The sequence below is a fragment of the Hymenobacter sp. 15J16-1T3B genome (genome assembly GCF_020711235.1).
In the GTDB taxonomy this organism is placed as follows: Bacteria; Bacteroidota; Bacteroidia; order Cytophagales; family Hymenobacteraceae; genus Solirubrum.
On record NZ_JAJFAV010000010.1, the window covers coordinates 1 to 56,247 of the forward strand.

A 56,247-nucleotide genomic window follows, 5' to 3' on the forward strand; every position below is an offset into this window, starting at 1 on the left:
AGACGAGCCAGACGGAGCGGCGGCCGGGGCGGCGAAAGTAAAGGTAAACCGCAACGGAAAAACGGAAAAAAGAAGCGGGGGGCTTTTCGCAGCAGCAAAAACCCGCCGGTGTGAATCGGGGCAGAGCGGATTACTGGGCCGGCGTAGCGGCGGGGGCCGCCGGCTGAGCAGCCGGCGCGGCGGCCGGAGCCGTGGCGCCGGACTGAGCCGGGGCAGCAGCACCACCCGGGGCCGCAGCGCCAGGGCCGGGGGCCACCGGTGCGGCGGGCAGGCGGGCTTCCATGGCTTTTTGCTGGTTGACGCTGCGCACCGGGCCGTTGCCCGAGTTGCTCAACACCACGTGCGAGCCGAGGGCCAGCACCATCAGGGCAATGGCAAAGCCCCAGGTCAGGCGCTCCAGCAGGTCGCCGGTGCGCTTCACGCCCATGAGCTGGGCCGTGCCGCCGGCCGAAAAGCCACCGGCCAGGCCGCCGCCCTTCGAGTTCTGGGCCAGCACCACCAGGGCCAGCAGCACGCAAACGAAGAGGGCAATGACAATAATAGCGGTGTACATCTACTCCGGTTGTTGGTTCAGTAAGTCAATTTGAGCGGCAAAATACGCCTTTTTTTCCGGCTGCCGCTGCATGAGCTGCTCGTAAATTTCAATGGCCCGCCCGATTTTGCCTTGGCGCACCATGATTTTGGCCAAGCTTTCGGAAGCCAGGCTGGGGGCCGCGCTGGTGCTGCGCACCGACAAGTCGGCCTGCGGGGCGTCGGTCGGGGCCGGGCGCTGGGCCGTCTTAATGCGGGGCTGGCTGCGCAGAAACTTGTCAATCAGCGCCAAGGACGAGGGCACGACGGGCGCTGCGGGTCGGTGCGCCGCGTAATGCGCCAGCGTAGCTGCATCCGGGTACCAGGCGGGGGCCAGGGGCAGATCCGACGTCAGCTCCGCGTCGCGCCGGGTAAGGGCGGCGCCAAAGCGGCTGCCGCTGCTCAGGGCGTAGGCCAGCAACTCGTCGGCGCGGTAGGGAGGGATGCTGCCGGCCGCGGGCGCCTCGGGCAACTCGGGGAGCTGGTACGCCGGGCCGGGCTCGGACGCTTCGCCGAGGCCAAACTCAAAGCGGGAACTGCCGGCTTCGACCGGCGGGCGGATGGGCGGCGCGCTGGCGGGTAGTTCGTCCGCCGCCGGTGCCGAGTCGTCGGCAGGAAGCGCCGCCGCTGCTACGGCCGCGTGGGCGGCCAAGCCGGCGCCGGCCACGCCGGTTGGCAGCAGGGCAGCCCCGGCTTCCTCGGTAAGCGGCGCCGTTTCGGTTGCCGCCTCTGCCTGCAGGGCGGGCACGGGCAGCTCGGTTGCTTCGGCCTCGGCGGGCATGGCCGCTGCCTCTTCCGCCAGCAGCGGCGCGTCATCGACCGGCGTTTCGCTGGCTACGGCGGCCTGGGGGACCAGGGCTTCGCTTGCCGATTGCGCCGATTGCTCTTCCGCCGCCGGTATAAATTCCGGTGCCTCCAACGCAGCCGTTTCAGGCTCGGGAGCAGTTTCTGCTGGCGTTTCAGGGGGCAGCGCCGCTGAATCCTCCGCTTCGTGCGCTCCGGGTGAGGTGGCTGGCGGCAGGGCGGCCTCGACCGCTGCTATTTCGGGGTCGTTGTGGCCAAGTTCCTGCGTTTGAGCTGTTTCTTCGGCGGAATTGGTGGCCGCTTCAGCGGTTGCGGCGGGCATAAGCTCTGCGTCTTTCGACGAAGGGACAGCGGCAGCGGGCTCCGGCGCCACGAATGACTCAGCTGCTGCCGGAGCTTCGGCGGGTGATTCGGCCGGGGTAGCGGCAGTCGTGGCCGGAGCGAGCGGGCGGGCAGCCGAAACGGGCGGCAGCTCAATGAGGGCGCGCAGCAGCTCCCGGTCGGCGGCGTAGGTGGCGGCGCGGCGCAGGCGCTGGCCGGCGAGCATGCTGCCGCGGTCGTGGGCGGCTTTGGCCAGCAGCAAATGCGCCGTCTGGCAGTAAGGGAAGGCCGCGGCCAGTTGCTCCAGCTCCCGCACTTCGGCCTCCGAAATGCCGCTGGCGTGGTCCAGGATGTGCAGCAGGGAAGCGCGGTTCATTGGGTAAATGATTGACTGTTAAACAGATGATGACAGCCAGCGGGCCGGATTCAGCCGTTGCAACAAATTCACGGAAAGGGCGAGTTTGCCAAACGGGGCCGCAACAATACGGGAATTTAACCAGTTGGCAAGCCCGGCGCCCTACCAGTTGGCCACGGATTTATTAAACACGTCGGTGATGATGCGGTCGGTGATGCGGCGGTTGGCCACCGGGTCGTTCAGGATGCTCGACACGTTCGTCGCGGCCGGAAAGTCGGCGTTGCTCTGGAAGGTCTGCTCGAAGTCCTGCTTGGAGTCCTTGGTGTTGGTGAACTTCACCCGCACCTGAATGGTCAGGCGGTTGATGCCGGCTTGGTCCTGCCCGTTGGTGCTCTGAATGGCCGCCGGCGCGAAGTCGTAGGCCACGATCTGCCCTTCGAACTGCAAGTCCCCGTCGCGCGGCACCAGCTTCAGGGTGGTGTTGCGCAGAAAGTAATCCTTCATGTCCTCGGTGAAGCGCTGGGAGAGGAAGGAAGGGCCGTTGGAGGCGTTGTTTTGAAACACCGCAATCGAGAAGGTCTTGATCTGGCTGTAGTCGATGCTGGTGCCGGTAAACGAGTACACGCCGCAGCCCGACAGCGGCAGCAGGCTGAGCAGCAGCGCCGTCAGCACAACGAAGGGGCGGAGCACGAGGCGCTTATTCCAGGTCATACTGCTTGAGCTTGCGGTAGAGGGTGCGCTCGGAGATGCCCAGGTCCTGGGCCGCGTACTTGCGCTTGTTGTGGTGCTTTTTGAGCGCCTTGATGATCATTTCCTTTTCCTTGGCTTCCAGCGAGAGGCTTTCTTCCTCGGTTTCGTGGGTGATGTCTTCCACCGGCGCCGCTTCCTCGTCCTCCTCGTAGTCGGTGGCGGGCTGGGTGTTGATGATGAAGGGCTCCGACGCCTCGGGCGGGCGGCCGCCGAGGCGGCTGCCACCGTCGTAGGGGGCCACGCTCAGGTTGGGGCCCACATTGGTAAACAGGTGGCTGTTCTGCCGCACCAGCTCCTGGGCCTGTCCGGCGCCGTCGCCGCCGCGGGCCGCGCCGGCGGCCACTTCCAGCACCAGGCGCTTGAGGTCGGTCATGTCGCGGCGCATGTCGAAGAGCACCTTATACAGCAGGTCGCGCTCCGAAAGGCCCTGCGGGGCGGTGCCGTCGGCCGTGGCGCCCAGCAGCATGGGCAGGTTCGACGACTGGTCCTGCGGCAGGTAGCGGCGCAGCCCGCGGCTTTCGATTTCGCGGTCCGTTTCCAGCACCGACATCTGCTCGGCGATGTTCTTGAGCTGGCGAATGTTGCCGGGGAAGCGGAAGCGCATCAGCTCCTGCTGGGCATCGGGCGTGAGGGTGATGGGCTTGACGCGGTAGCGCTCGGCAAAATCCGTGGCGAACTTGCGAAACAGCAGGTAAATGTCTTCGCCCCGCTCGCGCAGGGGCGGCACGGTGATGGGTACCGTGTTGAGGCGGTAGTACAGGTCTTCGCGGAAGCGGCCTTCCTGCACGGCGTTGAGCAGGTTCACGTTGGTGGCGGCCACCACGCGCACGTCGGTCTTCTGCACCTTCGAGGAGCCCACGCGGATAAATTCGCCGTTTTCGAGCACGCGCAGCAGGCGGGCCTGGGTGCCCAGCGGCATCTCGCCGATTTCGTCGAGGAAGATGGTGCCGCCGTTGGTCACCTCGAAGTAGCCCTTGCGGGCCTCCGTGGCGCCCGTAAACGAGCCCTTTTCGTGCCCGAACAACTCCGAGTCGATGGTGCCCTCCGGGATGGCGCCGCAGTTGACGGCAATGAACTGCCCGTGCTTGCGCGGGGAGAGGGCGTGGATGATCTTGGAAAACGATTCCTTGCCCGAGCCGCTTTCGCCCGTGATGAGCACGGTCATGTCGGTCGGGGCCACCTGCGCGGCCACCTGGATGGCAAAGTTCAGCGACGGCGCGTTGCCGATGATGCCGAAGCGCTGCTTGATGGATTGGATTTCAGAAGGTGTCAAATCCGAGTGGTTTTCGGGGAATAGACGAACAGCGGCGGCGGATATTTTACCGGCAGCGGCAGAAAATCAGAACGTCATGTCGAGCCTGTCGAGGCATCTCGCGTGCTGACGGCAGATAGAAAGTACTATCCGAAGAAGCGGTAGAGATGCTTCGGCAAGCTCAGCATGACGTTCCGGGAGGCTTACGCCACTGCGTTGCCCAGCAGCGTGGTGCTGGTGCACTCGTGCACGAGCACGTTCACGTAGTCGCCTTTCTGGAAGTGCTGGCGGGGGAAGATGACCACCTTGTTTTGGTCGTTGCGGCCGCTGAGGTGCTCCTCGCTGCGCTTCGAGACGCCCTCCACCAGCACGCGGTGCACCTTGCCCACGGCCAGCTGGTTGCGCAGGGCGCTGTGCTTTTGCTGCAGGTCGATGATTTCGGTGAGGCGACGCTTTTTCACCTCCAGCGGAATGTCGTCCGTGAGCTTGCGGGCCGCCAGGGTGCCGGGGCGCTCGGAGTAGAAGAACATGTAGGCCATGTCGTAGTGCACGTGCTCCATCAGGCTCAGCGTATCCTGGTGCTCTTCCTCGGTTTCGGAGCAGAAGCCGGCAATCATGTCCGTGCTGATGCCGCAGTCTTCGCCCAGGATGCGGCGGATGGCGGCCACGCGGTCGAGGTACCACTCCCGGTCGTAGGTGCGGTTCATCAGCTTGAGCACCCGCGAGTTGCCGCTCTGGGCCGGCAGGTGAATGTAGTTGCACACGTTGTCGTACTTGGCCATCGTGTGCAGCACCTCGTCGGTGATGTCCTTGGGGTGGGAAGTGGAGAAGCGGATGCGCAGCTCGGGGCTCACCAAAGCCACGCGCTCCAGCAGGCCGGCGAAGTTCACGAACTCCGCGCCGTCTTCCGACTGCCACTTGTAAGAGTCTACGTTCTGCCCCAGTAGCGTGACTTCCTTAAAGCCCTGGTTGAACAGGGCCCGGGCTTCCTCCACGATGCTGTGCGCGTCGCGGCTCCGCTCGCGGCCGCGGGTGAAGGGCACCACGCAGAACGAGCACATGTTGTCGCAGCCGCGCATGATGCTCACGAAGGCGGTGATGCCGTTGGAGTTCAGGCGCACTGGCGTGATGTCGGCGTAGGTTTCCTCGCGGCTCAGCAGCACGTTCACCGCCCGTTGCCCGTTGTCGACTTCCTTGATCAGGCGCGGCAGGTCGCGGTAGGCGTCGGGGCCGACGACCAGGTCCACAATCTGCTCTTCCTCCAGAAACTTGCTCTTGAGGCGCTCGGCCATGCAGCCGAGCACGCCCACGAGCAGGCCCGGGCGCTTACGCTTGTGCGAGTTGATTTCCTTGAGGCGCTGACGCACCGTTACCTCCGCCTTTTCGCGGATGGAGCAGGTGTTGAGCAGCACCAAATCGGCCTCGGCCAGCTCCGTGGTGGTGTCGAAGCCCTCGTCGTAGAGGATGCTCGACACGATTTCGGAGTCGGAGTAGTTCATCTGGCAGCCGTAGCTCTCGATGTAGAGCCGGCGCTGGCGGCCGGTGTGGGTAGCTTCTGTCACGCGCACGTCGGCGGGCAGCTGGTTGGCGGCCGGCGCGGGGGCGTTGTCCAGGAAATCGAGCGTAAGCAGGGGTTGAGACATGGCCTCGAAAATTCAGCGTAAGGAGGGCAAAGGTACGGCTTCCGGCGCAGAAATGACAGTTTGGCAGATGAGGTAGTGCTGGGGGCGTGGTGCTTCGTGCTTGGGCGGGGCCAGGGTCAGCGCTGTTTGCTTACACTTCGCTGCTCTGCTAACTAGCTACACAAACCACGCACTCAGCACCATGCGCTAGGCACTGATTTCAGCTCCCAGCACTTCCAGCAGCGCTTTGGCTTTCAACAGGCACTCCTCGTACTCGCGTTCCGCTACCGAGTCGTAGGTGATGGCCGAGCCGACCTGAAACGAGAGGTAGCCGGTGTCCTGGCGGTACTGCAGGCTGCGGATGACCACGTTGAAATCAAAGTCGCCGCCGGGCCAGACGTAGCCGATGCTGCCGCTGTAAAGGCCGCGGCGGGCGCGCTCGTACTGTTCGATGAGCTGCATCGCGCGGATTTTGGGGGCGCCGGTCATGGAGCCCATCGGGAAGGTGGCGCGCAGCGCTTCGGCCAAGGTGGTGCCGGGGGCCAGCTGGCTGGTCACCGTCGAAATCATCTGCCAGACGTGGCGGAAGGCATAGAGCCCGAACAGCTCCGGCACCCGCACCGTACCGGGCCGGCTCACGCGGGCCAGGTCGTTGCGCACCAGATCCACAATCATCAGGTTTTCGGCGCGCTCCTTCTCGTCGTGCAGCAGGGCGTGGCGCTGCTGCTCGTCGTCGGCCGCGGTGGCGCCGCGCCGAATGGTGCCCTTGATGGGCTGGGAGAGCAGCTGCTCCCCGTCGCGGCGCAGAAACCGCTCGGGCGAGGCGCAGAGCAGGTAACGGTCCTGCCACTTGTAAAAGCCGGCGAACGGTGTGGGCGAGGCTTGCAGCAGGCGCAGAAAGGTATCGACCGGGTCGAGTTGCGCGCCCTCCGCAAAGAACTCCTGGCAAAGGTTCAGCTCGTAGACTTCGCCGTTGAGAATGTCCTCGCGCACGGCCTCCACCGCCCGCAGGTACTCGGCCCGCGGCAGGCGCGGGCGCAGCGCGGGCACCGGGGCCAACGCGGCAGCTTCCGTTGGGGCGGCTTCGATAGCGCGCCGGTCGTCCGGCGTCAGGCCGTGGGTTTCCAGGCGGCCGTCGGGGTGCCAGCGCAGCCATTTGGCGGGCACGAAGAAGTGCAGACCCGGCCAGCGCAGGCCGTCGGGGTGCTGGCTGCGGAGCAGCGGCTCCACTTCGTTTTTGAGGTCGTAGGTCAGCAAGCCGCAGCGCGGGGCGTCGGCGGGCTGAACGGCCAGCCAGGCATCCAGCTCGGCCAGCGACGCCGGGCCGGCGGCCGGTGCGGTACCCACGGCCAGCAGGTGCTCGAAAGCGCCGCCGGGCGCGGCGGTGCCTGCGGCCGGCACGTAGTAGGCGCAGTACGGAAACTGGGCGGCCCAGCGCAGGGCGCGGGCCGGGGTTAGCGGGGAAGTCATTTCAAACTGGCCAGCGCCACCTTGGCCTTGGCGTCTGTGCTGGTTTTGTACTCGTGCTTGCCGTAGCTCAGCGCCTTCTGAAAATACGCCTTGGCTTGAGCGGTCTGGCCCGCTTCCTGGCAAATGTAGCCCAGCTGCAGGGCCGACTGCGGCGCAAAGTAGTACGGCGCCGTGCCGCTGGCCGCCACGCAGCGCCCGTAGTACAGCCGGGCCGAATCCAGGCGCTGCAGGCCGTGGTAGGCGCGGGCGCGGCGGTAGGGCTCCTCCAGCCGGTCGCGCAGCGGGGTGGCGCTGGTGGCCCGGAACTCGTCGAGCGTGGCTAGGGCCGGCCGGTAGTAGCCCCCGTCGATTTGCAGGCGGGCGCGGGTGAGCAGGCGGTTGAGCGGCAGCCGGTCTTCCACGAAGCGCTGGGCGTAGCGGTCCTCCTCGATGGTGGTGTCGCCGCCCTTGCTGATCTGCTGGCGGTTGCGCTCGGCCTGGGCCGCGTCGCCGCTGAGCCAGTAAGCCAGGTAGAGCTTGAAGTAGGCGTCCTTGCGGTAGTGCACGCCGCGGTACTCGCTCAAAAACTGCTGGTTGGCCCGTTCCGACGCCGCGTACTGCCCCTGGTAGAGCAGCAAATCGGCGGCCATGTGGTGCAGGTAGGCCACGGGCACGTAGGTGGGGCCGGTGGGCCGGCCGCGGTAGTAGGTCAGGGCCTGGTCGGCGTGGTGCAGCTTTTTCTGCACCGACATGCCCAGGTAGCTGAACAGCAGGTTGTCGGGCTGCTCGCGGCTGAGCCGGGCCACCAGCGCCGCCGCTTCCTCATCGGCGCCGTAGTAGGTCTGCCGGATCAGGGCCACCAAGATCTGCGCCTCGGGCTGGAAGTCGTGGGTGCGTTGGGCGGCGGTGCGCAGGTGTTGCAGGCCGGCTTCAGTGTTGCCGGGCAGCCCCAGTAAGTTCAGAAACCAGCGGTACGACTCCGGCACCGAGCCAATCAGGAATTCGCACAGGCCCAGGGTTTTCACCGTGGGCAGGTAGCCGGGCCAGCGCTTGGCGTTCTGCTGCACTTGCAGGTAGGCTTGGCGCAAACTCCAGGCGCCCTGCAGCTCGTGGCCGAACATAACCTGGGCCACCGCTTGGTGCAGGCGGATTTCGCCGCGCACGTAGTCGCGCAGGGCCGAGCGGGGGTGCGCGTCCAGCGCCTCCAGGGCCGCGTCCTGCTGCGCGATGATGGCGGCGTAGCGGCTGGCATCCTGGCTGATGACCAGCTCGGCGAAGCCCGCGCCCTCGGCCACCAGCAGGGCGCCGGGGCTGCCGGGCTGCTGCTTGAGCTCGGCGCGGGCCAGGGCCTGGGCGGTGCCGGTGCGCAGCTTCAGCAGCTCGGTGTAGGCGCGGCGGGCGGCGGGGCTGAGCTGGTCGGCAAGGGCGGTTTCGCTGGCGTGCTCGTCCTGGCTCGGGGCGGGCGGGCGCGCGCTCAGGGCCGCGCAGAGGGACGTGGAGGCCGACGCTAGGAGCATGGCTGTGCTCAGCGTACCTCTGCGTAACCCTCGGCGCACCTCTACGAGAAACGGCATCAGAACAATAAAAAAGGAACGACACGAAGGCCGTTCCTTTTCAAAAAACGCATCAACGAGCGAATTACGCGCGGGCTTCTACGTCGGCCAGGATGCGGCCGCAGTGCTCACACACGATGACCTTCTTGTGGGCGATGATGTCGGCCTGGCGCTGCGGGGGCACCGTGTTGAAGCAGCCGCCGCAGGCGTCGCGCTTCACCAGCACCACGGCGAGGCCGTTGCGGGCGTTGCCGCGGATGCGGGTGTAGGCCGACAGCAGGCGGTCTTCCACCGGCTTGGCGGCTTCCTCGCGCTCGGCCATGAGCTTCTGCTCGTCAGCTTCGCTTTCGCCCACAATCACCTGCAGTTCCGACTGCTTGTTGGTCAGGTCCTTGCGACGCTCGTCCAGGCGCAGCTTGGTGCCGCTGATTTCCTGGTTTTTCTGGTCGATCTGGTACTGGAACTCGCGAATCTTCTTCTCGGAAATTTGGATTTCGAGCTTCTGCAGCTCCATTTCCTTGCCGATGGCTTCGTACTCGCGGTTGTTGCGCACGTTCTGCTGCTGGTCCTCGTAGCGGCGGATCAGGGCTTCGGCGTCCTTGGCGGCTTGTTTGCGGGCTTTGATCTGGTCGTTGAGGGCGGCTACTTCCTCGTCGAATTTCGACACGCGGACTTCGTAGCCGGCAATTTCATCTTCCAGGTCGCGCACTTCTTCCGGCAAGTCGCCGCGCACGCGCCGAATTTCGTCGAGCTGCGAGTCGATGCGTTGCAGGTTGAGCAGGGCTTCCAGCTTGCTGGCTACGGTGATGTCCGAAGCGGAATTAGAAATCATAGCGAACAGGGTTCGTGAGGGTCTCGGCTAACAAGACCGCAAAAGTACGCGCAAATTTCTCCATAAGCAATTCGCGGAACAACTCCCCAGTGTATTGCTCGCTTTCGTAGTGGCCCACGTCGCAGAGCAACAGGCGGCCTTCGGGGGCGAAAAATTCGTGGTACTTAATGTCGCCGGTCACGTAGGCGTCGGCGCCGGCGGCCACGGCTTTGCGCGTCAGAAACGAGCCCGCCCCACCGCACACGGCCACGCGGCGGATGACGGCGTGAAACTCGGTGTGCTTGACCACGGGCACGTGCAGCTTGTCGCGCAGCAGGCGCAGAAACTCCTTGGCCGGCAGCGGTTCAGGCAGTTCGCCCAGCATGCCCGAGCCGACCTCCTGGTGCAGGTTTTCCAGCTTGATGAGCTCGTAGGCCACTTCCTCGTAGGGGTGCGCCTCGCGCAGCGCAGCCAAAACTCGGTGCTGCAGGTGCAGCGGCAGCAGCACTTCCACCCGCTGCTCGGCGGCCGTCTGCGGCACGCCTGGCTGCCCGTCAAACGGATGCGTATTCGGGCCGGGCGTGAAGGTGCCGGTGCCGTCGAGGCGGAAGCTGCAGTCGTGGTAGTCGCCAATCTGGCCCGCGCCGGCGGCGTAGAGGGCCTGCAGCACGGCCTCGGTGTGCTGGGGGGGCACGTAGGTGATGAGCTTGCCGAGCAGGCCGGGCTTGGGGTCGAGCACGCGCAGCTTGGTCAGGCCCAGTTTGTCGGCCAGGTGGCGGCTTACGCCGTGGCGCACGTTGTCGAGGTTGGTGTGGGCCGCGTACACGGCCACGTCGAGGCGCAGGGCGCGCATGAGGGTGCGCTCCACCTCGGTGGCCCCGGTGAGGCGCTTGAGCGGCACGAAAATGACCGGGTGGTGCACCACCACCACGTTGCAGCCCCGGCGCACGGCTTCGTCGATGACGGCGGGCGTGCAATCCAGGGCAATGAGCACGCCTTTGACGAGCTGCTGCGGGTCGCCGCACTGCAGGCCGGCGTTGTCGTAGCTTTCCTGGTAGGCGGGGGGCGCCCAGGCTTCCAGGGCGCGGACGAGGTCTTGGACGGTTGCGGACATAACGGGGCGAAGGTAGGCGGTAGCGGTTTGGCAGTTGCGGCGGCAAGAAGCAGTGGCCCAGGGGCTTGGTGCGTAGGCTGCGCTTACCGCGCGGTGCACTGGTTTGCCAGGTGTAAATACTTGGTTTTCTGGATAAAGTACGCCGATTGGTTGGATAAAGCCCCGGCGGAAAATAGTTTTGCCGCAGCCCGGCCCCTGCGTGGCGTGCCCGGCTTGCACTCCTTCACTGTCCGCTATGAATCACATTATTACCATTCTTTTGCTGTGGCTTGCCGCGCCGGCGGCCTGGGCCCAGTCCGTCGGCGTGGGCACTGCCAGCCCCGATCCTTCTGCTGCCCTGGAAGTAAAGTCCACCAGCCAAGGCCTGCTGACGCCGCGCCTCACGGCGGCCCAGCGCGTGGCCATTAGCAGCCCGGCCCAGGGCCTGCTGGTGTACCAGACCGACGGCACGCCCGGCTACTACTATTTCAAGGGCACGAGCTGGTTTAACCTGACGCAAACCCTGAGCGTGAGCGGGCAGACGATGAGCATCAGCGGGGGCAACACCGTGACCTTGCCCGCCGGGGCCGACAACCTGGGCAACCACACGGCCACCGCCACCGTGCGGCTCAACAACCAATGGCTGAGCAACGACGGCGGCAACGAGGGCGTGCGCGTCGACAACAACGGCAACGTGGGCGTGGGCACGGCGAGTCCCCAGCGTAAGCTCGACGTGAACGGCAGCATCCGCCAGACAGTCTACTCGCAACCCCTAAACCTGGGCGCCGGCATACAGGGCCACTTCCCCTGGACGCACAACCTGGGCTACCGACCCACCCTCATGTTGAGCGTGGACGACACCGGAGCCGGGGGGGCGGGCATGTACATTACCCTCAGCTACGAACACGTCGACAACAACCGGACGAACATTTGGGTCCGCAACACCGGCCCTGCTGCCAGCTTCCGCGTCCGCTGGATTTTGGTGGATTGATGAAAGAGGCACCGAATGCCCGCTAGCACAAAGAAGCTTGTTGACTTGGCCGTAGCCGGTCCAGCGCAAGTCTGTCAATCGGAAATGCGTACGAGTTCCTGCCCCGGCAGGCACTGCGTCAAAGGGAGGACTTACGCTTAAAGCAATTCTCCAAGCATAGCGGCATAACGGGCCGCAAAATCGGGCGCTTCCCGCCGCTTGTACTGCATGATGAAGCGCGGGTGGTCGAAGACGAGAATCCGCTCGAACAGGCCCAGCTCCTGGTTGAGCTTGGTGAAAAACTCCCCGTTGCGCCGGCCCAGGCTCACGGCCACGTCGCGGCGCAGGCCGGCGGCCACTTGCTGCTGCAACGCCTGCTGCATGGCGGGCCAGAGCGCCCGCGTCACGGCCCGGGAGTCGTAGTAGTTGTAGTTGCGGCCCGCGCGCACGAGCACCAGCGGATACAAGGAACCGAGGTAGAAATGCTGGTAGAAGGCCCGCGGCCCGCCCAGCGCGTCGACGAGCTGGTACACAAACTGGCTCGACAGCTCCGGCCGCCGCGGCAGTGCGTTGGCTATGCCGCAGCGCAGCTGCAGCGCCGCCGGGTCGGTGAAGGCCACGCCGGTGCTGCCGGCACCGAAGCGGCCGGGGTTGATGCCCAGCAGGGCCACGCGCGGCTCGTTGTCAGCGTAATAGCGCTGGGCAAACTGCGCGAGCAAGCCGCGGGCGGGCTCGGCTTGGTAGGGGCTCAGGGCCTCGACGGCGTCGGGCAGGGGCGGAGCGGCCGGGAAGCCGCTGAGCAGGGCCAGCAGGCGGTCGGCGAAGGTGGAAGGCGCGGTCATCGGGGAAATCCATACGTAAGGGCGCCCGAAGCGGCCGGGCCGGCGGCATTTCGCGTATTTTTGCCGCCCGTCGTGGCCATGCGCCCGCCGGCTGCTAGTGCCATGACCCGTTTGCTGACCCTGTTGCTGTTGCCCCCAAGCTGGCTCTACGCCGGGGTGGTGGCGGTGCGCAATTGGTTGTACGATACCGGAATATGGACGAGCACGGCCGCCGGCGTGCCGCTGCTGAACGTGGGCAACCTGCGCGTGGGCGGCACCGGCAAAACCCCGCACGTGGCCTGGCTCGCCCAGCAGCTGCTCGACTCGGGCCAGCAGCCGGCCATCCTCAGCCGCGGCTACGGTCGCCAAACCACGGGCTTCCGCCGCGCTACCGCCGCCGACACGGCCGCCACCATCGGCGACGAGCCCTGGCAGCATTTCCGCGGTTTCGGCGGCCGGGTGCCGGTGGTGGTCGACGAAGACCGGCGCCACGGCTTGGCCGAACTGGCCGCGCAGGCGCCCGCGGTAACCGCCGTGGTGCTCGACGACGCCTACCAGCACCGGCGCGTGCGCCCCGACCTGAACATCCTGCTCACCGAACTGGCCCGCCCGTTCTGGCTCGATTACGTGCTGCCCGCCGGCCGCCTGCGCGAAAGCCGCCGCGGCGCCCGCCGCGCCGACGTCGTCATCGTCACGAAATGCCCGGCCGACCTGCCGGCGCGGGGGCAGGAGCGGGCCACGGCGCGGGCGCGCCGCTACACCCGGCCCGGCGTGCCGGTGCTGTTTTCGGGCTACGAGTACGGCGCCCCGGAGCCGGTTTTTACCGCCGCCGGCCCGCCGCCCGCGCCGCATCAGCCGGTGGTGCTGCTCACCGGCATTGCCCAGCCCGAACCGCTGCTGGCCGAGCTACGCCGCCGGGGCCACGCCGTGGTGGCCCACCACCGCTTTGCCGACCACCACGCTTTCACGGCCGCCGAGCTGGCGCAGGTGCGGGCGGCGGTGCCGGCCGGCGCCGTTATTATTACCACCGAAAAAGACGCCGCCCGCCTGCGCGAGCCGGCCTTGCACACCAGCGCGGCGAGTTTGCCGTTGTTTTACGTTCCCATCCGGGTCGCTTTCCTGGCCGACGGCGCTGCGCGCCTGCAGGCCCTGCTCACGCCCTTGCTTACGCCCCGTGCCGTTGCCTGACGTTTTTATCTGCCGTTTGATTCCTTCGCCGCGTCGTTGGTGGCTGCCCCTGCTCGGGCTGCCGCTGGGGTTGCTGCCCACGCTGAGCCGCGCCCAGGTGGTCGACGATTCCACCAAAGTCCTCTACGGCCCCAAGACTACCCTCGTCGTGCGGGAGGTGGATGTGCTGCGCAACCAACCGGACGGCCACCCGCTGGACACCACGCTGACGGGCATGCACAACAGCCGCAACTGGTACTACGACAGCACCTTCCAGCAAAGCCTGGGCAACGTGGCCCTGGCCTCGCGCCGCCTGCTCTGGGAGACCAACACCCGCCTCGGCGCCCGCGTCGGCCGCAACGCCTTCGACCGGTACTTCCGCGACCCGGCCACCATTCCGTACTACGACACCCGCTCGCCCTACACGTTTTTCCGCTTCGTGCAGGGCGGCGTGGGCGAGCAGGTGTTTGAGGCTGCTTACACGCGCAGCATCAAAAAGGCCGTCAACGTGGGCGTGGCCTACGAGCGGTTTGGGGCCAACAAGCAGCTGGGCACCACCAACAACCGCGACCCGCAGGTGACGCACGCCGGCGTGCTGGTTTTCGCCCGCTACCAAACCAAAAACGAGCGGTACCACGTGCTGCTCAACTACTACGAGGCCCGGCACCGCGCCATCGAGCAGGGCGGCATCAAGCCCCGCGCCGCCGACGGCGACACGCTCACCAACCTCTTCGACTACCGCAGCGAGGACGTGTGGCTGCGCCAGGCCCAGAACAAGGACCACCGCGACCAGTTTCACCTCACGCATACCTACAACCTGGTGGGCAAAGGCCTGACGGCCTACCATTTGCTCGATTGGCGCCGGCAGTACAACCGCTACACCGACGACTTCGCCGCCGGCGCCACCGACCGCGACTACTACGCCTTCATCCTGCGCGACTCCACGCAAACCGATGACCGCTCCACGTACCGGCAGCTGGAAAACACGCTGGGCCTGCTCGGGCGCACCGATTTCCTGGAGTACCGCGTGTACGGCCGCTACCGCAGCGCCAACTGGCGCACCCAGTCGCGCTTCGGCAACCCGGAGCGCGAACAGGAGGTATTCGACGAAGCCTACAAACAGCTGTTTGTGGGCGGGACGGCTGCTTTCCGCTGGCGCAAGCTCTTCGACGTGGAAGCGGCCGGCGAGTACAAGTTTTTCAACGAGGTGTGGCTGCGCGGGCGGCTGCGCTTCGGCCCGCTGACCGGCGAGGTGCTGCACTCCACCTACGCGCCCACGCTCACCCAGCAGCAGTTCAGCGGCAACCACCACGCCTGGGACAGCCGCGGCCTGGGCAATACCACCGTCGACCAGCTCACCGTGGGCCTGGCCCAGCGCCTGGGCGCCGCCGACGCCCGCGTGCAGCAACGCGTGCAAGCCTCGGCTTCGTTCGTGACCATCTACAACCTGGTGTACTACAGCCAGCGCGAAAACTACCGCCGCGACCTGCTGCCCCGCCAAATCGACGGCAGCAAGCCGCTGTTCGTGGGCTTTGTGCGCCACCAGCTCAGCTACGGCATCCTGCGCCTCGACAACCAAGTGACTTACACCCAGGGCGGCGAGGGCGAGGGGCTGCGTATTCCCAAGCTGGTCGGCAACTCGCGCATCTACGCCGAGGGCTACCTCTTCAAGAAGGCCTTGTTTAGCCAGATCGGCGTTGAAACCTACCTGCAGTCGAGCTGGACGCCCTACGACTACGCCCCGAGCGTGCAGCAATTCTACGTGCAGGACCACTTCACTTCCCGCGGCGTTGCCGTGGCCGACGTTTTCCTCACAGCCGACATCAAAACCGTGTCGGTGTTCCTGAAAATGGCGTACGTGAACCAAGGCCTGCCCGAAGCGGGTTACTTCCCGACGCCCTTCTACACCGGCAACCCGCGCAGCTTCCAGATAGGGCTGAAGTGGAATTTCTTCGACTAATAGGTTGAATCATTAAATAGCTGCATGGTTGGTGGTTCAGGTGTATAATCTAAACTGAGCGTTTAGGTAAACCCTGAGCAGCCATTCGGCTATTCAAGCATTCAGCAGCAAACCAGATGACCGATCAGAACGCGGCGCTGCCCACGGCCGAAGTGGCCGAGCAGCGCGAGAAAACCATCCTCAAGCTCAAGCTCAACACCGACCCGCGCTGGGTCGATATTGCCAGCAAAAACATCGGCGACATCCTCGTCGACCACGCCTACTGCGAGCAGAAAGCGGCCAGCACCGGCATTTCGCTTATCGTGAGCTACCCCGAGAAAACCCGCCTCGTCGACGAGCTGACGGAACTGGTGGCCGAGGAGTGGAGTCACTTCGAGCGGGTGCTGCAGGAGCTGCGCAAGCGCGGCCTGCCGCTGGGCCGCCCGCGCCGCGACGAGTACGTGGTGGAACTGCTCAAGCACGTGCGCCGCGGCGGGGCCCGCGAGCGGCAGCTCATGGACCAGCTGCTGGTGTCGGCCCTGATCGAGGCGCGCTCCTGCGAGCGGTTCAAGCTGCTCTGGAAGCACATTCCCGACCAGGAGCTCAGCAAGTTCTACTACGAGCTGATGGTGTCCGAAGCCGGGCACTTCGTGGCCTACGTGGACTTGGCCAAGGAGTACTGCGACCCGCAGGAAGTGGACGCGCGCCTGCAGGAGCTGCTCAAAATCGAGGGCGACATCGTGACCAGCCTACCGGTACGGGATGACCGGATGCACTAAGGCCCGCCGGTACTGGCTGGCGGCGCTGCTGCTCGGCCTGCTGCAGCTGGCCCGCCCCGCCGCGGCCCAGGACGCCGACAGCGCGGCCGCGCCCCGCGGCGAGGTGGTCGGCAGCCAGCTCACGGCCCGGCACCGGCGCCTGCCCGGCTCCACGCTCTACGTGCGCCCGGCCCCTGGTTACGTCACCGAAGAGTCGCTCAACGGCCTGAGCCGGCCCGACGGCTCACTGATCGAAGTGCTGCGCGTGCCGGAGGCCAACTTCCTGAAAGTGCGCGGCTTGGTGGTGGAGCAGTACCTGGCCGAGCGCGGCACCCACGTGCAGCAGCGCGAGCTGACGTTCAACGGCTACCCGGCCGTGTTCGGCGAGGGCAGCAGCCTGGAGGCGGGCAAAAACCTGATGGTGCTCGGCTTTGGCGACTCTAGCAGCTTCGTACTGGTGTTTGGCCTGTACCCGGCCGCCGACACGGCCGCCCGCGGCGAGCAGCAGCGCATGTTGCTGACCAGCTACTACGACGCCCGGGGCACGGTGCCGCCGCTGGAGCTGGCGCCCTTCGTCATCAGCCTCGCCGGCACGCCTTTTCAGCTGCTGGAAGCCCGCCCCGCCGACAAAACCTACGTTTTCGGGCCCGCCGGCAGCGCCGGGGCCGTGCCCGACACCTTCGCCACGCGCTTCACCGTGCAAGTGCTGCCCGTCATGCCCGCCCCGGAAGCCCGGCAGCGCCTGCTGCGCCTGGCCCAGAGCCTGACCACGCCCGGGGCCCTGCTGCAAAGCCAGGAGCGGCAGCTGCCGCCGGGCGGCAGCTACGGCTACGAAGTCAGCGGCCAGAGCAGCCTGCGCGGGCGCCGCAACAGCTTCTACCAGCTTATTCGCACCGACGAGGACGCCACGCTGCTGTTTCACGGCGTGGTGTATGGCGTAGCTGCCTCAGCGGCCAAAGCCTCGCCGAAGCCGCCGCCGAAGAGCAAAACTCCTGCCGCTAAACCCGCCGCACCCGCCGACCCCGTGGCCGATTTTCGCAAGGTGGCGGCTACGCTGCGCATGAAACGATAAAAAGCCCCGCTGCCTCTTGCAGCGGGGCTTTTTGGTAGCTAGTTCTTACACGGTCGGCTTGGGCGGGTCGGGTGAGGGTTCGGGCTTTGTGCGCGAGTTCAGCAGCCCGGGCGGCACCGATAACTCGCCCGTCTGCGGGTCGATCAGGCCGTTGCGCTCATCCTCGATGTTGGTGGCCTGGGTGTACACGTCGCCGGCAATGGGGCGCTGGCGCAGCTCGTGCTTGAACTGCCGGATGCTCTCGGTGCGGGCGTCCGCGTCCTGCGGGCCGCCGTAGTCGGAAAAGCCAAAGCCGCCCCACTCGCTGACGATGAGCGGCACCTGGTGGCGGTAGAAAAACGGGTCGCCCACGACCAACGGGAAAGCCGCCACGCCCTCCATTTGGCCCGCAGTGAGCTGATCGAGCACCTCGCGCCAGCGGTCCAGGGCAGGCGTGTACAAGTGGGCGGTGAGCAGGTCCGATTTCAGGCGGCCTTCCCAGGAAATGTGCTGCCAGCCGTCGTTATCGACCACCAGGAACTGCGGGTGCTCCAGGTGCATGTAGTGGTAGATGTCGATGATGTAGCGGCGGGTGGCGGCGTTGGTGGCAATGTCCTGGGCGCCCCAGTCCTCGTTGTAGAGGCTCCAGATGACGATGGACGGATGCGTTTCCATCAGGGCCAGCATGCGCTGCAACTCGGCGCGGTGGTTTTGGCGGCTGCGCGGGGTGGAAGAGTGCGGGCTGGGCACTTCCACCCACAGCAGCAGGCCCAGTTCGTCGGCCAGCTGGTAGATGCGCGGGTCGACGCCGGCAATGTGCACGCGCACTAGGTTGCAGCCCAGCGCCTTCATGGCGTGAAAGTGCCGCTGCATTTCCTCGTAGGTGGCCGTGCCGGGTTGGTACAGAATGCCGTCGAGGTACACGGATTCGTTGTTGAGGTACACGTAGCGGCCCCGCGCCTCGATTTTGCGCAGCCCAAAGCGCGCCTCGATTTGGGCCGCGTAGCCGTGCTCGTCGATGAGCTGGGCCACCAAGCGGTAGAGTTGCGGGTGTTCGGGCGACCAAAGCTCGGCCCCGGGCACTTCCAGCACCACGCGCTGCTGCTTCTGGCCCGCTTCCAGCCGCAGGGGAAAGTCGGAGGATGCCAGCGGTTCGGCGGCGTGGCCGTTGCCGTGCCCGTTGGTGCGCGCAAACACCTGTAGGCGTAGCGTGTACAGGCCCGGGTCGTGGATGCGGGTGGCCACGTTGAAGCGCACCAGCCGGTCTTCCACCAGGCTCACCACGCTCACGCGGGAGCGGAGGCGGTTGCGCTCCACCACTTCCAGCCACACCGAGCGCACGGCCCCGGTGTAGGTCTGGTACCAGATGCCGCCGCGCTTGTACACGTGCGACTCCTGCTTGCCGCGGGGCGTTTCGGCGTCCATCGTGTCGGCGATGCGCACGGTGAGGCGGTTGACGGGCTGCAGCAGGTTGTCGTCCAGCTCGAAGGAAAACGAGGTGTACTCGCCGTAGTGCACGTCTTCGCCCTCGATGGTGCGCAGGGGGCGGCCGTTGAGCCACACCCGCGTTTCGTAGCCGCAGGCCCCGAAGGTAAGCTGGTACATGCAGCGGCCGCCGGGCTCGGCGCAGGCGGGCACCGTGAATTCCCGCTCGTACCAGGCCACCACTTGGTCGTGCCAGCGGGCCGGGTCGCTCAGGCCGCGGGCTTCGGCCAGGTGCATTTCCACCGAGCCGGGCCAGGTGGCGCGGTGCTCGTAGTCGCGCCCGAGAAACCAACTCTCGCGCAGGCCCACGTCGTCGGCGTCGAGGGCGAAGCGCCACTCGCCGTCGAGCAGCATCGCGTTGTTGAGGCGCAGCACCGCCCGCGGCAGCGGGTTGGGCGTTTCTTCAATGGGCTGTTTTTCCTCTTCGCTGATCGAGAGGCCGTAGTTCACGTGGTCGGTATCCATGCGGGCTGGGGTGGGTCCAGCCCATTCAAACGGACAGCAGCCCAAACCGGATGCCCCGCCGGGGTTTTTGAGCCCGACAACCCCGGCCCGCCACGCGTAGCGCCGCCACTGCCCGCGGCGGACCGGGCAATCAGTTAGTTAGAACCGCAGGGAAAAGGTACCGTTGGTGATGCTCACACTGCCGCTGCCGGTTTCGGCGGGTAGCGTCAGGCTGAAGGTGCCCGTCATCGTGCCCGCTTCGGCGTCGTAGGTCAGTACCCGAAGCGTGCCGGTGCTGGCCGTGCCGCTGCGGTAAGTGACGGTCGACTGGCTAGAGACGCCGCGGCCGTACACCGCCGACGAGCCGGCCGCCCCGCCGATGGCGTAGTCGCCGACGCCGGTGAAGACGCCATCCAGGTTGATCTGCAGCCGGTCAGCCGTTACGACTGGTGCGTTAAGATCGAGGCTCAGGGCCGAAAAGGCGAACCTGTGGCCGGTAGCATCCGCGTAGCCCAGCAAATCGGTGACGGCACGGGCCGCGCCGTCCGCGTTCCAGTTGACGGAGCCGCTGCGGAAGCTGCCGTCCCTCACCGCGTCCACCGTGCCCGCGTCGGTCGTCTGGCCCGACTTCACCGTGTAGGCTTGGGCGGTGGGTTCCCGGTACCCCGCGGCGGGCCGGAAGCCCAGCACGTAGGAGCCGGGCGGCAGGTCAGGCAGGGTAAAAGCGCCGGTGACGGGGTCAGGGGTTGCGGAGGTGTTGACGTTGTTGGAAGTGGTCTGCACCGCCCGCACAGCCCCCGCGGGCCGAATTACGCCGCGCATGCTACCCGGAGCCGGGGCGGGGTTAGAATCGTTGCAGCCAGTTAGGCCAGCGAAAAGCAGCAGAACCATCAGTAGCAGCTGGTAGGGTCTTTTGAGTCGGATCATAGCAGGTTACAATAGCGGCGTAAAAATACAATCGGCGTCGGCCACCAACCAAAAGCCCCGGCCAGCGCGGGCAGGTCGGGGCTTTTGGTTGGTGGCCGGCTGGCTGGGCCCAGCGCATGGCACGGGCCGAAGCACCATCAGGTCTTCTGCTTTTTCTTCTTGGCCGCCGGAAACAGAATGTTGTTCAGAATCAGGCGGTAACCCGGGGAGTTGGGGTGCAAGGAAAGGTCGGTGGGCTCTTCCTCCACCAAGTGCTGGTAGTCTTCCGGGTCGTGGCCGCCGAAGAAGGTCCAGGTGCCCTTGCCCAGCTCACCGTGCATGTAGCGCACCTCGCCCGAAACCTTGTTTTCGCCGAGCACGAGTACGTCCGACTTGATCAGCGACTTGCGGAAAGCCGTGGTTTGGCCCATGAAGCCCTTCACGGTCTTCTCGTGGTCCTGGGTGAGCATGGTGGGCACCGGGTCGTTTTTGGCCGAGAAGGTGAAGAGTTGGAAGTAGTCGTTGTCTTCGCCCACGCCCCGCTCGTAGGGCTGCATGTCGATGTTGCTGTATTCGTACTGGTACGGGTCGCGCACGATCTGGAAGTCCTTGAAGGCCAGGGTGCGGTTGTAGTTGAGCTTCTGCTGAGCCTGCGGGTCGGCCGGGTCGCCGTCGTACATGCTTTCCACCATGTCCACGCCCAGGCCCGCCAGGGCAATGTCGTAGGTGTCGGTAGCCGAGCACATGGCGAACAAAAAGCCCCCGCCGGCCACGAATTCCTGCATCTTGGTCACCACCGAGCCCTTCATCTGTGACACTTTGGCAAAGCCGTGGCGCTTGGCGGCGGCTTCGGCGTCCCGCTGCTGCTGTTGGTACCAGGGCCGGTTGCGGTAGGTGGCGAAAAACTTGCCGTACTGCCCGGTGAAGTCCTCGTGGTGCAGGTGCAGCCAGTCGTACTTGGTGAGCTTGCCGTCGAGCACCTCGTCGTCGTAAATCTCGGTGTAGGGAATCTGGGCGTAGGTCAGCACCAAGGTCACCGCGTCGTCCCAGGGCTGCTTGCCCTTGGGCGTGTACACGGCAATTTTGGGTGCCTTTTCCAGCTTCATCACGTCCATGTTGGCGTTGGGGTCGGCTATCTGCGCGAGGATGCCCCCGTACTGGGCGTCGCTCACGACCTGGTAGCTCACCCCGCGGATGGCCAGCTCCTGCTCCATGCCCTGCATGGCCGGGCAGGCGAAGGCGCCGCCGCGGTAGTTCAGCAGCCAGTCCACCTCCACGTCCTTGGTCAGGAGCCAATACGCCGCGCCGTAGGCCTTCAGGTGCTCCTTCTGGGCCTCGTCCATGGGAATCAGAATCTCGCTGGCGCGTACTGCCGCGGGCAGCAGCGCGGCGAGCAGCAAGAGCCCGCTGGTCAGCAAACGATTAAAAACACTACGCATCACAAAGCAAAGGAAGAGGGGAGCGGCCGATTCGTTGCATCTCTGAACGGCGGCGGGCCGCGGGGCGTTCCGCCGGGGCGCCAGCCGCGGCGGTTTCTGACCGAAGAAAGCGGGTCAACCAAGCCGGCCGCACCGGTCCGGAAGCCCGCCAAACAAATGTAGCGAAAGGCCTACAGGTTTAGCCCAAAGCCCCTACCTTTCGGCGGGCTGAGTGGGCACTGGGTGCCCGCCGCCGTTGGTTGGTTTTGTTGGCTTTATTGACCCCTGGTAGGCATGCATTTGCTGGAAAACATTCGCGAAGCGTTCCGTTCCATTCAAAGTAATCTGCTGCGTACCGTCCTGACGGCGCTCATCGTGAGCATCGGCATCATGTCCCTGGTGGGCATTCTCACCGCCATCGACGCGATGAAGGCCTCGCTGAATTCGACCTTTGCCAGCCTCGGGGCCAATTCCTTCGATATTGCCGCCAAGGGCTACAGCAACCAGTTTCGCCGCGGTGGCGTGCGGGGCAAAGTGTACCCGGCCATCGACTACCTGCAGGCCACTCAATACAAGCAGCAGCTCGGTGACGAGGGCCGTGTGGGCATTTCGGCCTTTATCCGCGGGGCGGTGAAGGTGAAAGCCGGCCGCGAGGAAACCAACCCGAACACCAACGTGGTGGCCGGCGACGAAAACTACCTGCTCAACCAAAGCTACAACCTGGCCTCGGGCCGCACGTTCTCCCAACAGGAGCTGGAAAGCGGCGGCAGTGTAGCCATCATCGGGGCCGAAATCCGCGAAAAGCTTTTCGGCAGCGGTTCCCAAACCCGCGCCCTGGGCAAATACGTGTACCTGCTCGGCCGCCGCTTCCTGGTGGTGGGCACGCTGGAGCGCAGCGGCTCGGGCATGGGCGGGGGCGGCGGCGCCGACCGCATGGTGCTCATTCCGCTGACCACCGGCAACCAGATGCCCCGGCAGCAGGCCCTCACGTACGACATCAAGACGGCCGTGGCCCGGCCCGAAAATCTGCCCTTCGCCATGGACCAGGCCCGCGGCCTGATGCGCGCCGTGCGCCACGACCGGCTCGGGCAGGAGGACAGCTTCGAGATGGAAAGCAGCGACTCGCTGGCCGGTAAGCTCGACAGCATGTCGGGCAGCTTGCGCATCGGCGGCTTCGTGGTGGGCTTCATTACCCTGCTCGGCGCCAGCATTGCCCTGATGAACATCATGATGGTGTCGGTGACGGAGCGTACCCGCGAAATCGGGGTGCGCAAGGCCCTCGGTGCCACGTCCCTGCAGATCCGCCAGCAGTTTCTCATCGAGGCCATTGTTATCTGCGTGATGGGCGGGGCCTTCGGCATCGTGCTCGGCGTGTCGGCCGGCAACGCGGTGTCGCTGCTGGTGGGCGAGGGCGGCTTTCTGGTGCCCTGGCTGTGGATGACCATTGGCCTGATTATCTGCATCACCGTGGGCTTGGCCTCGGGCTATTACCCGGCCAGCAAGGCCGCCGACCTCGACCCCATCGATGCCCTGCGCTACGAGTAGCCCGGCGGTTGTTCGGTTATGAAATCGTTGCCGTGCGCCAGGCTGACGGCTGCGGGGCGGGAGTAGGGGCGTGGGCGCAGATAATCGGTAGCAAAGCTCAGGTTTTCACCCAATCCGTTCGCAGCGAAGCCAGCCGCTTCCGGGTGCCCCAGGTAAAGCTGCCCACCACCGTGGCTTGGCGCGTCAACCGGCAGCTACTGGCCTAGGTGACCGAACAATTCAATGCCGTTGACCCGAAGGCCCGCCGCAGCGGTAGCAGGGGGCGCGGAAGTGCTGCTACGACGATGACCTGCGCCTGTGGGCCGGCTCAGGCTTCGGCGGCACCGAATGCCAGGCGCTACTCAACCAAGGGCTCGTGCTTTCGAGGGCGTTTGCCGACGAGAACGGCGGCCCGTTGCAGCCCGGCGCCCGCCACCTGACTTTCGACCTGCGCACCGGCCGACGGCTGGCCCTGGCTGACCTCGTTGCCGATTCGCCCGCGCAACTGCAGCGCCGGCTCGAGGCCGCCGTCAGCCACCGCCTGCGCGACCAGCTAGAAAGTAGCCGCCAACTACGGCTACATCGACCACGTGGCGCAGCTGTACAGGATCGGCGCGCCCTGGCGCATGACGCCGGCCCGCGCCCAGGCTGAAGGCGCGGGCTCCGAAGAAATTACCTTGCAAGAATTTGCGTTGACGCCCGGAGCCTTACTGCTCTTGTACACCGTGGGCATGTTGCAGCTGAATTGTGAGCTCCTGCCTTATGAGGTGTACACGTTTCCTTTTAGTCGGCTGTAGCCCCGGCTGGTATTGTGGCCACTACTCAGTAAAGGGCAACGAGGGGTAGGTAATGCTGTGACAAATGTTTTTTATACATTTGATAAAATTTCAATTGTATAAATGGCAGTTCAGCAAACAGTAGGCCAGCGTTTCAGCCAGTTGATTCAGGCACTAGGCATGTCCAAGAATGCCTTCGCTCTTTCCCTCGACAAAACGGCTACGGTTATTCAACATATCGTCGAAGAGCGAAACAAACCCGGTTTTGACCTTTTGTGTAAGGTATTTGAGGTGTATCCAAATGTGTCAAAAGATTGGTTGATGCAAGGTGCCGGGAGTATGTTCCCCTTTGCTGAGGCCACAACTGACATCCCGGCCCCGGCCACCATAGCCGAGGTATCGGCTCCGACAACGCCAGCCCCAGCGCTAATGCCTCAGCCCGAAACGGCAGCCGCGGCGCCTGCGGAAACACCAGCAACACCAGCCGCCGCAGGGCCTTCGCCGGGCGTAAATGTTGTGGCGTCGGCTGATCCTGTACCAGCGCCAGTCGTGCCGCCGGTGCCACCCGCCGCGCCGGCGCTACCCGCGCCTAGTTGGGAAGCCATGCTTTATGCCCAGCAACTGCAGCACCAACTGGCCTTGGCCGAGCAGCGCAACCAACATCTGGTGGAGCAACAGAAGATGCTACTGGAGCAGCAGCGAATGATGCAACAAATGGTGGAGATGTTGCGACCGGTACGCTAGTGCTATCCATATCCAAAAGAGAAAGCCGCGGGTATTCCCGCGGCTTTCTCTTTTGGATATGGATAGGATGTAGGGCGTCTAGTGCGCCAGCACTTCAAAGCCCATTTCTTCGGCCTCCATCAATCCGTTGGGGTTAACTTCCGTGAGGCGCACGTGCTTTACCTCGCCTACCAACAACGGGTCGTAGTTGGCCACCACCCGGATGTAGTTCGGGGTGAAGCCTTCCATGCGGCCGTCGGGACCCAAGTCGTCCTCGAAGAGCACGGTGGTTTCGAGGCCCAGGTGCTGCTCGTAGAAAAAGCGCTTCTTCTTTTCCGACAGGCTCCGCAGCTGCGTGGTGCGCTCGTGCCGCACGCGGTCCTGCACCCGCCCGGGCAGCGTCGGGGCCAGGGTGTTGTCCCGCTCGGAGTAGGGGAACACGTGCAGGTAGGAAATTGGCAGCTCGTTCAGGAACTGGTAAGTCTCCCGAAAATCGGCTTCCGTTTCGCCCGGAAAGCCCACGATAACGTCGACGCCGATGCAGGCGTGGGGCATGACCTCTTTGATGAGCGCCACCCGCTCGGCGTACAACTCGCGGCGGTAGCGGCGACGCATCAGGCCCAGGATTTTGTTCGAACCTGACTGCAGCGGGATGTGGAAGTGGGGCATGAAGCGCTCCGAAGCAGCCACCGTGCGGATGATTTCGTCGGTGAGCAGGTTCGGCTCGCAGCTGCTGATGCGAAAACGCTGAATGCCTGCCACGTTGTTGAGGTGTTTTACCAAATCGGTAAACGTCTCGAGACGCTGCCGGTTTTCGCCCTGCAGGCCAAAATCCCCCAGGTTGACGCCCGTTAGCACGATTTCCTTCACGCCGGTGTCGGCCAGCTTCTGCACGCGCTCCACCACGCTTTGCACCGAGCCGGAGCGGCTGCCGCCCCGCGCCAGCGGAATGGTGCAGAACGAGCAGCTGTAGTCGCAGCCGTCCTGCACCTTCAGGAAGGTGCGCGTCCGGTCGCCGAACGAGTGGGCGGCGTGAAACTCGGTAGCTTCCGAAATGGGCGAGGCAAACACCTGCCCGGGCTGCCCGGCGGCGGGCTTGTGGAAGGCGGTTTCGGCCAGGATTTCGGCCAGGCGGAATTTCTCGGCGGCGCCCAGTACGGCGTGCACGCCGGGAATTTCGGCTATTTCCCGGGGCTTGAGTTGGGCGTAGCAGCCCACGATGGTCACGTAGGCCTCGGGGTTGTGCTTGAGCGCCTGCTGCACCACCTTGCGGCACTTGCGGTCGGCGTGGTCGGTGACGGAGCAGGTGTTGATGACGTAAACGTCGGCGCCCTGCTCGAAGGCTACTTTCTCGAAGCCGCGCTCCTCGAACTGCCGGCCCAGGGCCGAAGTTTCGGAGAAGTTGAGCTTGCAGCCCAGCGTGTAAAAGGCAACGGTGCGCGTGTTCATAGGATCGGCAAAGATACAACGCCGGCCGGGGTCCTGGTTCCGCCGGTTACTGCGGAGTGACCCCGGCGGGTTTGCCTGGCTCCGTTTCCGTTCATTTGCACCATGACCTTGCGCACGCCCCAATTGCCCCAGCCCGCCCGCGCCGCCGACCTCGACGGCGTGCTCATCCACCACGCCCTGCCGGTAGGTACGCTAGAGCAAATCGACCCGTTTCTGCTGCTCGACCATATCGGCCCCGTCGGGCTGGAACCTTACAACGCCGGCCTGCCCTTCGGGCCGCACCCGCACCGGGGCTTTGCCACCGTCACCGTGGTGCTGGCCGGGGCGGTGCTGCACCACGACAGCCGCGGCAACCGCCAAGTGGTGGGCGCGGGCGGGGTGCAGTGGATGACGGCGGGCCGCGGCATTATTCACGCCGAAAACCTGCCCCGGGAGCTGCGCGAAACCGGCGGGAAGCTGGAATTGCTGCAGCTGTGGATCAACCTGCCGGCGGCGCTGAAAATGGAGCAGCCCGCCTACCAGGGCTTGCCCGCCGACGCATTGCCGGTGGTAACCTCCGACGAGGGCCGGGCCATCCTGACGGCCGTAGCCGGTGCTTGGCCCGGCGCCCAGGGCCCGGCCCGGCCGCTGCGCCCGGTGCAGATGGCCCTGCTGCAGCTGCAAGCCGGTGGACGCTACGAGTGGTCCGTTGGAGCCGAATTGAACGCCATGGTGTACGCGGTACGCGGCGCCGTGCGCGTAAACGGGGCCGCGCTGGCGAGCCGGCAGCTGCTGGCACTGGCGAACGACGGCGACACCGTGGTCATCGAAGCCGGCATCGAGGCGCTGCTGCTGCTCGGGGCCGCCCAGCCCCTCAACGAGCCGCTGGCCCGGCAGGGGCCCTTCGTAATGAACACCACCACGCAGCTCATGGAAGCCGTGCGCGACTACCAGATGGGGCGCATGGGCATGCTGATGGAAAGCGAAACGCGCTGAGGCCGCGCGCTACGCCTCCAACTGCAGCCGCTGTTGAAGCAGCTCGATCAGGCCGGGCAAATTCAGCGGCTGCATTTCCGCCGCCGTCACCAGCGGCGCGACCCGCCCGGCTTCGTCCTCCAAGAAGATGGCCGATAGCGGCTGGCCCACCAGCGCCGGGTACGCCTCGGGCAGTTGGTCGCGGTAGAGGAAGCGAGCGGGCAGCGGCAGTGTCTGCAAAAACGCCTTCCACTCGGGGCGCATGCTGGTCAGGCCGTAGGTGAGCCCGCACAGCGTGCACGGGTAGGTGCCGGGCGACACCACCTTGTGCAGGGAATCGAGCAGGGCGTGGCCCGGGCCGGCGGAAGCGTTGTAGACGAAGAGCAGCTGACGCATCGGGAGGGCAACGCGCGCTAGCGGCGCATAAAATCAGCAAACGACTCCTGCTGGTAGGCCTGGCCTTGCCGGAGCTGCCGGTCTTTCACCGCGGGCGCCCGGTAAATCAGCTGGTGCGCCACGTTGTCCATGGTCAGTTCCCCGTCGGGCGTCAGCATGCCGAAGCCGTCGGAGAAGCAGTAGAAGGCAAAGCCGCCGGGCGCCGCGGCCGGACCGGGGGCCAGCAGGTTGCGGCTCCAGGCGTAGTCGCGGGCGGGCAGGCCGAGCTGGGTGAGCAGGGTCGCGGCCACGTCGGTCTGGCTGCCGAAGGCCGCCACCTGCCGGCCCGCCAGCTCCGGCCGCAGGGCCCCGCCGGTGAGCAGCAGCGGAATCTTAAACTTCTCCGGCGCCTGAATGGCCGACCAGCCCGGCGACACGTGCCCGTGGTCGGCCACCAGCACCACCAGCGTATTCGCCCACCACGCCTCCTGCTGGGCAGCCCGTAGAAACTGACCCAGGGCGTGGTCGGTGTAAGCTACCGAGTTGCGGAACAGCGCGTCTTGGTCGGCACCGGGAAAGCGCGGGCGCATGGGCACCTCAAACGGCTCGTGGCTGCTCAGGGTGAAAGCCGTGACAAAAAACGGCGCCGGCCGGGGCTGGCGCAAGTCGCGCAGCAAACGACCGAGCAATACGTGGTCGTGGGCGCCCCACTTCGAGTTCTGGTCGCGCTGGCTGAAGTCCTGGCGTTCCACCAGGCGCTGGTAGCCGCCGGCGAGCAGGTAGGACTTCATGTTGGCAAAGGCCAGCTCACCGCCGTAGTAAAACGCCGATTGGTAGCCCTGACGGCCCAGGCTGCGGGCCAGGCTGGGCAGCCCCTCGGTCTTACGCGGGTACTTGATGATGCTGGTCGTGGGCTGGTTGGGGTAGCCGCTGAGCAGGGCCACGATGCCCTTTTGGCTTCGGTCGCCGCTGGCGTAGAAGTTGGAAAAGGACACGCCCGTGCGCGCGAGGCTGTCGAGGGTAGGGGTGACGTCCTTTTCGCCGCCCAGGTGGCCCACCAGCTTGGCCGTAAAGCTTTCCAAGATGATGAACAGCACGTTGGGCCGCGCAGTGCGCAGCAGCTGCACCGGCGCCGGGTCGGGCGCGGGGCGGTACAGCTCGCTCACCAAGCGGCGGGCTGTGCTGTCGGGCAAGTATACGGTGGTGCTTTGCTTGACCTCGCCCAGCTGCAGGGACTGCACCACGTTCCAGGGCACGTTGATGGCCGCGTGGTTGGCGAAGGGAAACTGCGCCGAGAAGTACACGTCGCTCTGGTTGACCGGAATCTGCTGCACGCCCCCGCGCAGCGGCACGATGACCAGGGCTATATATAGGAGTCCGACGAGCACCGCGCGCCAGCGCGGAAACCAGGCCGGGGCCAGCGGCAGCGGCGCAAGCAGGCGCCGGTACAGCCCGTAACCGGCCGCCAGCAGACCCGCCAAAATCAGGGTCAGCTTCAGCCAGGGCGCCGAGCCGGCCGACGCCGCCATTTCGCCGGGCGTGTCGAGGTACTGCAGCGGGGTGCTGTCGAGGCGGAAGCCCCAAGCCTTGTACAGCTCCAAATCGACGGTGGTCATGAGCCCGACCACCACGCCCGCCAGCGCCGTGTAAGCCCCGAGGGCTTTGGCCCCGCGCCAGCGCGGAAACAGCCCGCCCAGCGTCAGCAGCAAAAAGGCCGGCAGGCTCAGGTACGCGGCGGCCGAGCCATCGAGGCGCAAGCCGTAGAGAAAGGTGCGCGCGGCCGTGCCCGCGTCGAGGGCGGCGGTGTGCTGCGACCAGTGGTAAAGCAAAAAGACGGCGCGCCCGAGGGCGAACAGCAGCAGCCAGTATAGAAAATAGCGCGGCTGATAATGAAAGCGGTTTCTCACGAGCGGAGTGCGAAGCCGCAAAGGTAACGGGCGCGTGCATGCCGCCGCTACGCAATCCGGCCCGGCACCCTGCCGCCAGGAAACTAATCCGCAGGCTTCCGGTACTGCGGGCGGAGAGATACGGGTAGAAATTGAGGGGGTGTGGTCGGCGAAAACGTTTGCTTGGTCGAAAAAGGCCTTAAAAAAAGAGGGGGTAGTTGTGAAAAATAACTTTCGCTTCTACCTTTGGCCCCATCAAAAGCATTTCCCCGCTTTTTTAACCTTTCCCCGTTTCGTGGCAACCCTCCGTTTTCGTGCTTTGAATTTGGTCGACCAGCGCAAGCCGGTGCCGGTCACTTCGTCCGAACGTCGTTCGGAATCTTTTGGTCGCAACGTGTTCAACCTGGAGGCCATGCGCGCCACCATGTCGGGCGACTATTTCAAAAAGCTGCAGGCCGCCATCAAGAATGGCCAGCCCGTGGAGCGCGGCGTGGCCGACGCCGTGGCCGGGGCCATGAAAACCTGGGCCATGAGCAAGGGGGCCACGCACTACACGCACTGGTTCCAGCCGCTGACCGGCGCCACCGCCGAAAAGCACGACTCCTTTTTTGACCTCAACTCCGACGGCCGCCCCATCGAGAACTTCAAAGGTTCGGCGCTGGTGCAGCAGGAGCCCGATGCTTCGTCGTTCCCCAACGGCGGCATCCGCAACACCTTCGAGGCCCGCGGCTACACCGCTTGGGACCCCACGTCGCCCGCCTTCATCATCGAAACGGCCGGCTCGAAGACCCTGTGCATCCCGACCATCTTCGTCGCCTACACCGGTGAGGCCCTCGACTACAAAGCCCCGCTGCTGAAGTCGCTGGCCGCCCTGGAGCGCGCCGCCCTGCCCATCTGCCAGTACTTCGACAAGGACGTGCAGCGCGTGAACACCACGCTGGGCATCGAACAGGAGTACTTCCTCGTCGACAAGGCCCTGTATTCGGCCCGCCCCGACCTGGTGATGACCGGCCGCACGCTCTTCGGCCACGCCCCGGCCAAGGGCCAGCAGCTCGAAGACCACTACTTCGGCTCGATTCCGCCCCGCGTGCACTCCTTTATGGTGGAGTTCGAAGAGGAAGCTACCAAGCTGGGCATTCCGCTGCGCACCCGCCACAACGAAGTGGCCCCGCACCAATTTGAGTGCGCCCCGACCTTCGAGGACGCCAACCTGGCCATCGACCACAACCAGCTCCTGATGGACATCATGGACAAGGTGGCCGACAAGCACGACTTCAAGGTGCTGCTGCACGAGAAGCCCTTCGCGGGCGTCAACGGTTCGGGCAAGCACAACAACTGGGCAATGAGCACGGACACCGGCGTGAACCTGTTCTCGCCCGGCCGCAAGCCCAAGGAAAACCTGCAGTTCCTGACCTTCTTCATCAACACGGTGAAGGCCGTGCACCAGCACGCCGATTTGCTGCGCGCCAGCATTGCCTCGGCTTCGAACGACCACCGCCTGGGCGCCAACGAAGCCCCGCCGGCCATCATGTCGGTGTTCGTGGGCAAGCAGCTGACGGAGGTGCTCGACGAGCTGGAGCGCAACGCCAAGCTGCCCCTCGACAAGGGCGACAACCTGTACTTGAAGCTGGGCATCGACAAGATTCCGCCCATTCTGCTCGACAACACCGACCGCAACCGCACCTCGCCCTTCGCCTTCACCGGCAACAAGTTCGAGTTCCGCGCCGTGGGTTCGTCGGCCAACTGCTCCTCGGCCATGACCGTGCTCAACGCCATCGTGGCCGACCAGCTGGACATCTTCCGCAAGGAGGTCGACGCGCTGATCGAGACGGGCCGCAAAAAGGAAATGGCCATCATCGACGTGCTGCGCCAGTACGTGATTGACTCGAAAGCCATCCGCTTCGAGGGCAACGGCTACTCCGACGAGTGGAAGGAAGAGGCCGCCTCGCGCGGTTTGTCGAACGTGCCGACCACGCCGCCGGCCCTTGACGCCTTCGTGACCGAGCCGGCTTCGCAATTATTCGAGCGTTTGGGCATATATTCGCACGTTGAACTGCACGCCCGCCACGAAATCCTCCTGGAGGACTACATCAAGCGGGTGCAGATCGAAAGCCGCGTGATGGGGGATTTGGCCGTAAACCACATTATTCCGACCGCGGTAGCGTACCAGAACAAGCTTGTGCAAAACGTGCGCGGCTTGCGCGAACTGGGCCTCGATGACGAATACTCGCAGGTAACTGTGGATTCCATCAAGGAAATTTCGCGGCGCATCGCGACCATCAAAACCACGGTGGGCGAGATGGTTGACGAACGGAAAAAAGCCAACAAGCTGGAGGACACGCGCGAGCGGGCCCTGGCCTACGGCGCAACTATTCGTCCGCTGTTCGACGTTATTCGTCGGCAAGTTGACAAATTGGAACTTCTAGTGGCCGACGAAGATTGGCCCCTAGTCAAATACCGCGAGCTGCTCTTCTTGCATTAGCAGCCGCCGGTGCAACCGGTTCGAATTCGGGTGGGAATGCAGTTCGACCGGTTCGCCACTAAGCCCGTTGGCCCCGCAGCAAGTGCGGGAGCCGGCGGGTTTTTTCATTTTCGGGCCATGCGTCAGCGGCTACCCGCTGACGCATGACTTTTTTATTGACCCAGACTAATTGGCCGGCGAAGAGGCGGCGGGCAGCTCGGGCAAGTCGTGTTCCAGTACCTCCGCTTTCGAGCCGAAATCTGGCGCTACGGCCCGGCGCAGGCGGTTTTTTAGCTCGTCGAGGGTGTGGCGCACGTTCGTGACGGTGGGGTGCTGCTGCAGCTTGGCGGCCATGTCGGTCTTGAGCACGGCGCGCACAATTTTCTCCACCACGAAGGGCAGAATCCAGCCGACCACGTTGGAGGCCAGCGCCCCGCGCAAGCCCAGCCGGGCCAGCAGCCGGATGGTCATGCGCTCCAGCAGCAGCGCCTTCACGGCCGGGGCCGCCTTGTCGGTGAGGAAGTCGGCCACCAGCTTGGCGTTGCCGCGCTGCACTTCGGCGCGCAGCACCTCCTGCACCGACTCGGCCGCCGAGCGGAAGGCCTTGCGAAACAGCGGGCCGGTTTGCCAGGCGCGCAGCCCCAGGGCGCGGGTAGCGTCGAAGAGGGTGGGGAAGATGGAGGGCGCTTTCATACCGCAGCAAGAAACGCAAAAGCCGTCGAAAGGTGCGAATAACGCCCGCCCGGCAATTAATTGCGGCCCTTGGGAAAGGCGCCGCTACATAAAGGACGCATAGTTTGTTTATTGCAGCCCAGCCAAGTTGCGGCACCGCGGCCCCCGTGCTGCGCCGTCCGCCCTCGGCTGTTCCGCCCCCTCTCCCTACCAACCTAGCATGCATGCCATTGTCATCAGCCGCCCCGGCGGCCCAGAAGTCTTACAGCTCGCCCACCGCGACACCCCGCCACCCGGCCCCGGTCAAGTGCAGGTACAAGTGCTGGCCGCGGGCGTCAACCGCCCCGACGTGCTGCTGCGCCAGGGCAAGTACGGCGGCGCGGGCGACGTGACGGGCACCGTCCCGGGCCTGGAAATAGCCGGCGTGGTGAGCCAGGTCGGGGAGGGCGTGACGCGCTGGCAGGTGGGCGACGAGGTATGCGCCCTGCTGGCGGCCGGCGGCTACGCCGAATACGCGGTGGTAGACGCGCGCCACTGCCTGCCGGTACCCGCCGGCTGGCGCATGACGGAGGCCGCCTCCCTGCCCGAAACCGTGTTTACCGTGTGGCACAACGTGTTTCAGCGCGGCGCCTTGCAGCCCGGCGAAACCCTGCTGGTGCACGGCGGCAGCAGCGGCATCGGCGTGACGGCCATTCAGCTGGCCCGCTTGCGCGGGGCCACGGTGTACGCCACGGCCGGCTCGGAGGAAAAATGCCGCGCCTGCGAGGCGCTGGGCGCCGCCCGCTGCTTCAACTACCACACCGAGGACTTCGAGGCCGGGCTGCGGGAGCAGGGCGTCGACGTGGTGCTGGACATGATCGGGGGCGACTACACGGCCAAAAACCTGCGCCTGCTCAAAGACGACGGCCGGCTGGTGTTTATCAACGCCATGAAGGGCGGGACGGCCGAGTTCAGCGCCCTGGAAGTCATGCGGCGGCGGCTGACCATCACCGGCAGCACCCTGCGCCCGCGCTCGGCCGACTTCAAGGCCGCGCTGGCAGCCGAGGTGGAGCACCACGTGTGGCCGCTGCTGGTGAACAAACAGTTCAAGCCGGTGCTGTTTCGCAAATTCGCCCTGCCCGAAGCCGAACTGGCCCACCGCCTGCTGGAAAGCAGCGCCCACATCGGCAAAATCGTGCTGCGGGTCAACCGTTGAGGTGCCTTCCGCCTTCAGTAAATCATTAACGGCGGGCAATAATTATTGCAAAAGTGTAAACGTGGCCGCCGCGTGCCCGTACGCTTCAGCTTAGAGGGAACCTGACCGGCTTCCTGTTGCCCGCGCTACTCTTTTCTTCCGCGCCGCCCTCGTTCCGGGCGGTGCGTTGCACACCTCCACTGCCATGGATTACTCGTTGCTGAAGCAGTTGATCGAGCAGGCTGAGGCCTTCGAGCAGCACCAGCAAGCCAGCCACAGCGCGCCCGCCGACCTCGCCCGGTTTGCCGCTTGGCTGCACACCCGGACGGTCCTGGCCCCGACCGCCACCGACCCGCACCCCGACGAAATGCACCGCTCGCACGAAACGGCGGAGGTGCAGATCAGCAAGCTGGTGATTTTTATGAACCGCTACGCCCGGGTGTACAGCCGCCTGGCCCTGGCCGATACCCCGCTGCTCACCATCGATGACTTTGCCTACCTGGCCAGCCTCTACCGCGTGCAGCCCCTGAGCAAAACCGAGCTGATTACCCGCAACGTGCACGAAAAGGCCTCGGGCACCGAGGTCATCAAGCGCCTGCTGGCCAACGGCCTCGTCGCCGAGCAACCCCACGCCACCGACCGGCGCCGCAAGCAGCTCACCGTGACGGACGCCGGCCTCGCGGTGCTGCGGCAGGTGGTGGGCCGCATGACGCAGGCGGCGCAGCTCGTCGCGGGCGACTTGAACGCGCAGGAGCGGCAGCAGCTGCTCTACCTGCTGCAGCGGCTCGACAAGTTTCACCTGCCGATTTTCCTGGCCCCGCGCCCGGCCAGCTTCGAGGAGCTGATGCAGCTGTGGCAGCCGCTAAGCGCGGCGGAGGAGTAACCCCGGGCCGCGGCCGGGAGTACAGCTAGGCTGGGCGCTTGTTGCCCCGCCCGTACTGCTATGAAGAAAACTGCCCTTGTTATCGGCGCCACCGGCTTGGTGGGGCACTATTTGGTTGGTCAGCTGCTGACCGATGCGCGCTTCGAGCGCGTGAAAGTGTTTACGCGCCGGCCCACCGGCTACCACAACCCCGACAAGCTCGAGGAGTACCTCGTTGACTTCGACAAGCCCGCGGAGTGGCAGGAGCTGCTGCAGGGCGAGGTGCTGTTTTCGGCCCTGGGCACCACCCTCAAGCAAGCCGGTAGCAAGGAGGCTCAGTACCGCGTCGACCACACTTACCAGCTGCAAACGGCTGAGCACGCCGCCCGCAACGGCACCGACACCTACGTGCTGGTGTCGGCCGCCGGGGCGGACAAAGACTCAGCCCTCTTCTACAGCCGCATGAAGGGCGAGCTGGAGCGCGACGTGCAGGCGCTGGCGTTTGCGCGCACCCGAATCCTGCAGCCGGGCGTGTTGGCCGGCCCGCGGCCGCAGGCCCGGCCGCTGGAGCGGGTGAGCATCGGCGCGGCGGCCCTGCTGGGCACCCTGCCGGTCCTGCGCAAGTACCGTCCCATCCACGCCCGCACGGTGGCCCGGGCCATGATCAACGCCAGCTTCGACGAGGCGGTGGGCCTGCAGGTGGATACCCTGGAAGACGTGTTCAAGCGGGCCGGGGAGTAGGCGCGGGGCCGCCGTAGCCCACCCGCGCTTCGGCCCAGTCAAACGGCCGCTGCTCCATTGCCCAGCTGCGTGGTCAGCCAGTGCGGGTAGCGCACGGCTTGCTGCCGCTTGGCCTCCTCGTGCCAGTGGGCCCACGCCGGCCTGGGTGTCGGATTTCCTTCCGCGCGCAACCGCGTACCTTTGCCTGCCGGCAACTTTGCGGCCTTCAACGCGGTTTTGCCCCTGATTACGTACCTGCGCGCATGAGCACTCCTTCGGAATCCAAGATTTACTGCCCCAGCCTGACCCAGTACAAGCGCCGCGAAGCCCGCGTCGTCAACATCGGCGACCTGCCCCTCGGTGGGCATTACCCCATCCGGGTGCAGAGCATGACCACCGTCGACACCATGGACACCCTGGGCTCGGTGGAGGAAACGCTGCGCATGGTGGAAGCCGGCTGCGAGTACGTGCGCATCACGGCCCCGAGCATGAAGGAGGCCCAGAACCTGCAGGAAATCAAGAAGGAACTGCGCCGCCGCGGCTGCAACGTCCCGCTCATTGCCGACATCCACTTCACGCCCAACGCGGCCGAGCTGGCCGCCCGCATCGTGGAGAAAGTGCGCGTGAACCCCGGCAACTACGTCGACAAGAAGAAATTCCAGACCATCGAGTACACCGACGCGGAGTACCAGGGCGAGATTGAGCGCATCCGGGAGCGGTTTCGGCCCCTGGTGCAGATCTGCAAGCAGTACGGCACGGCCATGCGCATCGGCACCAACCACGGCTCGTTGTCGGACCGCATCCTTTCGCGCTACGGCGACACCCCGCTGGGCATGGTGGAATCGGCGCTGGAATTCCTGCGCATCTGCGAGGATGAGGGCTACTACGACGTGGTGCTGTCGATGAAGGCCTCCAACACCCAAGTGATGGTGCAGGCCTACCGCCTGCTGGTGCAGAAGCTCGAAGCCGAGGGCCTGCAGCCCTACCCGCTGCACCTGGGCGTGACCGAAGCCGGCGAAGCCGAGGACGGGCGCATCAAGTCGGCCGTGGGCATCGGCACCTTGCTGGAAGACGGCCTGGGCGACACCGTGCGCGTGAGCCTCACCGAGCCGCCTGAAGCCGAAGCGCCGGTGGCGCGCATGCTCATCGACCGGTACACGAACCGCGCCGCCGAGGCCAAGCCCATTGCGCCGTTGAGCGCAGATGCTGAGCCCGCGTTTGTTGCCGCCGCTTCGCAAGACCAAGGCTCAACCCCGGCAACCGAATCGGGGCAGGTGCCCATCGACCCCTTCCAGTACCACCGCCGCGCCACCCACGAAGTGCTCAACTTCGGCGGGACGAACGTGCCGCGGGTGCTGGCCGACATTTCGCGCCTGCCGCAGGTGGAATACAACGACCTGCGCTGCGTGGGGCACCTGTATTCGGCCTTCCTCGACAAGTTCCAGATGAACGACCTCGGCGCCGACTACCTCTACACCGGCCAGCGCCCCATCCCGTTCATGCTGCCCAACGGCCTGAAAGAGTTGGTCGACTATTCGGCCTGGCTGGACGCGGGCCAGCGCGCTGACCATTTCCCGGTGCTGACCCACAGCGAGTACGCCGTGGCCGCCGCCCGGCACCCCGAGGCCAACTTCGTCTTTCACAACCTGGATTCGCTCACGCCGGCGGCCATCGACCAGCTGCGGGCCGACAAGACGGCCGTCGTCATCCTTTATACCGACAACGTCCACGCCATGCCCGAACTCCGACGGGCGTTCTTCCGGCTGATGAACCTGGGCGTGACGAGTCCCGTCATCATCAACCGCCAGTACCCCGAGCAGGCGCCCGAGCAAACCCAACTCTACGCCGCCACCGACGTGGGCGGCCTGCTGCTCGACGGCCTCGGCGACGGGGTGGTGCTCAGCACCGAAAAGCTGCCCGACGCCGACCAGAACACCTGGCTGGCGCGGCTGGATGGCCTCAACCAGCTCGGCTTCGGCATCCTGCAGGCGGCCCGCACGCGCATGAGCAAGACGGAATACATCAGCTGCCCCAGCTGCGGCCGGACCCTGTTTGATCTGCCCGAAACCACGGCCATGATCCGCCGCCGCACCGACCACCTGAAAGGCGTCAAAATCGGCATCATGGGCTGCATCGTGAACGGCCCCGGCGAAATGGCCGACGCCGACTACGGCTACGTGGGCGTGGGCCGGGGCAAAATTGCCCTCTACCGCGGCCAGGAAGTCATCAAGAAATCGGTGCCCGAAGAAGCCGCCGTGGACGAGCTTATCAACCTCATCCGCGAAGACGGCCGCTGGGTCGAGCCGGTGGCAGTGGAGGAGCCAGTCGGGGCGTAAGGCGGGAATAGGTCCAAATCAGCACGTCATGCTGAGGCGCAGCCGAAGCATCTCTACCGCTTCGCCTGCGCCTAATAGGACGTCATGCCGAGCTTGCCGAGGCATCTCGCGTGCTGATGCTAGGTAATGATTTTACTACCTAACGCCAGCGGTAGAGATGCTTCGACAAGCTCAGCATGACGTTCTTCTTCATTCTCTACATGCTGGACCTATACCTAATTCCTGATAGCCAGTCTAAGTCGAGCCGCAATCTGAGTTTGCAGCGCGCGGGCGGTATTGAGGACGACTTATTTTACCGGCTGCAGACCGAAGGCATCATAGGACTCTGGTTTGATTACTACAGCGACTTTCGTTGGGGCAGTGAAATCGTGGTCCGGATGCTACTCAAGTTGCAGCAGAAGCCAGTGCGGCTGAAATCAGATGAGGCTGCTTTCCAGGCCATTCTTCAGCAAGCTGTCGATGCGCAGTGCGGCTTGTTAGGGTTAGGAGACTAAATGCCGCTCTCTAGCCCCTTGCTGCCGCAAACCAAAAGTTTCTCATCGAATTGCTTTAGCGGCCCCGGCTCCACCTCAACCGGCGCCCGCCACCTGACCCCAACCACATGAAAGCCTTCCTTTTCGACCTGAACGGGACCATGATTCACGACATGGACTACCACACCCGCGCCTGGCAGCGGCTCTTCAACGAGGAGCTGGGCGGCCAGTTTTCCTACGACGAGGTGAAGCCGCAGATGTACGGCAAAAACCAGGAGGTGCTGGTGCGCATGTTCGGGCCGGAGCGGTTTACGGAGGACGAAATGGTGCGGCTTTCGCGGCAGAAGGAGGAGCGCTACCAGGCCGAGTATCGGCCCCACCTGCAGCTGCTGCCCGGGCTGCTGGAGTTTCTGCAGGCAGCCAAAGAGCGTGGCATTCCGGTAGCCATCGGCTCGGCGGCCATTCCCTTCAACATCGACTTCGTGCTCGACGGGCTCGACATCCGCCAGTACGTGCAGGCCGTGGTCAGCGCCGACGACGTGACCGAGAGCAAGCCCCACCCCGAAACCTTCCTGAAAGCCGCCGCCGCGCTAGGCGTGGAGCCGAAAGACTGCGTGGTGTTCGAGGACGTGCCCAAGGGCGCCGAAGCCGCCCGCAACGCCGGCATGAGCTGCGTGATTCTCACCACTACCCACGAAGAGGCCGAGTTCGACTACCTCGACAACGTGCTGCACTTCGCCCCGGACTTCCGCGACCCGTTTTTCCGGCAGCTGCTGTAGCGCCCGTGGCCCACGCCCCGTGTGGACGACCACCTGCACGACGCGGCAGTGGAGCAGTTCGTTTTTGACGCCGCCCGCGGCCGGCTGACGCTGTGGCAAAAGGTCGAGCCCTTCCGGCAAGGCCAAGTGGTACGCAAGCAACTGGTGCTGTCCGGCATCCGCAACGGGGCGGCCGTAGCCGCCGTGCAGCAACTGCTTGACGTTGAGCGGTGCCAGCGGCGGTGGACGGAGCTGGGCTACTGCGTGGACTGGTGCGGCCTCGACCCAGCGCAGCCCAGTCGGCCGCCCGATTTGCACCTGCGCCTGGAAATCGACCACCTGTCGCCTTTGCTCGTGCACTGCGCCAAATACCGGCTGCAGGTGCTGAACTAGCCCCGCTGGCCGCTTCGATGGCCGGCGGCTTCTACCTTTGCCGCGCCTTCCACCACTGCCACCAGCGCATGATTCGCACCGTCATCTTCGACATGGACGGCGTGCTCGTTGATACCGAGCCGCTGCACCACGACGCCTTTTTTCGCCACTTCGCCGAGCTGAACCTGCCGATTTCCGACACCGAGTACGCCACCTTCCTCGGCGGCTCGACGCGCAACATCTACCAGCGCCTCAAGCAGGAATACAGCCTGGCGGCCGACGTCGAAACCTTGATGCAGCGCAAGCGCGAGCTGTTCAACGCGGCCTTCGACGAGGACACGGCGCTGGACCTGCTGCCCGGCGCGCGGGCCCTCATTGAGGACCTGCACCGCGCCGGCGTGCCCCTGCAGCTGGCTTCGTCGGCTTCCAAGGACACGATTAACCGCGTGTTCCGGCGCTTCGGGCTGTACCCGTACTTCGACAACCTGGTGAGCGGGGAGGACTTTCCGCAATCCAAGCCCAACCCGGCCATTTTCCTTCACGCGGCCCAGCTGGCGGGCGTGCCGGCCCACGAGTGCGTGGTCATCGAGGATTCGGCCAACGGCGTGACGGCGGCCAAGGCGGCGGGCATGTACTGCATCGGCTACCGCAGCGCGCACTCCGGCGGCCAAGACCTGCACCACGCCGACGAGGTGGTGGCGGAGCTCGGGCAGCTGAGTGCCGCCCGCATCCGGGCGCTGCCGGTCCCGCGCTAATCCGGGGTGGCGGGTGCGCCGCTTTGGCGCCACTTGCGTATGCCGATGCAAATGACCTTTGGTATGTCCCAGCGCCTGTTAAACCTGCCCGAGCTCGGCCTAGTCATGTATTTGCTGCGCGACAAAGCCGGCGCGGAGCGCTTGCTGGCTCACCTGCCCGCGGCCCGGGTGGCCGACATTACCCCCCACGGCGTGGGCAGCCTGCGCTTCGTGGGCGAAGTGGCCGAGCGGCGCCTCGGCGACATCATCGGCCGCACGCAGTTCCTGGACGAAGACGGCGTGCCGGTGTTCGTGGCCCTGTACCTGGACACCGCCGACGAGCTGTACGAGCTGGACTGCTGGAAAACCGACGACTCGCCGGTGCGGCGCATCCCGGCCTTCTGACGCGCAGTCGACCCGCGCCGGCCGCGCCGATGAACCTGGCAAAGACCGCCCCGGCGTTGCTAGCGCACGGCGTACACGCGCTGAATGCGGCGGTGCTGACCCAGCGTTTGGGCCAGCTGGGTGGTGAGCTGGTCGGTGCGCTGCGGTTCGCGCAGCACCAGCTGCAAGGAGTTGTTGAGCAGGCGGGCGGTGCGGCGGCACAGCGGCGTGCCGCTGCTCAAATCCAGGCAAAGGTTGTCGAGGCGCTCCTCGCGCAGCAGTTGGTGCTCGTCGTTGTAGAAGCGCACGATGGTGTAGGAGCGGGTGTTCAGGTCGGTTTCCAGGTTCCAGTAGCCGCCTTGCGGCACTTGCTGCGCGTGAACCAGTACGGGAAACAGCAGGCTGAAGCAGGCGGTGAGCAGGGGCGTTTTCATGGCGTTGGGGTAGGCTAGGGGTGAGACATGCGTTAGGGGCCAGCCGCTAACGGGTACTAAGATGGCCTGCCCAATCAGCCCGCGCTGGGCTATTCGCCCAGCGACGTATGCGCACGGAAATACAGTAGCGACCTGTCGCTCAACCGCCGCTTCGGTCGTTGGTCGATGAAGGATTGTTGTTGGTCTATAAATCAGATAACAAGCAGCTTACCCGCGGCTAAATCGGTATATTCACTTGGGCTCAACGCAACGAACGATGGGTATGGCTCAGGCAATAAACCGGGTGCTGCGGCAGATAGACGAGCGGCGCGTGCTGCGCCACGCACTGTTTTGGCTGGTGGTCGGGCTGCTGGAGGCCGCGCTGCTGCGCTACAAGTGCGTGTTTGTGTACCACGCCGGGCTGGCCCTGCTGTTTTCGCTGGTGCTGGTGCTCTGCGCGTTCGGGCCGGCCACCTACGCGCTGCTCTACGGGGTGCTGCCCGAGCTGTGGGCCGAGCAGCCCCGCTACGGGCGCCTGCTGCTGCGGGCGCTGGGCTGGCTGAGCGCGGCGTCGGTGCTGTCGTACGCCGTGTGGGCCTGGGGGCTGCTGCCGCTGCGGGCCGCCGTGGCGGCCGGGCCCCTGGAGCAGCACCTGGCCTTGTCGCCGGCCATGCACCTGCCCCTGCTGCTCACGGCCGGGGCCGCCGCCGGGCTGTGGGGCTACCGGCGCTGGCGCCGCAAGGAGCTGCTCAACGAGCAGCTGCAGCAGGAAAACTACCGGGCTGAGCTGCAGCTGCTGCAAGCCCAGATTCACCCGCACTTTCTCTTCAACACGCTCAACAACCTCTACGCCCTCACGCTTCGGCAATCAGACGAGGCGCCGCGGGTGGTGGAGCGGCTGCGGGCGCTGCTGCACTTTGTGGTGGAGCAGGGCCACGCGCCGCTGGTGAGCCTGCGCGACGAAGTAGCCCTGCTGCGCAACTACGTGGCCTTGGAGCAGCTGCGCTACGGCCCGCGCCTGACAGTGGTCTTCGAGGCCCCCGCCATGCCCGCCCGGGCGGGCATGGCGCCGCTGCTGCTGCTGCCGCTGGTCGAAAACGCCTTCAAGCACGGCTCCGCCGAGCAGGTGGGGGCCGCCCGCATCGTCATTCGGCTGGGCCTGGACGCCGACGACCTGATCTGCTCCATCCACAACTCGAAAAACGCCGATGCACCCGCCGGAGCCGGCGGCATCGGCCTGAGCAACGTGCGGCAGCGCTTGCAGCTGCTCTACCCCGGGCAGCACCAGATCGGGGTGGAGGTGCGGCCTGATACGTTCACCGTGCAGCTGCGCCTACGCCTGCGGGAACTGGAGGCCGCCGCGCCGCCCCGCCGCCGGGCTTGGCAAGGCGCGGGCCGGCGTCGGCAGTCGGTGCGGATGCGGGCGACCCTGGCCCATCGGATACCCGCATGAGCGCCGTGCTCCGACACCGGGTCGTCCGGCACGGGCTGTTCTGGGCCGCCATACTGGCCTTTTCCCTGATCATTCAGCTGCCCGCGTACTGGGGCAACGGCACCCGGCTATACGTGATTGGGTTGTTTTTCAATCAGTTGCCGGCCTCGATGCTGGCCACCTACCCGCTGCTGTACTGGCTGCTGCCCCGGCTGATGCGGCAGCGCCAGCCCCTGGCGTTTGGGCTGCTGCTGACCGCGTGGGTGGCCGCCTGCGCCCTGCTGACGATGCTCACCGTCATCTGTTTTGATTTGGTGATAATGCCCCGGTTGTTTCACGCCCCGATTGACCCGGCGTTTCACCAAGTGGGCTACTGGCACCTGAATTACACCTTTTTCATCACCGTGCTTACGGCCGGCATTGCCGTGACGGTGAAAATCACCCGCGAGTGGGAAACGCAGCGCCGCCAGCGCCAGCAGCTGCGGCAGCAGCGCCTGCGCACCGAACTGCAACTGCTAAAGGCCCAGCTGCAACCGGCTTTCCTGTTCGGCACGCTTCGGTCGCTGCACCGCCTCACGGCCGCCAAGGCGCCCGAGTCGCCGGGGGCGGTGCTGCACCTGGCCGAACTGCTGCGCTACATGCTCTACGAAAGCCCCCACGATACCGTGCCGCTGGCCGACGAAGTGGCCATGATGCGGCGCTACGTGGCGCTGGAGCAGCTGCGTCTGGGGCGCCGGGTGGAGGTGTCGCTCAACTTCAGCGGCGCGTTTGCCGACTACGTCATCGAGCCGCTGCTGCTGCTGCCGTTTCTGGAAAACGCGCTCCGCCACGGCACCGGCGCCGCCCTGGAGTGCGCCTGGATCAGCATCGACCTGGTGGTGCGCCACGACCGGCTCGTGCTCAAAGTCATCAACAGCCAGTTGCCCAGTGCGGTGGCCTGGGCGGAAGGCGCGGGCCTGCGCCGCGTGCGCCAGCGCTTGGAACATCACTACGCCGGCCGCTACCGCCTGCAGGTGGTGCCGGAGCCCGACACCTTCCTGATCATCCTGCAGCTGCCGCTCACGGCGCGGGCCCAACCGGAGCCGCGCCGGCTGCCCCTCGCGGCGGCCGCCTCTTTTCAGCCGCAACTGCCATGAAACTAAAGTGCTTGCTGGTCGACGACGAGCCCCCGGCCCTGGAAGTGCTCGAATCTTACGTGCGCGAGGTGGCCCACCTGCAGCTGGTGGGCACCTGCCAAAACGCCCTGCAGGCCTTCGACGCGCTGCAGCACCAGCCCGTCGACCTGCTGTTTCTCGACATCAAGATGCCCAAGATGCTCGGCACGGACTTTTTGCGCAGCCTGCGCCACCCGCCCCAGGTCATCTTCACCACCGCCTACCGCGAGTACGCCTACGAAGGCTTCGAGCTCGACGCGGTGGATTACCTGCTCAAGCCCGTGTCGCTGGAGCGTTTTCTGAAGGCCGTGGCCAAAGCCGGCAAACCCGACCTGGCGCCGCCGGCCGAGCCCGCCCCGCCCGCCGCCAACCCCGACGCCTTCCTGTATTTCCGCGTCGACAGGAAGATGGTGAAGGTGCTGCTGCGCGACGTGCTCTACGTGGAGGGCCTGAAGGATTACGTGAAGATTCACTGCGTGGCGGGGCCGCCGCTCGTCGTGAAGCAAACCATCAACGGCATGGAGCAGAAGCTCTCCGAAAGCAACTTTCTGCGCGTGCACCGCTCGTTTATCGTGGCCCTGGACAAGGTGCGTACCTTCAGCCCCCGCCACCTGGAAATAGCGCAGCAAGAGGTGCCCATCGGCCGCCTGTACCGCCCGCAGGTCAGCGAGGCGCTCAAGTAAGGCGCCTCCGCGCTACTTGCACGGCTCCTTGCGGCGCGTGTCGATGACGTAGGCAATGCGCCAGCCCTGGGGCAGCTTCACCAGCTGAAACGAGTTGTAGCCGCAGTGGCTGAACTTGTTGTCGAGGTAGAACTGGTAGGGCGTCCAGACGCTGGCCAGCTGGGCGTCGATGAGCACCCGCTCGAAGCTGATGCGCTCATCCCAGACCTCTTTGTGCGGCGTACCTACGGCCTGCAGAAATTCCCGCGGGCTTTCGGTCATGACCTGCGGGCTGCCGCCGCGGGTGCTGATGGTGTGCAGCACCACCGTCGGGGCCAGGGTGCTGCGCACCACGGCGCTGTCGCCCTTGCGCAGGCCCTCGAAAAAGCGGGTGACGGTGGCCTTGACGGCTTCGGTTTCGGCCGGGGCCGGCGCGGTGGTTTGGGCCCGGGCGGCCGGGGCGGCCAGCAGTAGGCAGGGGAGGAGCAGAAGGCGCATGGGGGAATAAGGAAGATGTGACGGGCAAAGAAACCGCCGCGCGGGCCAGCGTTGCACGCCCGGCCGCCCCCCCGCGCCGGCCGCGGCGGCTGCGCTACCCGCGTTGCGCTGGCCATTCCCGACCGACGCCCGCCCCCGCCGCGGCGGCTGCGGCGGCCAATTTTTAACCCGTCAGAAGTCAATTCGGTGGGAATAAGTGCAGGGCGTAGTACCTTTACCTCAGTAAGTTCCGCTACCTGCGCCCGGCCCGCTGCCGCGTTGGTGCCGGCGCCTTTCACTCATTTTCCCTTTTCTATCGACTGCATGAATACCCGCTTTATGCGCCGGGGCCACTGGGGCCGCGGCTTGGTGCTGGCGCTGCTGGCCGCGGCCGGTCCCGCCGCCGCCCAGGACGTCACCATTCCCGACGTGGAGGCCTGGTCCTTTACCGGCTTTAAGTCGGCCGACGGGCAGCTGTACTACACCATGCGCCAGGAGCGCAACGTGTACGACCTGTTTCACCTGGAGCTCTACGGCCGCGACCTGAAAAAGCTCTCGACCACCGACGTGCGCCTGGGCCGCAACGGCAAACTGCTCACCGCCCGCGCCGTGGGCGCCAACACCGTGTTCTGCTTCTACAACGGCAAGGACGGCACGCTGCTGCAGTTCAACGCCGCCGGGCAGAAAACCCAGGACATCCACGTGCCCCTGGCCGACGTGTTCGGCAGCATCACCGCCCTGGAGCCGGCCGGCACCGCGGGCGACTTTTACCTGGTGTACCCCATCGACGCCGACAAGAAAGGCTACTCCGTGGCCCGCTACGGCGCTGATTTCAAGCCCAAGTGGCAGAAGGACTTCGCCCCGGAAAAGGGCAAGTACCAGCTGCGGCGCTTTGCCGCCGACGACGCCCACGTCTACGCCCTCGACGAGTACTCCAAGGCCGGCTGGGAAGTGGCCTGCCTCGACGGGGCCACCGGCGCCGAAAAAGCCCGCCCGGCCCTGCCCGCGGCGCCCAACGAGGTGCTGCCCACCCTGGCCCGCGTCGACAAGGCCGGCCGCTTGCTGCTGGCCGGGCCCTACGCGGACAAGTCGCCGCGCCCGGCCGTGTACACCGAGAAGCCCGACGCGCCGCCCCGCGGCGGCTTTTTCACCATGGGCCTCTCGCCCGAGGGCAAGCAGGAGTTTCTCAACACCATGCCCTACACCGAGGAGCTGGCCCAGCAGCTGAACTCCCGTTCCAGCGTGGCCGTCTTCACGGTGCGCAACTACCCCGGCATCAAGCTGCACGAGCTGCTGGAAAAGCCCGGCGGCGGCTACCAGCTGGTGGGCGAAACCTACAAGAACTTCGGCTACAACGACGCGGACTACGAGCGGGCCGGCGGCGTGAAGTCGGCGCCGGCGCCCGCGGCCAATGGCAACAGCAACTTCGGCTCCATGGGCGGCTTCGGCATCGGCAACACCCGCAGCTACGTGCTGGATTTCGTGGTGCTCGACCTCGACGCCCAGGGCAAAATGCAGGCTGTCCGCCGCATTCCCAAGCCCTACAAGCTCTACCAGAACCACAGCGTCACCAGCCCCGACGACTGGTCGCAGCGCAGCATGTACAGCTACCGCTTCCTGGCCCCCGCGGCCGGCGCCCCGCCCCGGCTGGTGTACCTGAACTGGCACCAGAACCTGCAGTACGTCAACTCCGTGGCCCTGACCGACAAGCGCGACGACCTGTTTTCGCGCCTCTACCTCGACCAGCCGGTGGTGCCCGCCGACAAGGACCGCGGCGAGCTGACTGTGCGCGAGTTTGAGCACGAAGTAGCCGCCCCCAACCTCGACCTGGCCTACGACGACGTGCTGCCCCACGCCCCGGGCAAGCTGCTCTACTCGCACTACGACAAAGCCACCAAGACCCTGCGCCTGCAGGTGCTCGACGTGCCCGGCCTGAAGTAATTCCGCGTGTTTTATCCCCTGCTTTCGATGACGACTTTCTATAAGCGGCCCCTCGGCGGGCTGCTCCTCCTGGCCCTGACGGCGGGCCTGCTGCTGCCCGGCCGCGCCCAGGCCCAGCAACAACTTTCCATCAAGGGCGTGCCCGGCCTGCCGCAGCTGCTGCCCCTGGAAGGCAAGGGCTACCTGGCCCTGTACCGCAGCGAGGCGGGCGAAGACGGCCACGACCTCTACGCCGTGCGCGTGCTCGACCCCGAGTTGAAAGTAAAGTACCAGTACGCCCTGCCGGTGCCGGTGGGCGCCCAGCCGCTGGCCACCCTGCCCGGCAAAGCCACCTATACGCTGGCCTTCCACGGCCGCGGCGGCGCGGGCCTGGCCCTGTACTCGTTTAACCCGCAGACCGGCGCCCAGCTCAGCCGCGAGCTGGAGGCCCTGCCCGACACGCGCCGCAGCCCCGTGGGGGCGCCTCTGGTGGCCGGCACGCCCACCGACGGCGTGTGCCTGGTGCAGCAGTACCGCAACGACACCACCGGCTACGCCATCACCGTGCTCGACGCCGCCCTCAAGCCGGAATGGTCGCAGATGTACTTTCCCAAGGACCTGCGCCACCACACCCCGCTGAAAGTGGCCGTGAGCAAGGACGTCATCACCCTGGTGCTGTCGGATTCCTACGTGGTGAAGCCCAACACCCGCGAGCAGCGCGCCGTCACGGAGTTTGCCGTGCTCGGCATCGACCGCGCCAGCGGCCGCGTGCTTTACCGCACGCCCACCCGCCGCGACGGCCTCACCATGCTGCCCGAGCAGCTGATGCCCCTCGCCGACGGCCGCGTGGCCACCACCGGCCTGTACTTCAACAGCCGCACCACCCGCGTCGACAGCGCCCAGGGCGTGTTCTTGACCACCTATAAGCCCGACGGCACGGCCGCCGCGCCGGTACTGACCTCCTGGGCCGACCTGGGCAAAAGCCTGAACGACCCCTCGCTGGGCCCGCGCATCCAGTCGCGCCGCGGCTACTTGCCCCTGCACGAGCTCATCACCACCACCGGCACCGACCTCAAGCTCATCGGCGAGTACAACACCTCGGTGCAGCCCGGCGGCGCCCTGCAGCCCGGCCCCTTCGTGGTGCTCAGCTTCGACGCCGCGGGCAAGCCCAGCGGGGCCTACCCGGTGGCGCGCACCTTCAAGGCCGGCTCCTCGGCCGACGAGCTGCGCTACAGCCACTACCGCAACGTGGTGGGCAAGCAGGCCGAGCCCTACCTGCTCTACACCGGTGTGGAAGGCCAGCAGGAGTACGCCTACGCCACGGTGCTGGCCAACGTGCCCACGCGCACGGCCGCCCGCGCCGCTTCCTCGCTGGAGAAGCTGCCCGACCCGCCCGCGCCGCCCCAGCCCACCAACGAGCTGCAGCAGGGCATCGACCTGTTTCGCAAAAACCTGAACACCACCGCTGAGGCCGTCAACAAGTTCGTGTACGGCGAGGCGCCGCCCCAGGCCCAGTACTTCCGCCCCGACCCCATGACCGGTTTTGTGGCCGCCACGCCCGGCAAAGTGCTGCTTTACCGCTACGAGCCCGGCCGCAAGCTGCTGCGCCTGCAAACGGTGGCGCTGCAATAAGCCCGGTCCCCGACGACCACCCGGCAGGCCCCGGCGCCGACACCCGTTGTCGGCGCCGGGGCCTTTGTCGTGGCCGAAACTGTACTTTTCACTCGGCCAAGCCCGGCCGCCCCATGCACGATCTGCTGATCCGCCTCGAAACTGCCGCCCACCACGCCGCCGGCCTCGTAACCAGGTCAGCCCCCGGATCTGTTGCGGCAAGCCCTTACTTCCAAGTCAACCGGGTATTGATGTTTTGGGCCACTTGCTTGCCCTGCGCCTGGCCCACTTCGCAGGAGCGGCGGTAGTGAATGCCGCCGTAGAGGCGCGAGAGGCCCGCCTCGGTAGCCGCCTGCTCAAAGGAGGTATACGAGCGGGTGCCCAGCCCAAACTGCGCGTAGTTCTGATCGGTAAAAGCGTAGTTGGGCCCGAATACGTCGGTCAGCATTTGGGCCGCGGCAGCCGATAGCGCCGCGTGGTTGGAACTGTATTCGGGGAAGGCGGGCGTCGTGATAAGCGGCAGCCAGTCGGGCTGGCCCATCGAAGCCCGGATGTAGGTCACGGGCCGCAGCACGTTGTAGAGGTACTTGGTTTTCATCGTGCTGATGAGGGCGTCGGTCATGGCGATGCTCATCTTGGCGTTGGCCACCAAGGCTTTGTCGAGGGCTGCGTTGTCGCGCACCAGCACCTGGGCCAGAATGGATGCCCAGTGGCCCAGCGGCGTGAAGTTGCGGCCGTTGGCCGCGTCGTTCCAAAACAGGGCAATGGCCGTTTGCTCGGGCGTACGGTTCTGGGCGATGGTTTTTACTTCCTCGACCATGGCGTAGAACGGGGAACCGGGCGTGGTGCTGTAGGGCGTGGGCTGGCCGGGGTCTGCGCCGTCGCCGCTGCCCGCCACCAGTGGGCGGTTGAAGCGCCAGTTAGCCAGCGCCGCGGGCGCAAACGCCGGCGGCGTGGACACCCAGAGCCCCGGCCCGGTCGGCGGGGTATAGGACGTGGTGTTATCGAAGCCATCGGTGGCGGCCCAGGCCAATACGGCTGCCGCCACTTGCTTGCCAAAGTCGGTGGAGCGCTGGCTTACTTCGGCCCCGAGAGAACCCCGCAGCGCCGTTTCGGTGGCCGCTTCCAGCGAGTCGATGGCGGCCAGGGCGGCGGGCGCAGCATTAGCAAACAGGCGGCGGTTGACGGCCGCCAGCGCGGCATTACTGCTCAGGGCCCAGTTGTACACCAGGTTGGGGTCGGGCGTGGGGAGGGCGCCAAGGCCGTTGAGCTGCCCGCCCAAGGAGCGGTAGCCGGCCATGCCTGGCACGGCGGCCTCGTAGGCGGCTACGCTGGCGTAGGCAAAGGGCCGCCCGAGCATGTTGGCTGGTATCTGCGGCGTGGTTCGGGCCAGCCGGGTTTCCATGTTCAGCCAGCTCACGGCCACGTCGGCGCGGTAAGAACTGGTGGCCGGAGAGGGGGAAGGCTGCGGGTTGTTGTTGTCGTCGGAGCAGGAGGTGCTCAGCAGCGTGAGCAGCAGCTTCGCCACGACGACCAGACTGCCAAAACGCCAGCGGGTAGGAAGAATTTTCATGGGACGAGGGGCTAGGTGAACGAATAAGTTCCGGGCGACGGCCGGAGGCCCGCACCCACCGAAAAATATTCTGTGTCACTGCCGGCCGCCGGCTTATTCTACTAACTACCGGCGCTCATCGACAGACAACCGCCCGCCGGGCACCAACAACGCTCCCGGTCCGGCGGCAACTATCCGCCCCGCCGCGCTGTTACCAAGGACCCGCGACCCGGGCCAGCGCCGGGCGTTTTGTTACCTTCGTTTCCCACGGCTCATTTGCTTTCGTCTCATGCGTACCAAAGGCTTATTTGACTTCGGCCCGGTGTTCGGCTACTTCTTCCGCAAGAACGACCCGAACCGCCACACCAATTTCAACCTGCGCACCATGCACACGATCAATAAGATATCGATGCTGATGTTCCTGGCCGGGTTGATTTACATGCTCTTCAAGTTCGTCATCCTGCGTTAAGTTGCCCGCTCGCTGTGCCGAGGCGGCTGCGCACCCGGGCCCAGCGCCCGGATGCTTAGCCGCGTTCGGCACGGCCGCCGGCGCATCTAACCGCGCCCGCCGCTATGAACATCGAAGAATTCCGCGACTACTGCCTCGCCAAGCCCGGCACCGCCGAGGAAACGCCCTTCGGCCCCGACACGCTAGTGTTTAAAGTCGGCGGCAAAATCTATGCCCTCACCAGCATCGAGAACTTCGGCAGCGTAAACCTGAAGTGCGACCCGGAGCGCGCCACCCAGCTGCGCGAGGAGCACGACTTCGTCGTGCCCGGCTACCACATGAACAAAAAGCACTGGAACACGGTGCTCATCGGCACCGGCGTCAGCGGGCGGCAGCTGCGCGAGTTCATCGACCATTCCTACGACCTGGTGCGCGCCTCCTTGCCCCGGGCCGTGCGCGAGGAGCTGGCCGCGGCCGAGCAGGCGTAACCCTTTTTCTCAGCATCCCATGCAGATCAGCAGCCGCTTCTCCGTTGCCGTCCACGTGCTGGCGCTGCTGGCGTTGCACCGGCCCGCGCAGGACGGTCTGCTGACCTCGGAGCGCATGGCCGGCAGCGTCAATACCAACCCGGTGGTCATCCGGCGCATCCTGGGGCAGCTCAAAAAAGCCGGCCTCGTGGAAGTGCGGCCGGCTTCGGGCGGCACCTTTCTTACCCGAGAGCCGGCCGCCATCAGCCTGCTCGACGTGTACCACGCCACCGAAGTGGTGGAAGCCGGCCGGCTGTTCAGCGTGCACGAGCAGCCCAACCCGGCCTGCCCGGTGGGCCGCAACATTCAAGCGGCCTTGAACGACACGCTGCGCCAGGCCCAGGCCGCGCTGGAGCGGCAGCTGGCCGCCGTCAGCCTGCAGCAGGTGGCGCTGGACATTGCCGCCAAGGAGGCTGTGGGAGTGGACTGAAATTTTTTTATCACCTATTGTAACAATAGTGGTTACAATGGGTTGTTCCTTTGCAACACCAACTCAACTTATGAACCCATGAACATTGCCCTTATCGGAGCCACCGGCTTTGTCGGCTCGCGCCTGCTGCGCGAAGCCCTGCAGCGCGGCCACCAGGTAACCGCCATCGTGCGCGACCCGAGCAAATTGGCCGAGCGCCCCACCAACCTGACCGTGGTGCAAGGCGACGTGAGTCAACCGGAGCAGCTAGCCGAGCAGCTGCGCGGCCACGACTTGGTGCTCAACGCCTTCAACGCCGGCTGGACCAACCCCAACCTCTACGAGGATTCGCTGGCCGGCAACCGCGCCATCGAAAAGGCCACCGAGCAGGCCGGCGTGGCTCGCCTCGTGGTTATTGGCGGGGCCGGCAGCCTCTACATCGGCGAGCAGCAGCTCGTGGACGGCCCGCAGTTTCCGGCCGAGTACAAGCCCGGCGCCACTGCTGCCCGCGACTACCTCACCGAGCTGCGCAAGAATGACAAGCTCGATTGGACCTTCGTGAGCCCCGCCATCGAAATGCACCAGGGCATCACCACCGGCCGCACCGGGCAGTACCGCCTCGGCACCGAAAACCCGGTGTTCAACGCCGAAGGCCGCAGCATCCACTCCGGCGAAGACCTGGCCGTGGCCGTGCTCGACGAAGTGGAAAAGCACCAGTTCAGCCGGCAGCGCTTTACGGCGGCCTACTAAGCAGCGGCGCGCCCAACGCCCGCGCCTTGGAGCCTGGACAGCAGCGTCCGGACCTCAGGGCGCGGGCGTTGTAATTAGGTTGCGGCTCTTAGTCCAGCACGTAGTTGCGGGGCACGGGCGGGGCCGGCAGCGCGGGCTGGCCGAGCATTTCGCGCAGGCTGTTCTCGATGGTTCGGCTCAGGGCGTTGAGTGCCAGGTCGTTGTCAGCAGTACCGAAAGGCTCCTCAATCTCGTTGACAATGGCATCCAGCGCCATAAACGTGTAGCCGATAAACACCACCACCAACGGCGTGGCCCAGCCAATGCTGTCGACCAGCCCAAAAGGCAGCAGGAAGCAATAGATATAGACGGTGCGGTGCAGCAGTACGCTGTAGGTGTAGGGGATGGGCGTGCCGGCAATCCGCTCGCAGCCGCCCAGAATATCGGAAAGCTGGTTGAGGTTGCGGTCGAAAGCCAGCAGTACAGTGGTATCGAGCCGGCCTTCGGCGCGGGCCTGCTGCAGCCAGCGGCCTAGCTCGCGCAGCAGCAGCACGGGCTTGAACTGCGCCCGGCCAACCTCGGCGGCTAGCTCCGCCGGGAGCAGGCGCTGCAGGTCGGGGGCCGCATCGGAATGGCGGAGCTGGTGGCGCAGGGCGTGGGCAAAGGCGATGAGCAAGGACACGAAATGCGCAACGGCCGGGGAGTCGGCTGGATGCCCACTCATGGTCAGGGCCTGCCGGGTGAGGGAGCGGGTGTCGTTGAGCAGGGCGCCCCAGAGGCGGCGGCCTTCCCAGTACCGCTCGTAACTGACGTTGTTGTAAAAACCCAGGAATACGGCCAGCGCCACGCCAAACAGCGAGAACGGGGCTGAGGTAAGCGGAATCTTGTGCTGCAATACCGTGCCCCGCAGATACACCACTGCCACCGACGCCAGCAGCAGAATCAGCAGGCGCGTGAGGACCTGCGGCAGCACCGAGCCGTGCCAGACAAAAAGGGTGCGCAGCCAGTTGTTTTTGGGGCGAATGATCATAGGGCGCCTTACGCAAAGAATCCGGCCTGGGTGGGCGCCGGCTCGTTGGTGGGCCAAGTTAGGACCCAAGAACGGTAGCCAAAACGTCGTTGGTGGGTAGGAACTCGTTGGGCGCTGTGCGCAGCGACTCCCGGGGGAGCCAAGCGAAAACAATAGTACCCTTGCCGTCAGCACGCGAAAGGCCTCGATTCGCGCTTGGGGCGCGACGTGCCCGCAATGCCCCGGGCAGAATGCAACGAAGCGGTAGAATTAGACCCGCATGACGCCATTTTGGCCGCCTGGACAGCCTGAACCGGCGGCGGGATACCGCCCGCCGACTGTCAGGAAAAATAAAAGCGGCGCCGACCGTAGTCGGCGCCGCTTCTAAGCAAGGGGCGGCGGTTAGCGGCGGGAAGTTACACCACCACGTTCACCATGCGGCCGGGCACCACAATGACTTTCTTGGCTGGCTTGCCCTCGGCGAAGCGGGCCAGGATGTCGGTAGCGCGCACGGCTTCCTCGATTTCGGCGGCGGTGGCGCTGGCGGCAAACTGCATCTGCTCGCGCACCTTGCCGTTGATGGCGACGGGGTAGTTCACGGTGTCTTCCACCAGGAATTTTTCGTCGAACTCGGGGAAGGGCGCGGTGCTGAGCGAGCCGGCCGGGTGGCCCAGGGCTTCCCACAGCTCTTCCGCCAGGTGCGGGGCGTAGGGCGAGATGAGCACGACGAGCGGCTCCAGGATGGCGCGCTTGCGCGTGTTCAGCGCCGACAGCTCGTTCACGCAGATCATAAAGGTGCTCACGGAAGTGTTGAACGAGAACCGCTCGATGTCTTCCTGCGCTTTTTTGATGGCCTTGTGCAGAGCTTTCAGCTCGGCCGGGGCCGGGGCTTCGTCGGTTACGGCCCAGTCGCGGTCCTCGGGGTAGAACAGGCGCCAGAGTTTCTTGAGGAAGCCCGACACGCCGGTCATGCCCTGGGTGTTCCACGGCTTGAACTGCTCCAGCGGGCCCAGGAACATCTCGTGCAGGCGCAGCGCGTCGGCCCCAAACCGCTCGGTCAGCGTGTCGGGGCTCACCACGTTGTACTTCGACTTCGACATTTTCTCGATTTCGACCCCGCAGACGTAGGTGCCGTTGTCTTCGAAGATGAATTCGGCGCCAGCGAAGTCGTCGCGCCACTTTTTAAACGCTTCCACGTCGAGCACGTCGTCTTCCACGATGTTCACGTCCACGTGCAGGGCCGTGGTGTCGTAGTCCTTGCGTTTGGAAGCCGTGACGAACGTGTTGGTGCCGTTGATGCGGTACACGAAGTTCGAACGGCCCAGAATCATGCCCTGGTTGATGAGCTTCTTGAAGGGCTCCGCAGTCGTCACCAGGCCCAGATCCTTCAGAAACAGGTGCCAGAAGCGGGAGTAGAGCAGGTGGCCGGTGGCGTGCTCGGCCCCGCCCATGTAGAGGTCCACGTTTTGCCAGTACTGCTCGGCTTCCTCGCCCACGAAGCGGTCCTCGTTTGTGGGGTCCATGTAGCGCAGGTAATACCACGAGGAGCCGGCCCAGCCGGGCATGGTGCTCAGCTCGAAGTCGAACTGCCCGCGGTACTTCCAGTCCTGGGCGCGGCCCAGCGGCGGCTCCCCGGTTTCGGTGGGCTTGTACTCGTTGATTTCGGGCAGCACCAACGGCAAGTCTTGCTCGGCCACGCCGAAGGCCATACCGTCGCGGTAGTACACCGGAATCGGCTCGCCCCAGTAGCGCTGGCGGCCGAAGATGGCGTCGCGCAGGCGGAAGTTGATCTTGCCCTTGCCGATGCCCTTCTCTTCCAAGCGCTTGATGGCTTCCTGGATGGCGGGCTTCACGTCGAGGCCGTTGAGAAAGTCGGAGTTGACGATGCGGCCTTCCTTGGCCACGTAGGCTTCGCCGGCGGCCTCGTCGTAGCCTTCCACCACCGGTACAATCGGCAGGGAGAAGTGCTGGGCGAAGGCAAAGTCGCGGGTGTCGTGGGCGGGCACGGCCATGACCACGCCGGTGCCGTAGCCGGCCAGCACGTAGTCGGCCACCCAAATGGGCAGCTTCTCGCCGCTGAATGGGTGCAGGGCGTAGGCGCCGGTAAATTCGCCGGTGATGGTTTTCACGTCGGCCATCCGGTCGCGCTCCGAGCGGTTTTTGGCGTACTCCACGTACTTCTGCACCGCCGCGCGCTGCTCCTCCGTCGTGAGCACGTCAATCAGCTCCGACTCCGGCGCCACCGCGAGGTACGACACACCAAACAGCGTATCGGGGCGGGTGGTAAACACCGTCAGCGGCAGCTCGGGGTGGTCTTGCACGTCGAAACGCACCTCGGCGCCCACCGAGCGGCCGATCCAGTTGCGCTGCATTTCCTTCACCGCTTCGGGCCAGTCGATGTGGTCGAGGCCGTCGAGCAGGCGCTGGGCGTAGGCGGTGATGCGCAGGTTCCACTGCGGCATCAGGCGACGCTCTACCGGGAAGCCCCCGCGCTCCGACACGCCGTCCTTTACCTCGTCATTGGAGAGAACCGTGCCCAGGCCCGGGCACCAGTTCACGTAGGTTTCCGACTGGTAGGCGAGGCGGTAGGGGTGCACGGCGGCAATTTTCTGCGCCTCCGTCATCATCTGCCACTGGCCGGCGGAGAAATCGTGGACTTCTTCCTCGTCGCACACGGCGCGCACGCCCTTAGAGCCTTCCGCGGCGAAACGCTCCTGCAGGATGCGAATCGACTCGGCCTTGTTCGTGTCAAGGTTGTACCAGCTATTGAACAGCTTGAGGAAAATCCACTGCGTCCACTTGTAGTAGTCGGGGTTGGACGTGCGGATTTCGCGCGACCAGTCGTAGCTGAAGCCCAGGGCCGAGAGCTGCTCGATGTAGCGGGCAATGTTCTCGCGGGTGGTTTTCTCGGGGTGCTGGCCGGTTTGGATGGCGTACTGCTCGGCCGGCAGGCCAAACGAGTCGAAGCCCATGGGGTGCAGCACGTTGAAACCGCGGTGGCGCTTGTAGCGCGACACGATGTCGGAGGCAATGTAGCCCAGCGGGTGGCCCACGTGCAGCCCGGCCCCGGAGGGGTAGGGGAACATGTCGAGCACGTAGTACTTGGGCTTGTCGGAGTGGTTCTGGGCGCGAAAGGTCTGGTTGTCGTGCCAGAACTGCTGCCACTTCTTCTCTATCTCCTGCGGTCGGTAGCCGGGCATATGGTCGTCGGAATCAAAGGCGTTGAGCCGGCGAAAATACGCGGAAATGGCGGCAAGGCCGAAAACCGGCGCAAAAATGCCGCCCGGGTTAAGCTGGGTTGTGCAAGGCCGTAGCAAAGGCGTCGAGGCAGCGCTGGTACCCGGCCCGGGCAAACGTGAACGGCGGAATCCGCGGCCGCTGCTTTACCTCGCAGCCCATATCGTGCAAGTTGAGGCTACCGGAAGATGTCGTAGCCCAACCACACCCGGCGCATCAACTCGCGCTGAATTACCAATGCCGCCGCGTACAGCCCAAGTCCACTTTGGCGGAGCGCATGAGCACTGGTAGCTAGGCGCGGGCAAGGAATTGCTGAGCTGCGAGTTGGAGCACCGCCTCGCGGTGCAAGGCCGGGCCCGATGGCGCTGTGGCTCAGCTCCAGTGCCGCAGCAGCGCCACCACGTCACGCACGGAGCCGCGATAGAGCACCTCCGGATTCAGCAAGTTGCCGGTCGACAGCTCCACTTCCTGGGAACGGTCGGTGGGTACGAAGAC

General features: G+C 65.6%; 50 protein-coding genes (1 of these 50 only partly in view). 27 read left to right on the top strand and 23 right to left on the bottom strand.

All coding sequences use genetic code 11. The features are described 5' to 3' along the window. Window positions 1-130 precede the first annotated feature (130 nt). The 9 genes from secG to LJ737_RS16805 all read right to left on the bottom strand — a co-directional run bounded on the left by secG (window position 131) and on the right by LJ737_RS16805 (window position 10,601). Window positions 131-553 (bottom strand): preprotein translocase subunit SecG, encoded by a 423-nt coding sequence (gene secG, locus LJ737_RS16765; RefSeq protein ID WP_227767802.1) that lies wholly within the window; start codon window positions 551-553, stop codon window positions 131-133. After that, on the bottom strand, window positions 554-2,071 hold the full coding sequence (locus tag LJ737_RS16770; protein ID WP_227767804.1) for a DUF8458 domain-containing protein: 1,518 nt from the start codon (window positions 2,069-2,071) through the stop codon (window positions 554-556). It lies immediately after the preceding gene. Window positions 2,072-2,212: 141 nt separating this feature from the next. After that, window positions 2,213-2,761 carry an LptE family protein gene (locus tag LJ737_RS16775; protein ID WP_227767806.1) on the bottom strand — a complete coding sequence of 183 codons (549 nt, stop codon included), beginning with the start codon at window positions 2,759-2,761 and terminating at the stop codon, window positions 2,213-2,215. Beyond that, complete coding sequence (locus LJ737_RS16780) at window positions 2,748-4,073, bottom strand: sigma-54 interaction domain-containing protein (RefSeq protein ID WP_227767808.1); 1,326 nt, start codon at window positions 4,071-4,073, stop codon at window positions 2,748-2,750. Before LJ737_RS16780 ends, LJ737_RS16775 begins: the two co-directional genes overlap by 14 nt. Before the next feature lie 182 nt (window positions 4,074-4,255). Further along, window positions 4,256-5,695 (bottom strand): tRNA (N6-isopentenyl adenosine(37)-C2)-methylthiotransferase MiaB, encoded by a 1,440-nt coding sequence (gene miaB / locus LJ737_RS16785; protein ID WP_227767810.1) that lies wholly within the window; start codon window positions 5,693-5,695, stop codon window positions 4,256-4,258. A gap of 186 nt (window positions 5,696-5,881) precedes the next feature. Next, window positions 5,882-7,144 (bottom strand): anthranilate synthase component I family protein, encoded by a 1,263-nt coding sequence (locus LJ737_RS16790; protein ID WP_227767812.1) that lies wholly within the window; start codon window positions 7,142-7,144, stop codon window positions 5,882-5,884. Beyond that, window positions 7,141-8,697 carry a tetratricopeptide repeat protein gene (locus tag LJ737_RS16795; protein ID WP_227767814.1) on the bottom strand — a complete coding sequence of 519 codons (1,557 nt, stop codon included), beginning with the start codon at window positions 8,695-8,697 and terminating at the stop codon, window positions 7,141-7,143. Before LJ737_RS16795 ends, LJ737_RS16790 begins: the two co-directional genes overlap by 4 nt. Window positions 8,698-8,761: 64 nt before the next feature. Further along, the gene (locus LJ737_RS16800) at window positions 8,762-9,508 is read right to left on the bottom strand and encodes a zinc ribbon domain-containing protein (protein WP_227767818.1); all 747 of its coding nucleotides are present in this window, start codon (window positions 9,506-9,508) and stop codon (window positions 8,762-8,764) included. Next, entirely contained in the window at window positions 9,498-10,601 is a 1,104-nt protein-coding gene (locus LJ737_RS16805) for a Nif3-like dinuclear metal center hexameric protein (protein WP_227767821.1), read from the bottom strand. The genes LJ737_RS16800 and LJ737_RS16805 overlap by 11 nt, the downstream gene beginning before the upstream one ends. A gap of 235 nt (window positions 10,602-10,836) precedes the next feature. Here LJ737_RS16805 and LJ737_RS16810 point away from each other — a divergent pair, with 235 nt between their 5' ends. Next, window positions 10,837-11,571 carry a phage tail-like protein gene (locus tag LJ737_RS16810; RefSeq protein ID WP_227767823.1) on the top strand — a complete coding sequence of 245 codons (735 nt, stop codon included), beginning with the start codon at window positions 10,837-10,839 and terminating at the stop codon, window positions 11,569-11,571. A gap of 137 nt (window positions 11,572-11,708) precedes the next feature. Here LJ737_RS16810 and LJ737_RS16815 read toward each other — a convergent pair whose 3' ends face one another. Next, the gene (locus LJ737_RS16815) at window positions 11,709-12,392 is read right to left on the bottom strand and encodes a uracil-DNA glycosylase family protein (protein ID WP_227767825.1); all 684 of its coding nucleotides are present in this window, start codon (window positions 12,390-12,392) and stop codon (window positions 11,709-11,711) included. Between the two features lie 102 nt (window positions 12,393-12,494). On the opposite strand from LJ737_RS16815, the gene lpxK reads away from it, so the two are divergent. The 4 genes from lpxK to LJ737_RS16835 all read left to right on the top strand — a co-directional run bounded on the left by lpxK (window position 12,495) and on the right by LJ737_RS16835 (window position 17,307). Then, entirely contained in the window at window positions 12,495-13,559 is a 1,065-nt protein-coding gene (gene lpxK / locus LJ737_RS16820; RefSeq protein WP_227767826.1) for a tetraacyldisaccharide 4'-kinase, read from the top strand. 16 nt (window positions 13,560-13,575) lie between these two features. Further along, complete coding sequence (locus LJ737_RS16825; protein WP_227767829.1) at window positions 13,576-15,498, top strand: putative porin; 1,923 nt, start codon at window positions 13,576-13,578, stop codon at window positions 15,496-15,498. Window positions 15,499-15,614: 116 nt separating this feature from the next. Continuing rightward, complete coding sequence (locus LJ737_RS16830; RefSeq protein WP_227767831.1) at window positions 15,615-16,256, top strand: MiaE family protein; 642 nt, start codon at window positions 15,615-15,617, stop codon at window positions 16,254-16,256. Beyond that, on the top strand, window positions 16,240-17,307 hold the full coding sequence (locus LJ737_RS16835; RefSeq protein ID WP_227767833.1) for a hypothetical protein: 1,068 nt from the start codon (window positions 16,240-16,242) through the stop codon (window positions 17,305-17,307). Before LJ737_RS16830 ends, LJ737_RS16835 begins: the two co-directional genes overlap by 17 nt. 45 nt (window positions 17,308-17,352) lie before the next feature. On the opposite strand, the gene LJ737_RS16840 is transcribed toward LJ737_RS16835, so the two are convergent. The 3 genes from LJ737_RS16840 to LJ737_RS16850 form a co-directional block, all read right to left on the bottom strand. Further along, window positions 17,353-19,236, bottom strand: coding sequence for a glycoside hydrolase family 2 protein (locus LJ737_RS16840; RefSeq protein ID WP_227767834.1), 1,884 nt, complete (start codon window positions 19,234-19,236; stop codon window positions 17,353-17,355). Window positions 19,237-19,374: 138 nt separating this feature from the next. Continuing rightward, window positions 19,375-20,142, bottom strand: coding sequence for a carboxypeptidase-like regulatory domain-containing protein (locus tag LJ737_RS16845; protein ID WP_227767835.1), 768 nt, complete (start codon window positions 20,140-20,142; stop codon window positions 19,375-19,377). A 137-nt stretch (window positions 20,143-20,279) separates the two neighbouring features. After that, a complete protein-coding gene (locus tag LJ737_RS16850; RefSeq protein ID WP_227768085.1) occupies window positions 20,280-21,560 on the bottom strand; it encodes an asparagine synthetase B in 1,281 nt (426 codons plus the stop codon). 273 nt (window positions 21,561-21,833) lie between these two features. Between LJ737_RS16850 and LJ737_RS16855 the strand changes: the two genes are divergently transcribed. Both LJ737_RS16855 and LJ737_RS16860 read left to right on the top strand, forming a co-directional pair. Further along, on the top strand, window positions 21,834-23,084 hold the full coding sequence (locus LJ737_RS16855) for an ABC transporter permease (RefSeq protein WP_227767837.1): 1,251 nt from the start codon (window positions 21,834-21,836) through the stop codon (window positions 23,082-23,084). An 878-nt stretch (window positions 23,085-23,962) separates the two neighbouring features. Beyond that, window positions 23,963-24,583 carry a hypothetical protein gene (locus LJ737_RS16860; protein ID WP_227767839.1) on the top strand — a complete coding sequence of 207 codons (621 nt, stop codon included), beginning with the start codon at window positions 23,963-23,965 and terminating at the stop codon, window positions 24,581-24,583. A 78-nt stretch (window positions 24,584-24,661) separates the two neighbouring features. On the opposite strand, the gene mtaB is transcribed toward LJ737_RS16860, so the two are convergent. After that, window positions 24,662-26,011 (bottom strand): tRNA (N(6)-L-threonylcarbamoyladenosine(37)-C(2))-methylthiotransferase MtaB, encoded by a 1,350-nt coding sequence (gene mtaB, locus LJ737_RS16865; protein WP_227767841.1) that lies wholly within the window; start codon window positions 26,009-26,011, stop codon window positions 24,662-24,664. A gap of 102 nt (window positions 26,012-26,113) precedes the next feature. On the opposite strand from mtaB, the gene LJ737_RS16870 reads away from it, so the two are divergent. Beyond that, entirely contained in the window at window positions 26,114-26,986 is an 873-nt protein-coding gene (locus tag LJ737_RS16870; protein WP_227767842.1) for a pirin family protein, read from the top strand. 9 nt (window positions 26,987-26,995) lie between these two features. On the opposite strand, the gene LJ737_RS16875 is transcribed toward LJ737_RS16870, so the two are convergent. After that, window positions 26,996-27,361, bottom strand: a complete 366-nt coding sequence (locus LJ737_RS16875; RefSeq protein ID WP_227767844.1) for a hypothetical protein — start codon at window positions 27,359-27,361, stop codon at window positions 26,996-26,998. A 17-nt stretch (window positions 27,362-27,378) separates the two neighbouring features. Beyond that, window positions 27,379-29,247, bottom strand: a complete 1,869-nt coding sequence (locus tag LJ737_RS16880) for an LTA synthase family protein (protein WP_227767845.1) — start codon at window positions 29,245-29,247, stop codon at window positions 27,379-27,381. 274 nt (window positions 29,248-29,521) lie between these two features. On the opposite strand from LJ737_RS16880, the gene LJ737_RS16885 reads away from it, so the two are divergent. Next, window positions 29,522-31,708: a glutamine synthetase III family protein gene (locus LJ737_RS16885; RefSeq protein ID WP_227767846.1), complete on the top strand. Its 2,187-nt coding sequence runs from the start codon at window positions 29,522-29,524 to the stop codon at window positions 31,706-31,708. Window positions 31,709-31,873: 165 nt separating this feature from the next. Here LJ737_RS16885 and LJ737_RS16890 read toward each other — a convergent pair whose 3' ends face one another. Continuing rightward, the gene (locus LJ737_RS16890; RefSeq protein WP_227767847.1) at window positions 31,874-32,380 is read right to left on the bottom strand and encodes a hypothetical protein; all 507 of its coding nucleotides are present in this window, start codon (window positions 32,378-32,380) and stop codon (window positions 31,874-31,876) included. A 199-nt stretch (window positions 32,381-32,579) separates the two neighbouring features. Here LJ737_RS16890 and LJ737_RS16895 point away from each other — a divergent pair, with 199 nt between their 5' ends. From LJ737_RS16895 to LJ737_RS16935, 9 genes are all read left to right on the top strand, one after another. Beyond that, complete coding sequence (locus LJ737_RS16895) at window positions 32,580-33,554, top strand: NAD(P)H-quinone oxidoreductase (protein WP_227767848.1); 975 nt, start codon at window positions 32,580-32,582, stop codon at window positions 33,552-33,554. Window positions 33,555-33,738: 184 nt separating this feature from the next. Further along, window positions 33,739-34,416, top strand: a complete 678-nt coding sequence (locus LJ737_RS16900) for a MarR family winged helix-turn-helix transcriptional regulator (RefSeq protein ID WP_227767849.1) — start codon at window positions 33,739-33,741, stop codon at window positions 34,414-34,416. A 60-nt stretch (window positions 34,417-34,476) separates the two neighbouring features. Beyond that, window positions 34,477-35,136, top strand: coding sequence for an NAD(P)H-binding protein (locus LJ737_RS16905; protein WP_227767850.1), 660 nt, complete (start codon window positions 34,477-34,479; stop codon window positions 35,134-35,136). Window positions 35,137-35,378: 242 nt separating this feature from the next. Further along, window positions 35,379-37,451, top strand: coding sequence for a (E)-4-hydroxy-3-methylbut-2-enyl-diphosphate synthase (ispG, locus tag LJ737_RS16910; protein ID WP_227767851.1), 2,073 nt, complete (start codon window positions 35,379-35,381; stop codon window positions 37,449-37,451). 176 nt (window positions 37,452-37,627) lie between these two features. Then, entirely contained in the window at window positions 37,628-37,945 is a 318-nt protein-coding gene (locus LJ737_RS16915) for a hypothetical protein (protein WP_227767852.1), read from the top strand. A 107-nt stretch (window positions 37,946-38,052) separates the two neighbouring features. Then, on the top strand, window positions 38,053-38,703 hold the full coding sequence (locus LJ737_RS16920; RefSeq protein ID WP_227767854.1) for an HAD family hydrolase: 651 nt from the start codon (window positions 38,053-38,055) through the stop codon (window positions 38,701-38,703). A 21-nt stretch (window positions 38,704-38,724) separates the two neighbouring features. Further along, window positions 38,725-39,075, top strand: coding sequence for a hypothetical protein (locus tag LJ737_RS16925; protein ID WP_227767855.1), 351 nt, complete (start codon window positions 38,725-38,727; stop codon window positions 39,073-39,075). 68 nt (window positions 39,076-39,143) lie between these two features. Then, a complete protein-coding gene (locus LJ737_RS16930) occupies window positions 39,144-39,809 on the top strand; it encodes an HAD family hydrolase (protein WP_227767857.1) in 666 nt (221 codons plus the stop codon). 63 nt (window positions 39,810-39,872) lie between these two features. After that, window positions 39,873-40,193, top strand: coding sequence for a DUF6984 family protein (locus LJ737_RS16935; protein WP_227767860.1), 321 nt, complete (start codon window positions 39,873-39,875; stop codon window positions 40,191-40,193). A 59-nt stretch (window positions 40,194-40,252) separates the two neighbouring features. On the opposite strand, the gene LJ737_RS16940 is transcribed toward LJ737_RS16935, so the two are convergent. After that, window positions 40,253-40,606, bottom strand: coding sequence for a hypothetical protein (locus LJ737_RS16940; RefSeq protein ID WP_227767862.1), 354 nt, complete (start codon window positions 40,604-40,606; stop codon window positions 40,253-40,255). A gap of 262 nt (window positions 40,607-40,868) precedes the next feature. On the opposite strand from LJ737_RS16940, the gene LJ737_RS16945 reads away from it, so the two are divergent. From LJ737_RS16945 to LJ737_RS16955, 3 genes are read left to right on the top strand one after another with little or no spacing between them, the layout of a single operon-like run. Next, window positions 40,869-42,038, top strand: coding sequence for a sensor histidine kinase (locus LJ737_RS16945; protein WP_227767863.1), 1,170 nt, complete (start codon window positions 40,869-40,871; stop codon window positions 42,036-42,038). Further along, window positions 42,035-43,153, top strand: a complete 1,119-nt coding sequence (locus LJ737_RS16950; RefSeq protein WP_227767865.1) for a sensor histidine kinase — start codon at window positions 42,035-42,037, stop codon at window positions 43,151-43,153. Before LJ737_RS16945 ends, LJ737_RS16950 begins: the two co-directional genes overlap by 4 nt. Beyond that, window positions 43,150-43,854, top strand: a complete 705-nt coding sequence (locus LJ737_RS16955) for a LytR/AlgR family response regulator transcription factor (RefSeq protein ID WP_227767867.1) — start codon at window positions 43,150-43,152, stop codon at window positions 43,852-43,854. Before LJ737_RS16950 ends, LJ737_RS16955 begins: the two co-directional genes overlap by 4 nt. Window positions 43,855-43,866: 12 nt before the next feature. Here LJ737_RS16955 and LJ737_RS16960 read toward each other — a convergent pair whose 3' ends face one another. Continuing rightward, on the bottom strand, window positions 43,867-44,331 hold the full coding sequence (locus LJ737_RS16960; protein WP_227767869.1) for a nuclear transport factor 2 family protein: 465 nt from the start codon (window positions 44,329-44,331) through the stop codon (window positions 43,867-43,869). 303 nt (window positions 44,332-44,634) lie between these two features. Between LJ737_RS16960 and LJ737_RS16965 the strand changes: the two genes are divergently transcribed. Then, window positions 44,635-46,251 (top strand): hypothetical protein, encoded by a 1,617-nt coding sequence (locus tag LJ737_RS16965; protein WP_227767871.1) that lies wholly within the window; start codon window positions 44,635-44,637, stop codon window positions 46,249-46,251. A gap of 27 nt (window positions 46,252-46,278) precedes the next feature. After that, window positions 46,279-47,862, top strand: a complete 1,584-nt coding sequence (locus tag LJ737_RS16970; RefSeq protein WP_227767874.1) for a DUF6770 family protein — start codon at window positions 46,279-46,281, stop codon at window positions 47,860-47,862. Window positions 47,863-48,067: 205 nt separating this feature from the next. Here the strand turns inward: LJ737_RS16970 and LJ737_RS16975 are convergent, their stop codons facing one another. Then, the gene (locus LJ737_RS16975) at window positions 48,068-49,414 is read right to left on the bottom strand and encodes a vanadium-dependent haloperoxidase (protein WP_227767876.1); all 1,347 of its coding nucleotides are present in this window, start codon (window positions 49,412-49,414) and stop codon (window positions 48,068-48,070) included. Window positions 49,415-49,682: 268 nt separating this feature from the next. Between LJ737_RS16975 and LJ737_RS16980 the strand changes: the two genes are divergently transcribed. From LJ737_RS16980 to LJ737_RS16995, 4 genes are all read left to right on the top strand, one after another. Continuing rightward, window positions 49,683-49,862, top strand: a complete 180-nt coding sequence (locus LJ737_RS16980) for a DUF6728 family protein (protein ID WP_227767878.1) — start codon at window positions 49,683-49,685, stop codon at window positions 49,860-49,862. Window positions 49,863-49,966: 104 nt separating this feature from the next. Continuing rightward, a complete protein-coding gene (locus LJ737_RS16985) occupies window positions 49,967-50,329 on the top strand; it encodes an MmcQ/YjbR family DNA-binding protein (protein WP_227767880.1) in 363 nt (120 codons plus the stop codon). 19 nt (window positions 50,330-50,348) lie between these two features. Next, window positions 50,349-50,798 carry an Rrf2 family transcriptional regulator gene (locus tag LJ737_RS16990; protein WP_227767882.1) on the top strand — a complete coding sequence of 150 codons (450 nt, stop codon included), beginning with the start codon at window positions 50,349-50,351 and terminating at the stop codon, window positions 50,796-50,798. A 78-nt stretch (window positions 50,799-50,876) separates the two neighbouring features. After that, the gene (locus LJ737_RS16995; protein ID WP_227767884.1) at window positions 50,877-51,527 is read left to right on the top strand and encodes an NAD(P)-dependent oxidoreductase; all 651 of its coding nucleotides are present in this window, start codon (window positions 50,877-50,879) and stop codon (window positions 51,525-51,527) included. Between the two features lie 88 nt (window positions 51,528-51,615). Here the strand turns inward: LJ737_RS16995 and LJ737_RS17000 are convergent, their stop codons facing one another. From LJ737_RS17000 to LJ737_RS17010, 3 genes are all read right to left on the bottom strand, one after another. Then, window positions 51,616-52,536, bottom strand: coding sequence for a bestrophin family protein (locus LJ737_RS17000; RefSeq protein ID WP_227767885.1), 921 nt, complete (start codon window positions 52,534-52,536; stop codon window positions 51,616-51,618). Window positions 52,537-52,931: 395 nt separating this feature from the next. Continuing rightward, window positions 52,932-55,715: a leucine--tRNA ligase gene (leuS, locus tag LJ737_RS17005; protein ID WP_227767887.1), complete on the bottom strand. Its 2,784-nt coding sequence runs from the start codon at window positions 55,713-55,715 to the stop codon at window positions 52,932-52,934. Window positions 55,716-56,124: 409 nt separating this feature from the next. Further along, a protein-coding gene (locus LJ737_RS17010; protein WP_227767889.1) for a hypothetical protein crosses the window boundary here: on the bottom strand, window positions 56,125-56,247 show its 3' portion. It continues 117 nt past the right edge of the window; 123 of the gene's 240 nt are visible here — the last part of the coding sequence; its start codon lies beyond the right edge, outside the window; it ends in the stop codon at window positions 56,125-56,127.

Bases quoted from the DNA above. Each gene is read 5' to 3' on its own strand.
- mtaB (WP_227767841.1), bottom strand. From the start codon at position 26,011: ATGAACACGCGCACCGTTGCCTTTTACACGCTGGGCTGCAAGCTCAAC.
- LJ737_RS16955 (WP_227767867.1), top strand. From the start codon at position 43,150: ATGAAACTAAAGTGCTTGCTGGTCGACGACGAGCCCCCGGCCCTGGAA.
- LJ737_RS16775 (WP_227767806.1), bottom strand. From the start codon at position 2,761: ATGACCTGGAATAAGCGCCTCGTGCTCCGCCCCTTCGTTGTGCTGACG.
- LJ737_RS16790 (WP_227767812.1), bottom strand. From the start codon at position 7,144: ATGACTTCCCCGCTAACCCCGGCCCGCGCCCTGCGCTGGGCCGCCCAG.
- LJ737_RS16815 (WP_227767825.1), bottom strand. From the start codon at position 12,392: ATGACCGCGCCTTCCACCTTCGCCGACCGCCTGCTGGCCCTGCTCAGC.
- secG (WP_227767802.1), bottom strand. From the start codon at position 553: ATGTACACCGCTATTATTGTCATTGCCCTCTTCGTTTGCGTGCTGCTG.
- LJ737_RS16990 (WP_227767882.1), top strand. From the start codon at position 50,349: ATGCAGATCAGCAGCCGCTTCTCCGTTGCCGTCCACGTGCTGGCGCTG.
- LJ737_RS16795 (WP_227767814.1), bottom strand. From the start codon at position 8,697: ATGCCGTTTCTCGTAGAGGTGCGCCGAGGGTTACGCAGAGGTACGCTG.
- LJ737_RS16810 (WP_227767823.1), top strand. From the start codon at position 10,837: ATGAATCACATTATTACCATTCTTTTGCTGTGGCTTGCCGCGCCGGCG.
- LJ737_RS16950 (WP_227767865.1), top strand. From the start codon at position 42,035: ATGAGCGCCGTGCTCCGACACCGGGTCGTCCGGCACGGGCTGTTCTGG.
- LJ737_RS16985 (WP_227767880.1), top strand. From the start codon at position 49,967: ATGAACATCGAAGAATTCCGCGACTACTGCCTCGCCAAGCCCGGCACC.
- LJ737_RS16960 (WP_227767869.1), bottom strand. From the start codon at position 44,331: ATGCGCCTTCTGCTCCTCCCCTGCCTACTGCTGGCCGCCCCGGCCGCC.
- LJ737_RS16900 (WP_227767849.1), top strand. From the start codon at position 33,739: ATGGATTACTCGTTGCTGAAGCAGTTGATCGAGCAGGCTGAGGCCTTC.
- LJ737_RS16835 (WP_227767833.1), top strand. From the start codon at position 16,240: ATGACCGGATGCACTAAGGCCCGCCGGTACTGGCTGGCGGCGCTGCTG.
- LJ737_RS16915 (WP_227767852.1), top strand. From the start codon at position 37,628: ATGACGTTCTTCTTCATTCTCTACATGCTGGACCTATACCTAATTCCT.
- LJ737_RS16870 (WP_227767842.1), top strand. From the start codon at position 26,114: ATGACCTTGCGCACGCCCCAATTGCCCCAGCCCGCCCGCGCCGCCGAC.
- LJ737_RS16855 (WP_227767837.1), top strand. From the start codon at position 21,834: ATGCATTTGCTGGAAAACATTCGCGAAGCGTTCCGTTCCATTCAAAGT.
- LJ737_RS16875 (WP_227767844.1), bottom strand. From the start codon at position 27,361: ATGCGTCAGCTGCTCTTCGTCTACAACGCTTCCGCCGGCCCGGGCCAC.
- LJ737_RS16905 (WP_227767850.1), top strand. From the start codon at position 34,477: ATGAAGAAAACTGCCCTTGTTATCGGCGCCACCGGCTTGGTGGGGCAC.
- LJ737_RS16860 (WP_227767839.1), top strand. From the start codon at position 23,963: ATGGCAGTTCAGCAAACAGTAGGCCAGCGTTTCAGCCAGTTGATTCAG.
- LJ737_RS16980 (WP_227767878.1), top strand. From the start codon at position 49,683: ATGCGTACCAAAGGCTTATTTGACTTCGGCCCGGTGTTCGGCTACTTC.
- ispG (WP_227767851.1), top strand. From the start codon at position 35,379: ATGAGCACTCCTTCGGAATCCAAGATTTACTGCCCCAGCCTGACCCAG.
- LJ737_RS16970 (WP_227767874.1), top strand. From the start codon at position 46,279: ATGACGACTTTCTATAAGCGGCCCCTCGGCGGGCTGCTCCTCCTGGCC.
- LJ737_RS16805 (WP_227767821.1), bottom strand. From the start codon at position 10,601: ATGTCCGCAACCGTCCAAGACCTCGTCCGCGCCCTGGAAGCCTGGGCG.
- lpxK (WP_227767826.1), top strand. From the start codon at position 12,495: ATGACCCGTTTGCTGACCCTGTTGCTGTTGCCCCCAAGCTGGCTCTAC.
- LJ737_RS16945 (WP_227767863.1), top strand. From the start codon at position 40,869: ATGGCTCAGGCAATAAACCGGGTGCTGCGGCAGATAGACGAGCGGCGC.
- LJ737_RS16940 (WP_227767862.1), bottom strand. From the start codon at position 40,606: ATGAAAACGCCCCTGCTCACCGCCTGCTTCAGCCTGCTGTTTCCCGTA.
- LJ737_RS16920 (WP_227767854.1), top strand. From the start codon at position 38,053: ATGAAAGCCTTCCTTTTCGACCTGAACGGGACCATGATTCACGACATG.
- leuS (WP_227767887.1), bottom strand. From the start codon at position 55,715: ATGCCCGGCTACCGACCGCAGGAGATAGAGAAGAAGTGGCAGCAGTTC.
- LJ737_RS16830 (WP_227767831.1), top strand. From the start codon at position 15,615: ATGACCGATCAGAACGCGGCGCTGCCCACGGCCGAAGTGGCCGAGCAG.
- LJ737_RS16840 (WP_227767834.1), bottom strand. From the start codon at position 19,236: ATGGATACCGACCACGTGAACTACGGCCTCTCGATCAGCGAAGAGGAA.
- LJ737_RS16895 (WP_227767848.1), top strand. From the start codon at position 32,580: ATGCATGCCATTGTCATCAGCCGCCCCGGCGGCCCAGAAGTCTTACAG.
- LJ737_RS17000 (WP_227767885.1), bottom strand. From the start codon at position 52,536: ATGATCATTCGCCCCAAAAACAACTGGCTGCGCACCCTTTTTGTCTGG.
- LJ737_RS16890 (WP_227767847.1), bottom strand. From the start codon at position 32,380: ATGAAAGCGCCCTCCATCTTCCCCACCCTCTTCGACGCTACCCGCGCC.
- LJ737_RS16930 (WP_227767857.1), top strand. From the start codon at position 39,144: ATGATTCGCACCGTCATCTTCGACATGGACGGCGTGCTCGTTGATACC.
- miaB (WP_227767810.1), bottom strand. From the start codon at position 5,695: ATGTCTCAACCCCTGCTTACGCTCGATTTCCTGGACAACGCCCCCGCG.
- LJ737_RS16975 (WP_227767876.1), bottom strand. From the start codon at position 49,414: ATGAAAATTCTTCCTACCCGCTGGCGTTTTGGCAGTCTGGTCGTCGTG.
- LJ737_RS16770 (WP_227767804.1), bottom strand. From the start codon at position 2,071: ATGAACCGCGCTTCCCTGCTGCACATCCTGGACCACGCCAGCGGCATT.
- LJ737_RS16965 (WP_227767871.1), top strand. From the start codon at position 44,635: ATGAATACCCGCTTTATGCGCCGGGGCCACTGGGGCCGCGGCTTGGTG.
- LJ737_RS16845 (WP_227767835.1), bottom strand. From the start codon at position 20,142: ATGATCCGACTCAAAAGACCCTACCAGCTGCTACTGATGGTTCTGCTG.
- LJ737_RS16935 (WP_227767860.1), top strand. From the start codon at position 39,873: ATGTCCCAGCGCCTGTTAAACCTGCCCGAGCTCGGCCTAGTCATGTAT.
- LJ737_RS16800 (WP_227767818.1), bottom strand. From the start codon at position 9,508: ATGATTTCTAATTCCGCTTCGGACATCACCGTAGCCAGCAAGCTGGAA.
- LJ737_RS16995 (WP_227767884.1), top strand. From the start codon at position 50,877: ATGAACATTGCCCTTATCGGAGCCACCGGCTTTGTCGGCTCGCGCCTG.
- LJ737_RS16850 (WP_227768085.1), bottom strand. From the start codon at position 21,560: ATGCGTAGTGTTTTTAATCGTTTGCTGACCAGCGGGCTCTTGCTGCTC.